This is a genomic window from Cupriavidus taiwanensis LMG 19424 (assembly GCF_000069785.1).
Lineage (GTDB): Bacteria > Pseudomonadota > Gammaproteobacteria > Burkholderiales > Burkholderiaceae > Cupriavidus > Cupriavidus taiwanensis.
The window spans coordinates 402,909-446,893 of sequence record NC_010529.1 but is presented as its reverse complement, the minus strand read 5'-3'; the positions used below and the strand labels follow the sequence as shown (position 1 = coordinate 446,893).

The window sequence follows — 43,985 nt, the reverse complement described above, 5'->3', positions numbered from 1 at the left end:
GCGCGCGTCTGGCGATGGAACAGACATGCCGGAGCCACTTGCTCGACAGCGCCGGCAGCGCGAGCCTGATGACCGAACCGCTGCGCCAGACCCTGGGCGAACACGCCGCCGGCAACCATCGCCTCTTGATGAACCTAGCCAGCGAACTGTTGGCCCCCGCCGCGCAATGCGAACTGTCGCAGATCGACGAGAAGCTCTACCTCAAACCTATACCGCATACCAGAGCCGCCGCGGCAATCGCTGAGAATCCGATGACAGACCTGACCTTTCTTCCCCGGCTCGGACCAATGCTGCCCAAGCTAACCGACGCAGACGCCGCAGCGGTCCGGGACTATTTCCATGAACTTGTGATGCTCGTCGAATCGCACTACCTCGTGCAGATCCGGCGTCATGCCCAATCGCAACTGCAACTAGCCGAGCAAGCTCCGCCCCGAAAATCTCGGCGTGAGCAGCGGCGTTAGCAGGCCCATCAACAATCCACCCCATCGCGATCAACAGGCGTGATGGCCATCACCGCGAGCCGCCCCTGCGGCTCGCTCCGGCTCCATCATTTACCTTGACGGCTTCTCCGCCGCTCGCGCGATGGCGGTGAAGTTCGTATGTGCCAGAAGACTTGGATCTCGGCGCACGGTCATGCCACGGACATATATGGCGATGATCTTGTTATTTAACCCGGTGAAGCGCCGCTGGTGCTTGGGCATCAGGATCGGATCGAAGCAGCCGTCGCGGTCGCGCGGAATGTCGACCCGCAGCGGCCATCTTCGGTTAGCACGGTCTTGGCGCGCTTGCCATTGGGCTGCGCTGATTAGCCGACCGGCTGGCGCTGCGCGCCCGGCGGGTAGCTCAGGTGTTGACCCAGCTCGTAACCAGGGCGCGTTTGATCAGGGGCCTTCTTGAATGACATCGAGGCATCCTGAACGGCCTCCGCCATCATATGACCCTTCACGAGATGGACAAATCAGGTTCTCAGGGATATAGTCGGCAATTAAGGATGCTCTGCACAATTAGCCGGCGGATGTGCTTGCAATGAATCGTCGAGCCAGCGAGCATGTGGCGCATGAAACAAACTGACCTTGGACTGAACTTGTCGACCAAGCGCACCCGCAAGCGCGAATTCCTGGACGAGATGAACCGTGTGGTGCCATGGGCCGATCTGGTGATGCTGATCGCTCCGTACGCCCCGGAAGGCAAGCGCGGCCGTCCCCCGTTCGCGGTCGAGGCAATGCTGCGCATCCACTTCCTTCAGCAATGGTTCGGCCTGTCGGACCCGGCGATGGAAGAAGCGCTGCACGACGTGCCGCTGTATCGGGAGTTCGCCGGGCTGGACAACTGGACGGTGAGGCTGCCCGACGAGAGCACCATCCTGCGGTTCCGTCACCTGCTGGAGAAGCACAAGCTGGCCGCTCAGATCCTCGCGCTGGTCAACGACATCCTTCGCGACAAGGGATTGATGCTGCGCGCGGGCACGGTGGTGGACGCGACACTGATCAGCGCACCGAGTTCGACCAAGAATGGGTCGGGCGAACGCGACCCAGAGATGCACCAGAGCAAGAAAGGAAACCAGTGGTATTTCGGCATGAAAGCGCACATTGGCGTGGACGCCGAAAGCGGGCTGGTGCACACGGTGCGGGGCACGGCGGGCAAGGTCAACGACGTGGTTGAGGGCAACAGCCTGCTGCATGGAGAGGAAACCGACGCGTTCGGCGATGCGGGCTATCAGGGCGTGGAGAAGCGTCCGGACGCGCGGGCGGGCGTGAACTGGCACGTAGCGATGAAGCCAGGCAAACGTCGCGTCCTGGACCAAAGCAAACCACTTGGCGCGCTCGTCGATCAGGTCGAGCGAATCAAGGCGGGCATCCGGGCCAAGGTCGAGCATCCGTTCCGGGTCATCAAGCGGCAGTTCGGCTACACCAAGGTCCGCTATCGAGGGCTGAGGAAGAACACCGCGCAACTCATGACCTTGTTCGCACTGTCCAACTTGTGGATGGCGCGCGGCAAACTGCTGGCTGCCGGGGCATGAGCGCGTTTCTGGCTCACGCCGATGCCTCGCGCGCAGCCCGCGAATGCTGCTTCGCGCGTGCGAGATAGCTTCGCTCCGAGCTGATAGGTTGGCGTCGTGGCGCATTCAGCTTCCTGTTAAACGGCCAAGCACACTCGATTCGCGTTTGTGCAGAGTATCCCTAACGCTGTATGCCAGCGATGGTCGCGTTGAGATCGACAATAACGCCGCGGAGCGGGCGTTGCGGGCTGTTGCTCTCGGTCGAAAGAACTACTTGCACTTCGGCTCCGACAGTGGCGGCGAACGCGGCGCCGCTATCTATTCGCTGGTGGCCTCAGCCAAGCTGAACGGTCTCGACCCCGAGGCCTACCTGAGCCACGTTATTGCGCGCATCGCCGACCACCCCGTCAATCGCGTCGCAGAGCAGATCCGCTCAACCGCCACCTAAAGGTAACCCTCTCGTCAAGAACGCTGACCGTCGGACGGTTACGACCGGACCTTGACTTCTCTTGTTTCATGCAGGCAGCGGCTGGCCGGCGATTAAAAGCATCGAATGGAGTGTGCTTCGCAGCGATAGCCCATGCCTCGAGCTAGCTTGTTGGTCAAGGCGCAAGCCACCACGCTCTAGTGTCTACGCGCCGACCGCGCACATTGTAAGAGCAGCCGTCGGGTGTTCTTTTCTCTTCGCTTGCTGATCCCCAGCGGATTGGCTCTCCCGCCTGCACGTACTGACGTGGCACAACGCCAATCGATGCCGCAAAATCTCGGCTGTTGCGGTACTGCTTTCCGTCACCCGCTCCTGCTGATAGCACGCTCGCAGTAATGAACCCCAATGCCAGGATCCTCATTAGACGCTGCCCAAAATCGTCGGCGGCAAGCTAACGTACGAGTTTTTTGTCGATCTCCGCAATCTGTGCATCGATATACTTGTAGTGGGTGTGGAGGCGCTCGAGGCTCTCTACTAGCGTAAGCGTGGCCCCAGCACCGTCTGTTCATGAAGAGCCATAGGCGGCAATCTGGTTCCCACCAGAATTTGGTGGGAACCAGAAGAAATGGAAATCAAGGCGCGGGGTCGCCGGCGAGGCTCCAAGAACTACTCGAAGGAATTCCGCACGCAGGTCGTGGCGGAAACGCTGGACCCGGCAAGCTCACTGGCAGAAGTTGCGCGCTCGCATGGCCTGAACGCGAATCTCGTGTCGAAGTGGCGGCGGGATTATGAGCGAGCTGCGACGTCAGCATCCGAGCCTTCGGAATTATTCCTGCCCGTTCAGATAGCATCGCCGCCGAGGCCGGAGCCGATTGGATCGACCGGGCTCGTCATCGAATGTCGTGGCATGCGTGTGAGTTTCGAAGGCAAGCCCGAGCCTGATGTCCTGCAGCTCGTGCTGGCGAGCTTGCTGGGAGTGGGTTCGTGATGCCGGGCCTTCCCGCTGGAACGCGGGTGTGGCTGGCTGCTGGTGTGACCGATATGCGCTCTGGCTTCAACAGCCTGGCCGCGAAGGTGCAGACCGTGCTAGAGCGGGACCCGTTCAGCGGCCACGTGTTTGTGTTCCGTGGCCGACGAGGCGATCTGGTCAAGGTGCTTTGGTGGAGCGGTGATGGCATGTGTCTGCTGATGAAACGGCTTGAACGCGGCCGCTTCGTCTGGCCTCGTGCGGATGGAGGTGTCGTCAGCCTGAGCCAGGCGCAGCTCTCAATGCTGCTGGAAGGCATCGACTGGCGACAGCCGGTGCGCACGGCGGAGCCGATCTCGGCGTTGTAAACCTGAGTGCCGGCGCGTAGACTGCTGGCATGACGACGGCGAACGCGTACCCGGACGACATCGAAGCGCTCAAAGCCCTCTTGCTGGAGCGCGATGCCCGCATCGGGCATCTGCAAGACGTGGTCGAATCGCAGAAGGCAGCGACGGCAACGGACAAGGCGGAGATCGAGCATCTCAAGTTGCTGATTGCAAAGCTGCGCCGCATGCAGTTCGGCCGTCGCTCGGAGAAGCTGGACCGCCAGATCGAACAGCTCGAACTTCGCCTAGAAGAACTCGAGGCCGACGAAGGTGCCGCACCCATCGAGATCCACAGGACGCCGCGTACGGCACCGGAACAGGTACAACGTAAGCCGTTGCCAGAACACCTGCCGCGCGAGTTCCAGACTCATTGGCCCGAATCACGTGATACCTGCACGGCATGCGGTGCGCCGATGAAGCAGCTTGGCGAGGATGTCTCCGAACAGCTCGAATATGTGCCAGCGAGCTTCCGGGTCATCCGGCATGTGCGACCCAAGCTGGCGTGTTCATGCTGCGATCACATCGCCCAGGCTGCTGCGCCGAGCCGCCCCATCGAGCGAGGCATGGCTGGCCCGGGACTGCTGGCCCACGTGCTGGTCGCGAAGTTCGCGGATCACCTGCCGCTCTACCGACAGTCGGTGATCTATGCGCGTGAAGGCGTCGAGCTGGATCGCTCGTTGCTGGCGAAGTGGGTTGGTCACAGTGCGGCGCTGCTGCAACCACTCGTCGACACACTGCGTCGACACGTCATGGCGGCGACGAAGCTCCATGCCGACGATACGCCAGTGCCGGTGCTCGCGCCAGGCAATGGCAAGACTAAAACTGGACGCTTGTGGGTGTATGTGCGTGACGACCGGACGTCGGGCGATGCTACTCCGCCGGCCGTCTGGTTTGCCTATACGCCGGACCGCAAGGGCATCCACCCGCAGCAGCATCTTGAATCGTTCAACGGGACGTTGCAGGCCGATGCCTACGGCGGCTACCAGGCGATCTACGAAACGGGACGGGTTGCCGAAGCAGCGTGCTGGGCCCATGCCCGGCGGCAGTTCTACGAATTGTATGCAGCTCGCCCCAATTCCTTGAATACCGAGGCCCTGGAACGCATCGGCGCGCTCTACAAGATCGAAGAGCAGATCCGGGGCAAACCACCCGATGTGCGCCAGGCGTATCGACAGGCGCAAGCGCGTCCACTACTCGATCAACTCCACGCGTGGCTGAGAGCCACGTTGGAGACGCTCTCGCGCAAATCTGACACGAGTCGAGCGATCCTGTACGCACTGAACCGGTGGGAGGCGCTCACGCGCTATTGCGACGACGGACGACTGGAGATCGACAACCTGCCGGTCGAACGTGCGCTGCGCGGGGTGGCCATCGGAAGACGTAATTACCTGTTCGCGGGTGCTGACTCAGGTGGGGAACGCGCCGCTGCAATTTACAGCCTGATCGGCACGGCAAAACTCAACGGCGTCGATCCCGAGGCTTACCTACGCTTCGTGCTCGCACGCATCGCGGATCACCCGATCAACCGCGTCGACGAACTCATGCCGTGGGTCGTCACTGAGCAACTGGTTACGCCAGCGTAACTGCTGCGGCCGTCAAGACGGTACTGGCTACTCGCTTACCTACTAGCTGCGGCGGAAGCAAATGTTCTGCAATGACGGCTGGCAGGCGCTTCATCACGGTGCCGCCCAGCGGCAGGCTTATGTCGAACTCTATAAGAAATGCACGTTCTAGTAGTGCCCAGCCTGTCGCGAATAATCGAATCCCTAACACGGTGCAATGCCAATAGAACTTGTTGCGACTCCGTTCGCTGTGTGACAAACCGCATAGAGGGTTGTGACGCCTCCTCGCAGATCGCCTCGGGGCATCGTTTATCTGCGATTCACATGTGTTGCTCCTACCAGCCAGCCTAGCGTCTGAGCCACATCGCTGCTCGGAGCCTCTACGCAACACCTCGCGATATTGCCCACTGTCGGACTACATTGTCAGAGCACCTTCGCACGCCGCCGTTGCCAGCAACACGCGCGCTCCCAGCCTACCGCCGGTCGCACGGCGGGTCCGCTACCGTGGAATCAAGACTCGTGGTTGGACAATGATGAAACGAATGCATTGCGCCCGATATACCGAGCCTCATGCTTCGCAAGCGCACCCAACCAGCTATTGTAAGTGGGGACTGTGTCCGGCTTTTCAGGGGGTCGCTCCATTCGTGGAGCCGCCTCAAGCATTCCCTTATTGACTGCAGGGCCAACGCCGGCCGCAGTCCCACAGCCAGAGGCTGGCACTGGCCGTCACCGATACGGCATACACGCTGACACTCCCGACGTGCCAACGTTTAGCGAAGCTGGACAGAAGGACTACGCTATAACCAAACTGATTTCCCTGGGCTGAGCCGAAGGGATCCTCGCCAAAGCTGATCGAAAGCTTCAGGCCGACCTGCAGAAGCGTGTGCAGAGCGCGGATTGGACGTAGCGAATCGGGGAAGCTTCCAATGCAGCTGGGGTCGCCTCCCGAACGGCGCGTACATAGCTTCAATGAGTTCTCTCAGAAGTTTGTTTTGACAGATTGCCTCCCCCAACTCCAATCGTGCCGCTGCTTATGGGCAATTGCCAATCACATAGTATCCGGCGGCTGTCTCAGCCAGAGTGTTGATATAGAAAAGATTATTTAATCCCATGCTTTGGTTCGAGCCATTCGCGTAAGCCCCCCCCCCGACATCGTGTGCCCGACCGGCTTGCACGTGCGCATAGTTTGTGCCGGTGGTCGCCGTACAAGAAAAACTCGTCTTTGTTGTTGCCGAGATAGCAGCAGATTGCTGGCTTTCCCCTGCTGTGCCGTCGATCGCCGTCACAGTGTAGCTGTACGTAGTACCCGCTATCAAGTCCAAATCGGTGTAGCTCGTCGACGTGCTCGAGCCCACCTTCGTGCCATTGCGGTAAAGGTTGTAGCTGTTGGCGTTTGTTACGGCATTCCACGACAGCGATATTGTGTTGAGGGTCGTCCCGGCGACCGCCAGCCCAGTCGGCGACGAACCCGCCTGTCCAGACCCGCTTCCAGCACGCAAATTGTTCTTAACCCAGAAGTCCATCACGAAGTCAGGGTAGTTGATATGCGTGGCATCGACATAGTTGGTGTTGTTGCCGCCAGTTCCAGCGGGCCATGCGTGTGCCATGCCCGCGACCGATATTTCGTGGGTGCGCACTTTGCCATTGCTATCGATATAAGGGGTGTTTGTGCCGCCCCCTGCTATCGATACCTTAGATCCCTGGGTGAAGCTGCCGCCGTAGAGCTGGCGGAAGGCCGAGGCTGCTATCGGGCCATATGCCGGCGCCACCGTGTAGTCCGAGGTTCCCCATACGGCGCCGGCAATCTGGCTGGTGAACTTACCCACGTTGGATCCGGCCCATTGCTTACATTTATTGCCTGCCGTCGTCGCGGTATAGCCACTAGGTACGAAGCCGATCTGGGCCGTCGTGGTTCCCGGCGTCGGACCGGCATTGATGCCAACGCCGGCAAAAATGTCCGGGGCGATGCAGCCCAGGACCATGCTCATGCCGCCTCCAGAGGATAGGCCCGCCACGTATACCTGATTGGGATCGATCGCATACTGGGCATTGGCAACAAAGCGGTTGACTAGATCCAGCAGTACGCCCACGTGTCCAGCGGTTCGGCTTGGCGACGCATTCGCATAGTCCCAGCAATGCTTGAAGTACACGTTGCCGCTTGCGTTAGGCGCAAGAATGACAGCACCGTATTGATCGCCAATCGATTTCCAGTTGAACCCGGTCCCACTGGCATTATTGATCACGTCGCCGGAGGCAGTCTGCAAGCATCCGTGTAGCACTAGAACTAGAGCTCGCTTGCCATTGGGCGTGGAAGGCTGGCTCGCCGGCCAATAGAAATAGCCGGTCAGGTTTCCACCATTGACGGCATCCGATGCCCACGTCTGCTCGCTACTCCACGCTCCGGGACCCGCCGTCGCTGCATGCAGCGAAAACGCTCCCAGCATCGTCGCAAGAGTGACTAACCCGGTCGCGAAGTATCGCCAACGCTTTCTCAGCATAGTGTCTCCCTTTTTTGATTTCTTCGAGTCACAGCAATGCCCTGACCCAAGGGGTCTGCAACAAGCCGGTTCGCACTTTAAGGACAACTGCTTAATTTATGACAGGCTTTCGCTCCGCCTTTAACATGATACATGATTCATGTTTCATACTAGGAAGGGCATCGAGGCAAAGTCAACCACTCGTTTACACTTAGTTCAATGGTTCGCAGCCCCGACAGACCATGGACACCAGCGCGTGAATCGCACCCACCATTGAATCAGACGATATCCATGGCGGAGTAAGCAGGCTAGGGGCATCCCCTTATACGGAAGTAGGACCGTCTCCGCGGCGAGGCTTGGAGCTTGAAGTCCCGGGAATTTCGAGGTAAGGGGGTTGTTAACTTCGCCAGACTCGCGTTTACTCTCGGATTTTCGCGCAGCAATGAGCAACGAGTCGGGGGCATGGGTGGACGAGGAATTCGAGAGTCTGGATCTTGGTGATCCGGGGCGGGATCGGCGCGCCAAGGAGCTGCTCAAGCGGTTTGCGGCTCTGCCGACGGCGAGCATCCCCGGCGCATGCGATGACTGGTCGCAAACCATCGCGGCATATCGGTTTCTCGGCAATGAGCAGATCGATTGGCGGGACGTAATGCAGCCGCATTGGGAGCGCACTGCAGCGAGGGCCGCGCAGTTTCCGGTGGTGCTGTGCATCGCTGATACAACCGAATTGAACTTTAATGGCCAGGAGATCGACGGGCTGGGTCCGTTGACCTATGAAGCCCAGCGGGGCATGTTTTTGCATCCGACCTACGCGGTGACGCCTGACCGCGAGCCGCTGGGGGTGATCGATGCCTGGATGTGGGCTCGGGAGCCCAAGGACGCCGATGGCAACCGGGGCGGGATCAAGGAAAGCGTACGCTGGATTGAAGGATATGAACGGGTTGCGGAGCAAGCCGCGCTATTGCCGCAGACACGGCTGGTGTATGTGACAGACCGCGAGGGTGATATTGCCGAGTTGATGGCGCGCGCCCAGGAACTTGGCCAACCGGCCGACTGGTTGATCCGCAGCCAACACAACCGCAACCTGGCCGAGGGCGGCAAGTTGTGGGATAGCGTCGACGCCAGCCCGGTACTCGGGGAAATCACCTTTATCTTGCCAGGGCGAGCAGGCCAGAAGGCGCGCGAGGTCAAACAGGAACTACGCGCCCAGCGTATGAAGCTGCCGGGTCTGGTCGGAGCGGAGTTCACCTGTGTGGCGGCAAGGGAGATCGAAGCGCCCGCAGGCGTCAAGCCAGTGGTTTGGCGATTGGTGACGAACCGAGAAGCGCAGGACGCTGATGCGGTCAACGAACTTGTTGAATGGTATCGGGCAAGGTGGGAGATCGAGATGTTCTTCCATGTCCTGAAGACCGGCTGCAAGGTCGAGGCGCTACAGCTATCGCACATGGATCGTGTGGAGCGGGCCTTGGCGTTGTATATGGTGGTGGCATGGCGCATTGCCCGCCTGATGCGGTTGGGCAGAACCTGTCCGGATCTGGATGCGTCGCTGTTCTTCGATGCCGACGAGATTCGGGGGGCATACGTGCTCTCCAAGAAAGCTCGCCCGAAGACACCGGTCACACTCAATCAGATGATTCGGTTGGTTGCTTCCCTGGGCGGGTTCCTTGGGCGGAAGAACGATGGCGAGCCCGGCGCCAAGACGATCTGGATCGGCATGCAGCGAACCATGGACGCCGCGCTCACTATTCAAACACTGAGGGAAGAGTCATGACTTCCGTATAAGGAAATGCGTCAAAGGATCCATTTTCGTATGCGAAGATAAACTTTGGGGGAGACTTCCGGAAGTGAAAAGCATCTAGCAGGCTGCTGAAGTACTCATCGCGCTAGCGATGAGTACTTCAGCAGCCTGCTTGGGCGGCGACAATCATTTTGTCCGGCGTAGCGACAAACATCTTGGCCGGTGGCGGGAACTCGGAGGCGGCGTAGCCGCCGGAGAGTTTCCGCCACCGGCGGCGCCGAGTTGGCCGGGTTCTACGATGGCTGATCGCATCAATAAGCGGTCAGTCCATGTCTGGAACCCGTATTACCGACCAACAGGTTAGCCTCTACATGTCCAAACGCAAACAGCATACCCAGGAGATTGCCGCTGCCAAGGCCGGCATCAGTGTGCGCAGTGCCCGGCGTATCGAACGTGATAGCCAACTGCCTTCGCAGAAGCCCCGCCGTTACTGGCGCTCGCGGCCCGATCCATTCGTCGAGGTCTGGGACACCGAGGTCGTGCCGATGCTTGCTAGCGAGCCGCGCCTGCAAGCCATCACCATTCTGCGCAAGCTCCAGGACGACCATCCCGACCAATACCCTGACAGCATGCGCCGCACGCTCGAACGGCGCATCAGCAAGTGGCGGGCTGTGTCTGGACCGGCCAAAGAAGTCTTCTTCCCACAGGAACACGCGCCGGGGATCCGGGCACTGTCGGACTTCACCGATATGCAGGCGCTGGGCATCACCATCTCCGGCGTTCCATTCCCTCACCGCCTGTATCACTTCGTGTTCGCGTTCTCGCGCTGGGAGTACGCCCAAGTGGTTGAAGGCGGAGAGAGCTTCGAGGCGCTGTCCTCGGGCTTGCAGAACGCGCTCTGGCAGGCCGGCGGCTGCCCGCGAGAACATCGCACCGACAGCCTCTCGGCGGCGTTCAAGAACCTGAAGGAGCAGGAGGACTTCACAACGCGCTACGAAGCCCTGCTGGACCACTATGGGATGACCGGCACCCGTAACAACCGCGGCCTGGGCCACGAGAACGGCAGTGTGGAATCATCCCACCGCTATCTGAAGGAGGCTGTCGACCAGGCACTGATGCTGCGCGGCCACCGGGACTTCGAGGATCGAGCCGCCTATGAGGCGCTCCTGCGCGAGGTCGTGATGCGTCGTAACCGGCGTCATGCAGCGGCGTTCCGTCTCGAGCGCGAGCAGTTGACGGACCTGCCTCCCCGGCGCACGACGGACTTTGCCGAAGAGGAAGCGCGTGTCACCCGTTGCAGCACATTCACCGTGCGCGGCATCCTCTACAGCGCGCCGTCCCGCCTGATTGGTCACCGTCTGAAGGTGCGTGTGTACGGCGACCGACTGGACTGCTACCTGTCCGGAGCCATGGTGTTCAGCACTCCTCGGGGCTCCCACGCCGCGCACAGCACCCGCCGCGCTATCGACTATCGGCACTTCATTGAGGGGCTCAAACGTAAGCCGCAGGCCTTCAAGGGCCTGGCGTTCCGGGACGATCTGTTCCCTCGGGAGGCCTATCGGCGAACCTGGGAGCAGCTTGATGCCCGGCTGTCGCAACGCGACGCGTGCAAGACGATGGTTGGCCTGCTTGAGCTGGCGGCCATGGACGGTATCGAAGCCGTGCTGGCCGTGCGCCTGGAAGCCATGTTGGGCGATGGTGATCTGCCGGATCTGGAAGCGCTGCGCGAGGAGTTCTCGCCGCGGCAAGCCGATCACCCCGTCATCCATGTCCAGATGCCGGCGACCAGTTGCTACGACGCCCTGCTGGGCCAGGGGGTCGCAGCATGAACGCGCCGCTCCCAATTGATGCCGCCCGCCTGACGTTGATGCTCAACGAACTGCGCCTGCCCACCATTGGCCGGCTCTGGCCAGAGTTCGCACAGCGCGCCGACAAGGAAAGCTGGCAGGCAACCCGGCTGCTTGGCGCCTTGCTCGAACACGAACTGGCCGAACGGGCCAAGCGGCGTATCGAACGACACCGAACCGAATCCCGCCTGGATCCAACCAAGACGCTGGCTGCCTTCGACTTCAGTGCTGTGCCCATGGTCTCCAAGGCGCACGTGATGGCACTGGCGAGCGGTGATTCCTGGCTGGAGAAAGGTGCCAATGTGTTGATCTTCGGCCCGCCGGGCGGTGGGAAGAGCCACCTCGGATCGGCCATCGGGCATGCCCTGATCGACGCTGGGTACAGGGTACTGTTCACGCGTACCAGCGAGATCGTCCAGAAGCTGCAGGCAGCCAGGCAGAGCCTGCAGTTACCTGCAGCCCTGGCCAAGCTCGACCGCTTTGACCTGATCATCCTGGACGACCTGTCGTACGCCCGCAAGGACCAGGCCGAAACCAGTGTCCTATTCGAACTGATCGCCGAGCGCTATGAGCGGCGCAGTCTGCTGATCACGGCCAACCAGCCGTTCTCAGGCTGGGACAACGTGTTCCCTGACCCCGGCATGACCATCGCCGCGATTGACCGACTCGTCCACCATTCGACGATCTTTGAAATGAACGTCGAAAGCTACCGTCGGCGCACCGCAAGCGACAAGCAGTCTGCTCGCCGACGACAATCATCCAGCGACAACGACAATCACCGCGACATCGATAACGGAGCGACAACCATGACCTAACACTCACCGACAATCATCCCGGCCAACCGGCCAAAATGATTGTCGCTGGACCGGCCGTCCTGCTTGACGCTATCTAGCCTGCTAGTGGTTTTACGAAATGCCCTCTTTCTAGCGTTAGCTTCACCGGGCATTTGAGCGCCCGTGCGTGTCGTCACTCCTGCGGAATTAGAAAACGTTCAGGCCGTTTGCCCAACCATGCCGGTGCTCGACCTCTGCCGGACCAAGTCTTCGCGGTCTTGGGGTCCATATACTTGGGTGGCAGCGGCGCCTTTTCGCGCTGCGCTGAAGCAGCACCGACTGGCCGTCCCCTACGACGCCGCGGCGCAACATCTTCGGGCAACAGGTCGTATTGCGCCATCAAATCACGAATTTGTTCGATGACGCTGGCAACCTCGCTCGCCCGTGCCTCTTCAAGCTGAGCCTCGATCGCTTGCTTTTGCGCTATCAGTTCTTTATATGTTGCCATTTGAGCCCCCGCTTATTGCTGACATTTGACTTATACGCACTTTAAAGTCAGTCCGCAAGGTCTTTTTGTTCCTTACCCTACAAAATGTCGCAAAGCGCTCAAACTCGGGGCTGCGGCCGTGCCGTTGGCACTTGAACCGTATGGGCATTTCCTTATACGGAAGTCATGACTCTTCCCTCAGTGTTTGAATAGTGAGCGCGGCGTCCATGGTTCGCTGCATGCCGATCCAGATCGTCTTGGCGCCGGGCTCGCCATCGTTCTTCCGCCCAAGGAACCCGCCCAGGGAAGCAACCAACCGAATCATCTGATTGAGTGTGACCGGTGTCTTCGGGCGAGCTTTCTTGGAGAGCACGTATGCCCCCCGAATCTCGTCGGCATCGAAGAACAGCGACGCATCCAGATCCGGACAGGTTCTGCCCAACCGCATCAGGCGGGCAATGCGCCATGCCACCACCATATACAACGCCAAGGCCCGCTCCACACGATCCATGTGCGATAGCTGTAGCGCCTCGACCTTGCAGCCGGTCTTCAGGACATGGAAGAACATCTCGATCTCCCACCTTGCCCGATACCATTCAACAAGTTCGTTGACCGCATCAGCGTCCTGCGCTTCTCGGTTCGTCACCAATCGCCAAACCACTGGCTTGACGCCTGCGGGCGCTTCGATCTCCCTTGCCGCCACACAGGTGAACTCCGCTCCGACCAGACCCGGCAGCTTCATACGCTGGGCGCGTAGTTCCTGTTTGACCTCGCGCGCCTTCTGGCCTGCTCGCCCTGGCAAGATAAAGGTGATTTCCCCGAGTACCGGGCTGGCGTCGACGCTATCCCACAACTTGCCGCCCTCGGCCAGGTTGCGGTTGTGTTGGCTGCGGATCAACCAGTCGGCCGGTTGGCCAAGTTCCTGGGCGCGCGCCATCAACTCGGCAATATCACCCTCGCGGTCTGTCACATACACCAGCCGTGTCTGCGGCAATAGCGCGGCTTGCTCCGCAACCCGTTCATATCCTTCAATCCAGCGTACGCTTTCCTTGATCCCGCCCCGGTTGCCATCGGCGTCCTTGGGCTCCCGAGCCCACATCCAGGCATCGATCACCCCCAGCGGCTCGCGGTCAGGCGTCACCGCGTAGGTCGGATGCAAAAACATGCCCCGCTGGGCTTCATAGGTCAACGGACCCAGCCCGTCGATCTCCTGGCCATTAAAGTTCAATTCGGTTGTATCAGCGATGCACAGCACCACCGGAAACTGCGCGGCCCTCGCTGCAGTGCGCTCCCAATGCGGCTGCATTACGTCCCGCCAATCGATCTGCTCATTGCCGAGAAACCGATATGCCGCGATGGTTTGCGACCAGTCATCGCATGCGCCGGGGATGCTCGCCGTCGGCAGAGCCGCAAACCGCTTGAGCAGCTCCTTGGCGCGCCGATCCCGCCCCGGATCACCAAGATCCAGACTCTCGAATTCCTCGTCCACCCATGCCCCCGACTCGTTGCTCATTGCTGCGCGAAAATCCGAGAGTAAACGCGAGTCTGGCGAAGTTAACAACCCCCTTACCTCGAAATTCCCGGGACTTCAAGCTCCAAGCCTCGCCGCGGAGACGGTCCTACTTCCGTATAAGGGGATGCCGTATGGGTGCGATGGAGACTCTCATCCTTCTCGGAGTCAACGGTACTCCTTCCGCGCGCATGTGCTTACCTGATCCGCTGAAATGGGCTCCCGCGTTAGCCAATCAAAAGGGACGGAGCCCGGCTCCACAAGCAACTATTGCGCACCTAAAGCGATTCCATCTCGCACCGACCGAGTAGGAGAATCAGATTGAGCGGAGAAGCGCCGGTCTGCGTTCGATCCGAGTATTCTCATCATTGTCGGATATGGGTGAACAGCGCTTCCAGCAATGTAAATACAAATTCGCTGGATCCAGTCTCCTTGCTTCTTTTCGTAGCCAATGCTCGGCAGTATCGGTTCACTCTCATTTCCGAGCATCCGCGCCGCTCGGACTGCGGATTTCGGTGAAGGTGATCAGCGGTTTCGGCGAACGTGATCAGGGAAGGAAGGTGGTACTGCGCGGTCAGGAGATTGTAGCGTAGGTGATCACGATACCCGTTTCTTGGCGTCGGTTGCCGTGCGCTTGCGCATGGATTCGCCTTTGAGCGCCACTTTGTGCGCCTGGTGGACCAGCCGGTCCAGGATGGCGTCAGCCAGCGTCGGATCATTCAACCACTGGTGCCAATGCTCGATCGGGAGCTGGCTTGTCACGATGGTCGAGCGGGTACCGACGCGGTCGTCCAGAACTTCCAGCAGATCGCCGCGAGCGCTTTCAGAAGGCTCCTGTAGGCCCCAGTCGTCCAGCACCAGAACATCGATGCGTGCGAGTTGCGCCAGGCGGCGCGTAAAGCTCCCGTCGCCGTGGGCGATCTGCAGTTCCTCGAACAGTCGAGGCACCCGCAGATAGAGAGCAGAGAATCCCTGTCGACAGGCCTGCTCGGCTACACCAAGGTCCGCTATCGAGGGCTGAGGAAGAACACCGCGCAACCCATAACCTTGTTCGCGCTGTCAAACCTGTGGATGGCGCACGGCAAACTGCTGGCTGCTTGGGCATGAGCGCGTTTCTGACTCACGCCGATGCCTCGCGCACAGCCCGCGAATGCTGCTGCGCGCGTGCCAGAAACCTTCGCTCCGGGCTGATAGGTTGGCGTCGTGGCGCATTCAGCTTCCTGTTAAACGGCCAAGCACCCTCGATTCGCGTTTGTGCACTTAGCGACAGAGGTGCATAAAAATCCACCTTGGGAAAATTGGACGAACGGAAACTAAAGTCGTGAGCAGGCGCTCAGGCCGGCACACACTCAGTGAACGTTGCGTCCGAAATTCTGCAGTTCGAGGTCGGTCAAGGAGACCGCGGTGCCATCATTGGGCGCATTGGCGAACTTCAGGGTCAGCTTGCTGAGTTGAGTGATATCGAACGTGCTTTTTGATGCGGGATCAGGCCCGAATGCGTCGAGTGGGATTGCCACCATGTTCAGCAACTCGGGCATTGAGCTTTGGGGGGGAATCGACAGTCCCATGCTGCTGTCCAGCGCGTCGGAGAAGTCACTGACCAGTATCGCCGGTGAGTCGCGCCCCTTGCTATCGGTGAGTGTGACACTCACCTGCTGCGCCGCGAGCATTCCCTCAACGGAGGGCTGGGGTCGGACCATTGCGATGCGGAAGCTTAATGTGTCAAACCCAACCGTCGACAGGGCGTTTGCCGTTACCGGCTGGCCGCTTGGCCCGTACGCGGGTTCCTTAAGCGTAACCGGCAGCGTCATGTTTGGTCCGGTCAGTGTGAACTGAACCTGATTGGCGATCGACAGCAACCCGCCTACGTAGGTACTAAGCGGGCCTTCAGGACCTGTCCTGAAGAATATCCCCGTCGGCGAGGGCTGTGTACAGGTCGGTATGGCTCCATCCCCCAGGGTGAGATCCGTCGCGCAAGTGTATACGTTACCTCGAAAGGCGGATGCGTCGATCAGGTCCAGCGGACCGCCCGTCTGCAAGGTCGAGATTGTGCTGTCGTAGGGCTGGTTCAGGCCATATTCGTCGAATGGAGCAATCATTTTATGTCCGTTGACTCCATTGATCTGAATCGTCAGCACCACCCGGTTATCACAAGGTGCCTGACTCCCCGGACAGGCCGCCGCTGGCAGTCTGGCTGTGCCATTCCAGTAGGGAGCAAACACCGCTTCTCCCCCAACGAAATTGCGCATGAAACTGTTGATCACGAATAGCCCGATGGATTGCTGATCGGCTGTAGCCAGTCTGGTCGCGTGCGTGGCGTCTGCATAGCAGTAATCTCCCTGTAATCCGCTGTAATCGTCCTTTGTCCATTGGCTATTGAAGTAATTGTGATTAGCCCCGCGTACCACAATCTGGAACCGCGGAGCCGAGTCGGCAGGATCCCTGCTGAAGCGGTTGTTGTCGAGCACGTGTGTTCCGGACAAATTGTTCACGTCTCCATCACATGTTCCCACCATCGCGGCAAAGGGCACGCTGGCGATCTTCCGGTAGGACTGGCTGTCTGTTGGCGCAAGTGAGAGCGCGGCCTTGAAAACATATTTCGGTGGAGTGTTCGACCAGTCGCCCGCTTCAGGAGAAAGCATGACGTTATTCATGTCGAGGAATGTTGACAGATCCTGATCAGATAGACCGTTCACGCTTAGCTCGGCTATCAGGGTGTTGAGCGTCGTGAGGAACGCCGCCTTTGTGCCGGTGGTCACGGCTGCGCCGGGCGCAGCAAACCAGGTATTACCTGCCCAATTGTCTTTTTCATTTTGCAGTTCGGCGGTGGCCGAGCGTAGCTGTTGCAGACTGACACCAATGCGCCGATCATTAAGCTGGATGGCGTCGTTGATACCCTGGCCACCTCGGGAGTGCCCCATGATGCCAATCCGGCTAAAATCAATCTTGCCAATCAACTGCTTCGGGATCTGTATACCGGTCGTGGTTTGACCCCCATCACTCAATTTCTTGAGACGGTCGAGTGTTGCAAGGACCAGTTGGCCTCGCGACTGCGATGAATAATCGCCCGCTCCCCCGTGAATACACCCAATCGCCGTCGATGGGCAAAACGCATTAATGTCGTTCGCATCTATTGACAGCGTGACATAACCATGCACAACAAGGTCATTTGCCAGATAGTCGTACCCTTCGAAGCTGGGCTCAGACCGATTATGCATGCCATGGAGGAATATGACCACGGGATAGGAGGTCGGCGCGGTACCGGACGGGTTCACTGGTGCACCCGGATAGCGAATCCAGCCATGAATACGAGTGAGAAAAACAGCCGGTGAAACGTCAGCGGTACTCACGACGACGGAGCCGAGGTCATATTCCCCGCCTTCGGGTGAGTAGGTCGGACCGACAAACTGCTCAGCGGGCATCTGCTCTATAAACCGGACAGTTGGTACGAGCACTGCTGGCGTCAGCACCGCCTTTCCTGGTGGCCTCCCTCCTGTCCCCGGTTGTGCGGCCGGTGGGGTAGCCGGTGGGGTAGCCGGTGGAATGGGAGTAATAGCTCCTCCTACGGTTCCGGATACGGTTGGGGCAGTGCCTGTTTCATGATTTGTGCCGGAAGCGCCCCCTCCACAGCCGCCGAGACCGGCTAGCAGACTAAAAGCGATCATCCAGTGATGTAGTCGTGCAATCATTTATTTTTCCCTCGCCGCACAAGGCATTGCGGCAGAAGCGGAGGTGCCCGCAGTTATGGTTACTCGTCGCGACATTCGCTGTATGTTTCCGGACAACACCGCCTAGGCGTTGGCGGATGCTTCACGCTCGCAAGGGAGCAGGTACATCGCAGGATCGACTATGTGCAACGTCCGTGCCATGGAATGTAAGCGACCGAGAAACGGCGTCCTAGTTTTATAGGGTGAGTCTTGGCAGGCTTGCGTCCGCAAACACTTTGCGAACGCAAACCATGAACACTGACGATATTGATGTTGACTGCTTTCCACTGCGAGTAGTGCGTGTCCGGCGCAATGGCAAACGCGATTACGAGCCGGTGGCCAAACGGCGTTTGATTGAGCTGTGTCTTCGGCCTGGCGCATCGGTGGCAGGCATGGCGCTCAAGGCTCAAGTCAATGCCAATCAACTGCGCAAATGGATTCGGCTGCATCGGGAATCGAAGGCAGTGGAACGCGGTTCGCTGGCGGCGTTCGTGCCGGTTGTTCAGGGAATCCGATCCCCTGAAGTCGAAGCTGTGGTCACTGCGCCGAGTCGCACGACGGCCGTGGCAGTTGAACCGCAACCTCAGCCGTCGCGATCAGTCGCGCTGCTGAGTGCGAAGTTGCCAAACGGCGTGGCGATTGAGCTCGCATGCGGTGGGCGTGACGGTGAACTCGTAAAGGCGATGATCGAAGCGTTGGGGGCGAGCTGATGTTCCGCTTCGACGAAGGGCTGAAGGTCTACCTGCACCGGGAAGCCGTGGATTTCCGCAAGAGTATCAATGGTCTGTCGGCGCTGGTCGAGCAGTCGCTGGGGCTCGATTCGTTCGCACAAGCGGTCTACGTGTTTCGCAATCGGCGAGCCGATCGGATCAAGCTGCTTGGCTGGGGCCGGAACGGATATTGGCTTTTTTTGAAACGACTTGAGGCAGACCGTTTTGCCTGGCCGCGTGGGGCGGCAGTGGCGACTCTCTCGGGGGCCTGTCAGTTTTTTTGTGTGCAGGGCAGGTAAAGGCTCACCGTCGATGGAACGGTGAGCCAGCAATATCTTAACGATAAGGGTGGGTGAAGCGTTCCTCGTAGAGGATCGCAAACTGGTTCATGGCAGCCTTCCAGTCATGGGTTGAACTGCCCCACTTCACCGTGATGTTTCGCAGCGCCAGCCACAGCAGCTTGGTCGCCGCCTCGTCGCTGGGGAAGTGACCGCGCGTCTTGATGATCTTGCGCAGCTGCGCGTTGATGCTCTCGATCGCGTTGGTAACCGGCATGATAGGAACCGGTGCCCTTCCTCTCCTCACCGTGTAACTTGGTGTATGGTTCGACCATCCGGGACAGGGGCACCGGGGAGCACTTCGGGTGGGCAGGCCGTTCATATACGTTGAGCTGCGAGCTCGTGTTAGTAGTTGGCCGCCCCTGCGACCCGCCCGGTTGCGCTGCGAGCGCGAATCCGTAGTTGTCGTGCTGTCCCACCGGCTCCCATTTGCGATGTTTCCCATGGGAGACGCCAATGCGAGTGATAGGACTGGATGTATCGCGATCGGTGGCCGAGATCGCCTATTTGGAGAATGGCCGGCTACGCGCCGGCGGGCGCGTCGGACTGCGACGCGACGAGCTGGAACACTTTGCTGCCAAGCTAAAGCCCGACGACCACGTGGTACTCGAGGCGACCGGCAACACGATCGCCATCGCGAACGTGCTGACAGGTCATGTCGGCAAAGTGATTGTCGCCAACCCGTTGCAAGTCCGCCTGATCGCAGAAGCGCGCGTCAAGACGGATAAGATCGATGCCGCGATCCTTGCGCAACTCTATGCGAGTGGCTTCCTGCCCGAGGTGTGGATTCCAGACGAGGCCACGCAAGCGATGCGACGGCAGGTGTCGCGCCGCGCCCAGATCGTGCGGCAGCGGACGCGGCTCAAGAATGAGATTCACGCTGTCCTTGCCGCACATCTCATCGCACGGTGTCCTGCGACAGACCTGTTTGGCAAGAAAGGGCGGGCCTGGCTGAGCCTTCAGCCGCTACCCATGGACGAGCGCATCGGGATTGACCAGCGGTTGCATGAGCTCGACAGGCTGGCAGAGAATCTGCAGCAGGTTGAGCGCGTCCTGGCCCAATCCGCTATTCAGGACGACAGGCTGCGCAAGCTGCTGACCATCACCGGCATCAACACCACCGTTGCGATCGGGTTGATCTCGGCCATTGGCGATATCGCTCGCTTTCGTTCGCCGCAGAAACTGGTCAGCTACTTTGGCCTCAATCCTTCGGTCTACCAATCCGGCTTGCAGCCAGCAAAGCACGGACACATCAGCAAGCGCGGACGTTCCTATGCGCGTGCCATGCTGGTCGACGCTGCCTGGGCCGCAGCCCAAACGGCCGGCCCCGTCCGAGCCTTCTTCCTTCGTATCCGGGATCGTCGCGGTCAGCAGATCGCGGCTGTTGCCACGGCACGCAAGGTGGCGATCATCGTGTGGCACGTCCTCACGCGTAACGAAGCCTTCGCCTGGGATCGCCCGGCGCTGACTGCGCGCAAGACCCGTGAGCTGGAACTGCAGGCAGGCATGCCTGCGCGTCGCGGTAGCCGCAAGGGGTCTGCCGCCGCCTACAATCTGAAGTCCGTCCGGGATCTGGAGCGTGCGGCAGGCGAACAAGCTGAGCACGCTTACCAACGGCTGTTCTCGCGCTGGAAGCAAGCGCGACCGCAGGCAAGTGCGGTACGCGCTCCGTGGCCACCAATACGGACGCCATAAACGAGCGAAAGCACACCACGCGCTTGTCAACTTCATCCGTCGTGTAAATGATCTTGCGGATCGCCGGCGGGAACGTAAAGAACGGGATCACCTGATCCCAGGCGCGACGCCAGGATGCGCCGATCGGTGCATACCGCCGACCCCATTCCCCGTTCTCGAAGGCCGCCAACTCGGCCAGCGCGGCCTCGACGGTGGGGGCCGTGTACACGGGCTTGAGCGCCGCCGCCACGGCGCGGCGCTCCTTCCAGTTGGCGTACTCCAGGCTGTTGCGGATCAGATGCACGATGCAGGTCTGCAGGGTGGTGTTCGGGAACACCGCGGCCAGGGCCTGTTCCATGCCCTTAAGGCCATCGGTCACCGCGATCAGGATGTCTTGGGTACCCCGGGTCTTCAGGTCGTTGAACACCTTCATCCAGAACTTGGCGCCTTCGGTAGTCTCGATCCACAGGCCCAGGATGTCGCGCGTGCCGTCGGGCAGCACGCCCAAGGCCAGGTAGACGGCCTTGTTGCGCACCACGCCGTCCTCGCGCATCTTGACCCGCAGCGCGTCGAAGAACACCACCGGGTACATCACCTCCAGCGGACGGGCCTGCCAGGCGGTCACCTCGTCCATGACCGCATCGGTCACCGAACTGATGAACTCGGGCGAGACCTCGGTGCTGTACTGTTCGGCCAGAAACGCCTGGATCTCGCGCAAGGTCATGCCGCGCGCATACATGGCGATGATCTTGTCGTCGAACCCGGTGAAGCGCCGCTCGTGCTTGGGAATCAGGATCGGATCAAAGCTGCCGTCGCGATCGCGAGGGATGTCTAACCGCAGCGGCCCGTCGTCGGTCAGAACCGTCTTGGCGCTCTTGCCATTGCGCTGGTTGGCCGTGCCGGCCGGGCGCTCGGCGCCAGCCGGGTAGCCCAGATGATGGCCGAGCTCGGCCCCCAGGGCGCGCTCGATCAGGGCCTTCTTGAACGCCATCGAGGCGTCCTGCACCGCCTCGGCGGTCATCGGGCCTTTTACGAAATGAGCGATCAGGTCCTCGGGAATGCTCGGCAGCTCACGGTCGGCGGCCTGGCTGGTCTTGGTTTTGCGTGGCATACATGCTCCTTGGCGACATGTTATGCCCTAAACACAAAATTTCTGACAGGTCCTCTCTCGGTCGAGCAACTTCACTGGCTGCTGGACGGCATTGACATCAGTGCCATCCAGCGGCATCCACCGCGACATTACCAACGGGCCGTGTGAACGCTGCATGACAGCGACGGTCAAATCCGTCATGTCGTCAACGCCTGTCACGATTACCGCTGCGGAACTCCAGCTCTTGCGCAATGCCGCCAAGGAGCGCGATGCGCTCAAAGGCGAGTTGCGCGTGGTGACGGTCGAGCGTGACCTGCTGCTCGAGAGGCTTAACAGGCCGCTGAAATACCTCCAGCGGACGTCAGCGCGACGACTGGCTGAAGCGTTGCTTTGAGGATCCCATCCAATCCCACATTCATGCGCGGCGCAGATACCTTCACGGAAAGCTTGTTCACTATGCGGAGGCTGGAGGATTTCGTGCCGCAGTCCCATCCGCTGCGCTCGATCCGGACTATGGCCAACCAGGCGCTGGTGAAGATGGACCGGCTGTTCGCGCAGATGTACGAGGCCGATATCAAGGGTGGCCGCCCCAGTATCGCGCCGGAGAAGTTGCTGCGGGCCATGCTGCTGCAGGTGCTCTACAGCATTCGCTCTGAGCGCCAGCTCATGGAGCAGACGCAATACAACCTGCTGTTTCGCTGGTTCATCGGGCTGTCGATGGACGACTCAGTTTGGGTGCCCACGGTCTTCACCAAGAACCGCGAGCGACTGATCAAGCATGATGCGGTGATCCAGTTTTTCAACGAGGTGCTGGCCATCGCGCAGAAGAAGAACTGGCTGTCGGGTGAGCACTTCAGCGTGGACGGCACGCTGATACAGGCGTGGGCAGGCCACAAGAGCTTCGTGCGCAAGGATGGCGACGACCAAGACGATGACGCCGGCGGCAACTTCAAAGGTCGCAAGCGCAGCAACGAGACACACGAATCCAAGACCGATCCCGATGCCAAGCTCTACCGCAAGGGCAAGACATCCAGTGAGCTGCGCTACATGGGTCATACCCTGAGCGACAACCGCCATGGCCTGGTGGTTAGCGCCATGGTGACCAAGGCGGACGGACACGCCGAGCGGGAGGCCGCAAAGGTCATGCTTAACGATGCCAGGCAGGTGATTGAAGACCTGAATGTGGAAGTCACCGTGGGCGCGGACAAGGGCTATGACGCGCACGAGTTCATTGAGGCCTGCCTGGAAATGAAGGTGACGCCCCACGTGGCGCAGAACACATCGGGTCGTCGCTCGGCCGTTCCTGATGCCATTGCTTCCAGCGCCGGTTATGCCGTCTCGCAACAAAAGCGCAAGCTGATCGAACAGGGCTTCGGGTGGGTCAAGACCGTGGGGCGCATGCGTCAGGTGATGGTGCGCGGTCTGAAGAAAGTCGATCAGATGTTTGTGCTGAGCATGGCCGCCTACCACATCGTGCGCATGCGCTCGCTGGGACAAATCCGTCCGCAGTTGCAGTAATCCCGCTCTGACTCCGGCAGTTCGTGGCGCATTGGCACGCGGGGAAGCGCCGGGTCCAACGGCTTGCGGCCGCGCTTCTTGCGCTTGTGACCGGCCACCTCAATCTCTGGCGTACCTTCTTCTTCCTGTGCCGGAAGTGTCGCCGCCGTTGGCGCCAGCGTCTCGGCTTCATTGAGGAACAGGTCCTTCTGCTGCGATCCCCGAACCTCGCTCGTGGCGCCGAACAGCTTGCGCTGGAAGGCCTTGAGCCTCTCGAGCAGCAGGTCACGCTCGACCGTCACCACGCGCAGTTTGCCTTTGAGCGCATCGCGCTCCTTGGCGGCATTGCGCAAGAGCTGGAGTTCCGCGGCGGTAATCGTGACAGGCGTTGACGACATGGCGGATTTGACCGTCGATGTCATGCAGCGTTCACACGGCCCGTTGGTAATGTCGCGGCGGGTGCCGCTGGACGGCACTGATGTCGATGCCGTCCAGCAGCCAGTGAAGTTGCTCGACCGAGAGCGTCGCCACTGCCGCCCCACGCGGCCAAGCAAAACGGTCTGCCTCAAGTCGTTTCAAAAAGAGCCAATATCCGTTCCGGTCCCAGCCAAGCAGCTTGATCCTATCGGCTCGTCGATTGCGAAACACGTAGACCGCTTGTGCGAACGGATCGAGCCCCAGCGACTGCTCGACCAGCGCCGACAGACCATTGATACTCTTGCGGAAATCCACAGCTTCCCGGTGCAGGTAGACCTTCAGCCCTTCGTCGAAGCGGAACATCAGCTCGCCCCCAACGCTTCGATCATCGCCTTTACGAGTTCACCGTCACGCTCACCGCATGCGAGCTCAATCGCTACGCCGTTTGGCAACTTCGCACTCAGCAGCGCGACTGATCGCGACGGCTGAGGTTGCGGTTCAACTGCCACGGCCGTCGTGCGACGCGGCGCAGTGACCACAGCTTCGACTTCAGGGGATCGGATTCCCTGAACAACCGGCACGAACGCCGCCAGCGAACCGTGTTCCACTGCCCTCGATTCCCGATGCAGCCGAATCCATTTGCGCAGTTGATTGGCATTGACTTGAGCCTTGAGCGCCATGCCTGCCACCGATGCGCCAGGCCGAAGACACAGCTCAATCAAACGCCGCTTGGCCACCGGCTCGTAATCGCGTTTCCCATTGCGCCGGACACGCACTACTCGCAGTGGAAAGCAGTCAACATCAATATCGTCAGTGATCATGGTTTGCGTCCGCAAAGTGTTTGCGGACGCAAGCCTGCCAAGACTCACCCTACAAAACTAGGACGCCGTTTCTCGGTCGCTTACCATTACGCCGCCTTTGATGACCGCAACCTGAAGAAGATCGGCCATTGCAGCCATTCGAACTGGCCGAGCCGACTGGCCGGGAAGGGTTACGAAAAGACGATCGAAGGTGGGCCGATAATCCTTGTCGCGCAGCATCTTTCCTCCGCCAACCGTTTGAGTACTTTTGCCACACCCGGGCTCAGCTTTTCGGTCATCGATCGGGTCACCCGTCAGCATGGCAGACCGCTGTATTAAATGTCCGTACCGATGAGCAACTGATTCAAGCAATAGATGATGTGTTCTCTTCGTACGGCACCCTATTGCCATCCGACGAGGTGTTCGTCCAACCGATGGCCAAAGATATCGCGGTAAGTGGCGTTGTCATGACATGCGACCCTGAATCAGGCCTTCCATACGGCAGAGGATCGCGCGATGCCTGGACACTGGGAAGGCGATCTGCTGTCGGCAGCGCCAACAGCCAGATTGCAACACTCGTCGAACGCCAGACAAAGTTCGTGATGCTCGTGAAGATTGCCAGCAAGGACTCTGAGGCTGTAGTCAACGCCCTGATCAAGCACGCTGGCAAACTACAGCAGGAATTGTTACAAAATCGCTGACGTGGGATCGCGGCACAGAGATGGCTGGCCACAAGAGCTTCACTGTCGCGACCGATATCAGGGTCTATTTCTGCGAACCTCAAAATCCCTGGCAGCGCGGCACGAACGAAAACACCAACGAGCTCTTGAGACAGTACCTTCCGAAAGGAACCGATCTCTCGATCTATTCGCAAGCCAAGCTCAATGCCATTGCCAGGCGGCTCCACGAACGCCCGCGCAAGGCACTAAACTTCGATACACCGGCTGAACGATTCCATCAAGCTGTTGCGCTGACCGGCCAATTGCTCGAGTATGACGGCGAGATGCCGAATCGGGACTGACTGATCAGACAACGGTGCATTGCCAAAATCGCGCCGCCACTTTCTGAATCTGCCAAAGCCGGAGGTAGAATCATCACTGCCCCCATCTGGGCGCTGGCTAATCACAAACCTTGTCGGCTCGCTCTACGAGTTTGCCCTCCTATATAGCTTACTGTGCGACTTCATAGCCCTGACATGAGCAGATGAGTCGGTGACCTGTCATCAAAGATTTCGATGCACTGCGGCTTAGAAACAAAAAGCGCGCCGGCACCGAGGTGCCCAAATATGCAATCGTGACGTCGGAAATTCGACAAAGCCAACGAATTATGTGGGCATTCTTTCAGCACATAGCATCGCTCGAATGACTGTGCCGATTCTTGCCGCAGATGTGAGAATAAGGGACCTGTGGCCGCAGACTCCGTAGTCTCAGCCGCACTATTTCCGTTCCCTTCATTCTCAATCCTATCTGCGCCTAGATCGGCACCTGCTTCGCTGAGCCGTCTGTGGGCGAGTCAAATCGACGCTGAACCGTCACTATCTTCAGCGGCCCCCCTTGTTTTGGGTCCGCCTACGAGCGTCTCTCGGAACGCTGCGCTATTTGGCATAAGGTTTGCGTGAGCGGACTGGGGCAAAGCAGATGAGGTACGCCGATCCTTTCATTGCAGGGTTGGTGGTCACGGTTTTAGCCGAGGATTATCCACCTCAATCCCTGCTTTATTAGTCACTAGACATTGTCCAAGCCGCTATATAGAAAATGAGGTATGCAAATATGTGTGCACATGATAAAAATGCCAATGATACTGACAAATTTATCGACTCAATGGCGGAAACCATGAAGGCGTTTTCGCAGATATTTGCAACTTTCTGCCAGCCGATTTTGCCGGGCTGGTTCGCAACCAATAGCACTACCAACAATTCAATCACCATCAACAAGGAGAATAGCTCGGATCCGGATATGGAGCGTGAAATCACGCGTGATCACAGCTATGGAAGCCAAATAGGCAGAGTAATTGATGCCGTCGCCGTTCTCGTCGAGCAACAGCCAAAGGACGTAAAGGAGTCCCCGAAATTACAAGGCTTAATGGACCTCAAGAATAGCATTAATAAAATCAAAGGTAGGACTTTGCGCGCAAGGCTAAGCAAATCTGGAGTGAGCCCTGACACTTATGCGAATTTAATAGATAAGATTTACAGTTCGAAGTCATGATGGGATTGGCGCCCGCGCCGCCTCAATTGCGTCGGAGAAAATCGCAGTTCAGGCGCGATTACCGCCCAGTATGCAAATTGTCACCCCGTACCCCGGCGTAACGGGCACCAACGCACATTGCAGGTGCTTGCCTGTTGACACATATCGACTCCTAGTGCTGCTGCCGGCCCGCTACTGCAGCTGCTCCGGGGTCGACCCAAGCCGACGTCGAAGCGCGCGGTCTTCCTGCTATGATCGGGCTTCGTCATTGCCAGCCAGTTCAAACGCTCCCTGAACAGGGACATATTGCCCCGGTGTGACTTGATGTGGTTGACCACAGTCGACTTTTGCGACACGCGCTGCTATAGCCGCACCCTGCTGCGGGTGGCGCGCGTCTGTCTGTTGCCGACGCTTTCCCAGGTGAAGCGCACAGAGACCGTCCGTGTTGCTCGCGAGCGCGCCGAACCTGGGATGAGTGGAGTCGGGCGAAGCTTGCCAGCGCAGCAATGCGCCAGCCCCGAGCACCGAGCATACCGGGCCCAACCACACAGATCGCGGCAGATTAGGCAGCAAACGCCATCTCATCGTAGACCGGCAAGGCGTTCCTCGGGCACTGACTGTCATCGGTTTCAATCGGCACGACTCGGTTGTCCTCGAAGACTTGGTCGATGCAATACCCGCAGTGCCTGGTTTGTCTGTCCAGCGGCCGTCGTGCGCCTTTATAGCTTCGAGAACGTGAAGCTACAGATTGGTTGGATATCGCCGTTCCTGGCGAAGAGTCGAAGAGCTATGAAAGATATCGCGCTTGGTGGGCCGGGTGGGATTCGAACCCACGGTGGGATATCCCCGGCGGATTATGAGTCCGCTGCCTGCAACCAACACAGCGTCCGGCCCTGTAGCGACGCGCGAGATTCTACCCTGAAGTTCCCAGAATTTGCCACCATCGCATCTCGCGACGGGTTGATTTAGCCGGCACTGAATTGGTGCTGGATCTGTTGAATCGGGAAGTCGTGGGCTGGTCCATCAAGGCGCGCATGACGGCGGACCTTGTGGCGGATGTGTTGGCGTGGTTCCGCCGCAGGCCCGGCATGGGGAAATTGTTGGGACGCGCCGACGAAGAGCTCTTCAACAGTTTGGAGAACGAACGAACTCCTTCCACGCGGTACCGGACGCAACGTGAGGCCGCTGCGGACCTGTTCGAATACATCGAAGTGTTCTATAACCGCAGTGGTCGTCATTCGTCCCTCACCTTCGTAATCGCCGACTCAGTTCCTGCAGGACTGGCTCACTGTTCAGCAGGCGACAGATTGGGCTGCATAACCCCGGACCTATGGAAGCCGAAAATAGGAAACCTCAATTATTGGCAATGTCTAAATATTGACAAGGAATTATATGTTATTTCATATGGCATTCAAGCGAGCGACTCTGGTGCTGGGCTCGGCGGCCTTCCTGTTTAATTTATCCGGATCGTGCGCAACGGAATTTGATTTTAGTCGGCCGAAAGGGTTCGGCGCAGCAACGATCGGCGGGATGGGCGGGGAAGTCGTGAATATCACAGATCCAATTGATGGCCGGGAGCAACTGAAGAATGCCCTGTGTAATTCATTTAATGCGGAAGGAGTATGCTCTGATGCAACTCCACGCATCATAAGAATCGCAACAACGATTGACTACACAGGGACAGAAAAAACCTCCTCGGAGCGTGGCTGTTATCCCGGCAAAATAAAAGGTGAATGTCCGACGCCGTACGAGCCGGAAGCATTGATCCTTGTCGATGCGAACGATAGGCATTGCAGTGGAAAAGAAGTCACAGGGATTACTTACGATGCGGCCGGGAAAAATCCGCTATCGGTCGGTTCAAATAAGACCTTAATTGGCGCCAGCTCGTCCGCAGCGCTAAAGGGAAAGGGACTGCGTCTGGTGAACTCCCGCAACGTCGAAATAAGAAATCTTACGATAAGTGACATTAATAACGGCATCGTTTTTGGTGGCGACGCAATATCGCTGGAAGGGGTGGACCGAGTTTGGATAGATCATAATACCTTCCACAATATTGGCCGACAAATGATTGTCGATCACTTCAGGCCTGCAATCAACGTCACTATTTCGTGGAATAATTTCGACGGCACAAGCGCTTACTCACCTGAGTGCAACGGGAAACATTATTGGAATATCTTGCTAACTGCAAAAAAGCAAAATATTACTTTATCCAATAATTGGATTCATGATTTTTCCGGGCGAGCACCGAAAGTTTCTGGCAGCGATGCCATTGTGCATGTGGTTAATAACTATTTCCAGAATGGTTCTTGGCATGCGATCGACTCGAGTGAAAAAGCACATCTTTTTGTCGAGGCGAACTACTTTGATAATGTGATCTTTCCAATTTTGCCTGACGATGGCTATATCTTTGGAGCGCTCGGTAGTCTCGGCGCTGTAGCCCAGCGGGAGTGCAAAGAAAAAGCCGGTCGCCCTTGCCTCGGCAATGTCGCTATCCCTGAACCCTCGAACAACGATTTTACGCAATACTCTGCCGTAATGGAAGCATTTGAAGCGCTGAGAAAAAATATAATTCACTCATCAAAGTCCAAGGCCTCGTCCTGCATGATAACGCCTTATGAGGCAAGCAAAGTGCCCGCTATAGTCAAGGCATATGCCGGCACAGGGCATCTCTGATACATGAAGGGGCGCGTCATGGATGTGCTGTACCGTACTCATTTTCTATTGCAGCAGCGGTCTTCACATACCCTCATGAGCGAGCTTCATAACGATTTGAATACAGTTCATTTTACGTCCGGAGGTACGCCCTCTACAATCCCGACTTCCTGGAGGCGGCTGATGATTTTTCATTCAAATGACTTACAACTCCGGGTTCCACCAACATTGGTGCGAAGCTCGCTCGAAGAATTGCTGAGGCGTTATTTGCAAGGTAGTGATGGTACTTCTTCGAAGTCATCGACTCCAGGCTGCGTCAGGTTTTTGCAAGCCACAAGACGCCTCATTCTAGTCACCTGTCATGTATCAGATGCTGAAGCATGCTAAGGCAAATCAAAAACGTGCGGCGTTCCTTGTTTCAGTTTCAGTCTCTTGGGCCATGTAACGCATGGGTTTTAATATTTCGTTTTCATGCTTTACGCAATTGGCTGGAAACTAAAGAGTCCGCGGTAGTGCTGCCTGATGAGTTAATGGAACGGTGAGCTAGCTAATGTCAGCGTGTTCACCAAGACATGCCTGCCTCGTATGATACCTAGGGACGTTTTTAAATTAGAGGAGATATTTTGTGACCAGTTTGAAGTCCAACCCTTCTGAAGGAGGAAACGAGGCCTTGAGCGAGCCAGAGCGGCGGCGGCGGCGGTCCGTGCATGAAAAGCTTGCTATTGTGCAGGAAACCCTGGAACCAGGTGTAACCGTCTTAGAGGTGGCCAGGCGCCATGAAGTCAATCCCAATCAAGTGTCCGCATGGCGGAAGCAGTACCAAGATGGTACTCTGGCCCCTCACAATATCGGCGAGGCTTTGGTTCCCGCATCTCAATTAGCCGCCGCGATGAACGAGATTCGAGAGTTGCAAAGGCTCTTGGGAAAAAAGACACAGGAAGCAGAGATATTGAAGGAAGCGACTGAGTACACTCCGTCTTCAAGTAGTGATTGCGCACTTCACCATTCCGCCTTGGGGCGACTGTGATGAATAGCGTCTGCATATTCGCCATGAAAGCTGAATAGCCTTACGCCGAGCCATTGGGTGGCTCAGCAAATTTCTTAACCGAATGTCCAGCCCTGCACGAGTCGTTGTATGGTGGCGAACATTTTCTTTGACATAGTTCATGGGGCTGGGCTGCTTTCAAATCACGTATCCCCTATCAGGCTGCTGAAGTACTCATCGCGCTAGCGATGAGTTTTTCCCCGCAAGGCGGGGAGCGCTGTTTTTCACAATCCGGAAGCCGGACGTCACTGCCTCGGCTTTTTCCGCGTTTTGGCGCCCATTCCGGCCTCATTAGCGCGATTACTGCAACTGCGGACGGATTTGTCCCAGCGAGCGCATGCGCACGAGGTGGTAGGCGGCCATGCTCAGCACAAACATCTGATCGACTTTCTTCAGACCGCGCACCATCACCTGACGCATGCGCCCCACGGTCTTGACCCACCCGAAGCCCTGTTCGATCAGCTTGCGCTTTTGTTGCGAGACGGCATAACCGGCGCTGGAAGCAATGGCATCAGCAACGGCCGAGCGACGACCCGATGTGTTCTGCGCCACGTGGGGCGTCACCTTCATTTCCAGGCAGGCCTCAATGAACTCGTGCGCGTCATAGCCCTTGTCCGCGCCCACGGTGACTTCCACATTCAGGTCTTCAATCACCTGCCTGGCATCGTTAAGCATGACCTTTGCGGCCTCCCGCTCGGCGTGTCCGTCCGCCTTGGTCACCATGGCGCTAACCACCAGGCCATGGCGGTTGTCGCTCAGGGTATGACCCATGTAGCGCAGCTCACTGGATGTCTTGCCCTTGCGGTAGAGCTTGGCATCGGGATCGGTCTTGACGCACGGCAGGTAGCTCTTCGGCATAAAGGCGCCAGCAGCTTACCCCGGATCTCCGCTTCGATGGCATAGAGCTCGCCGATCCGGCGTAACGCCTCCGTTGTGGTCGGCGTTGCCTTGCGGACATGCAGATCGTGCACCTTACGGCGCGCGTGAGCCATACAAGCTGCTTCGCGCACACTGCCATCGGTAAAAACAGCGTTGAAGCCCGCATACGCGTCTGCCTGCAGGATGCCGCGGAAGCCGGCCAGATGCGCTTGGGGATGTTGGCCCTGGTGGTTTGGTGTGTAGGCGAACCAGACCGCAGGCGCAGCATCCGAACCCGATGCGCGATCGTCTCGCACGTAAGCCCATAGCCTTCCGGTCTTGGTCTGCCCCTTACCTGGCGCAAGTACCGGCAGCGGCGTGTCGTCCGCGTGCACCTTGCCGGGCATCATCACGTATCGGTGCAAAGCCTCGACGAGGGGGCGTACCAGCGCACCGCAAGCGCCGACCCCGCGCGCCATGGTCGTGCGGTCCAGCTCCACGCCCTGGCGAGCATAGATAGCGGCTTGGCGGTACAGCGGTTGGGCGGCGACAATCATTTTGTCCGGCGTAGCGACAAACATCTTGGCCGGTGGCGGGAACTCGGAGGCGGCGTAGCCGCCGGAGAGTTTCCGCCACCGGCGGCGCCGAGTTGGCCGGGTTCTACGATGGCTGATCGCATCAATAAGCGGTCAGTCCATGTCTGGAACCCGTATTACCGACCAACAGGTTAGCCTCTACATGTCCAAACGCAAACAGCATACCCAGGAGATTGCCGCTGCCAAGGCCGGCATCAGTGTGCGCAGTGCCCGGCGTATCGAACGTGATAGCCAACTGCCTTCGCAGAAGCCCCGCCGTTACTGGCGCTCGCGGCCCGATCCATTCGTCGAGGTCTGGGACACCGAGGTCGTGCCGATGCTTGCTAGCGAGCCGCGCCTGCAAGCCATCACCATTCTGCGCAAGCTCCAGGACGACCATCCCGACCAATACCCTGACAGCATGCGCCGCACGCTCGAACGGCGCATCAGCAAGTGGCGGGCTGTGTCTGGACCGGCCAAAGAAGTCTTCTTCCCACAGGAACACGCGCCGGGGATCCGGGCACTGTCGGACTTCACCGATATGCAGGCGCTGGGCATCACCATCTCCGGCGTTCCATTCCCTCACCGCCTGTATCACTTCGTGTTCGCGTTCTCGCGCTGGGAGTACGCCCAAGTGGTTGAAGGCGGAGAGAGCTTCGAGGCGCTGTCCTCGGGCTTGCAGAACGCGCTCTGGCAGGCCGGCGGCTGCCCGCGAGAACATCGCACCGACAGCCTCTCGGCGGCGTTCAAGAACCTGAAGGAGCAGGAGGACTTCACAACGCGCTACGAAGCCCTGCTGGACCACTATGGGATGACCGGCACCCGTAACAACCGCGGCCTGGGCCACGAGAACGGCAGTGTGGAATCATCCCACCGCTATCTGAAGGAGGCTGTCGACCAGGCACTGATGCTGCGCGGCCACCGGGACTTCGAGGATCGAGCCGCCTATGAGGCGCTCCTGCGCGAGGTCGTGATGCGTCGTAACCGGCGTCATGCAGCGGCGTTCCGTCTCGAGCGCGAGCAGTTGACGGACCTGCCTCCCCGGCGCACGACGGACTTTGCCGAAGAGGAAGCGCGTGTCACCCGTTGCAGCACATTCACCGTGCGCGGCATCCTCTACAGCGCGCCGTCCCGCCTGATTGGTCACCGTCTGAAGGTGCGTGTGTACGGCGACCGACTGGACTGCTACCTGTCCGGAGCCATGGTGTTCAGCACTCCTCGGGGCTCCCACGCCGCGCACAGCACCCGCCGCGCTATCGACTATCGGCACTTCATTGAGGGGCTCAAACGTAAGCCGCAGGCCTTCAAGGGCCTGGCGTTCCGGGACGATCTGTTCCCTCGGGAGGCCTATCGGCGAACCTGGGAGCAGCTTGATGCCCGGCTGTCGCAACGCGACGCGTGCAAGACGATGGTTGGCCTGCTTGAGCTGGCGGCCATGGACGGTATCGAAGCCGTGCTGGCCGTGCGCCTGGAAGCCATGTTGGGCGATGGTGATCTGCCGGATCTGGAAGCGCTGCGCGAGGAGTTCTCGCCGCGGCAAGCCGATCACCCCGTCATCCATGTCCAGATGCCGGCGACCAGTTGCTACGACGCCCTGCTGGGCCAGGGGGTCGCAGCATGAACGCGCCGCTCCCAATTGATGCCGCCCGCCTGACGTTGATGCTCAACGAACTGCGCCTGCCCACCATTGGCCGGCTCTGGCCAGAGTTCGCACAGCGCGCCGACAAGGAAAGCTGGCAGGCAACCCGGCTGCTTGGCGCCTTGCTCGAACACGAACTGGCCGAACGGGCCAAGCGGCGTATCGAACGACACCGAACCGAATCCCGCCTGGATCCAACCAAGACGCTGGCTGCCTTCGACTTCAGTGCTGTGCCCATGGTCTCCAAGGCGCACGTGATGGCACTGGCGAGCGGTGATTCCTGGCTGGAGAAAGGTGCCAATGTGTTGATCTTCGGCCCGCCGGGCGGTGGGAAGAGCCACCTCGGATCGGCCATCGGGCATGCCCTGATCGACGCTGGGTACAGGGTACTGTTCACGCGTACCAGCGAGATCGTCCAGAAGCTGCAGGCAGCCAGGCAGAGCCTGCAGTTACCTGCAGCCCTGGCCAAGCTCGACCGCTTTGACCTGATCATCCTGGACGACCTGTCGTACGCCCGCAAGGACCAGGCCGAAACCAGTGTCCTATTCGAACTGATCGCCGAGCGCTATGAGCGGCGCAGTCTGCTGATCACGGCCAACCAGCCGTTCTCAGGCTGGGACAACGTGTTCCCTGACCCCGGCATGACCATCGCCGCGATTGACCGACTCGTCCACCATTCGACGATCTTTGAAATGAACGTCGAAAGCTACCGTCGGCGCACCGCAAGCGACAAGCAGTCTGCTCGCCGACGACAATCATCCAGCGACAACGACAATCACCGCGACATCGATAACGGAGCGACAACCATGACCTAACACTCACCGACAATCATCCCGGCCAACCGGCCAAAATGATTGTCGCTGGACCGGCCGTCCTGCTTGACGCTATCTAAGCGGTTGATGATCAGCGTATTTGGCAACCAGTATGTGAGCGTGCAGTCCCGCCGTGGCAATGCCGCGCTCATCGGCCGGCTTGGCGCCGCAGCCTGGACGATGCAATCACAACAGGCGCAGGCCTTCTTGCGCCGCACCTGCCGAATCACCCTGAATGAATTGCTGATGATATCGAGTTGCTCCGAGATGTCCTCGCCCAGCGGCTTGAGCTTACCGCCGCACTCTGGACAGGCTTCGGTCTCGGGCTCGAGAATGCGCTCCTCCCGCTCCAGGTGCTCCGGCAACGGCTTGCGTACCGCTTTCTTCCGGACAGAAGGGGTTGCCTGCGGATCGACTTCGGTTTCAGCCGCACCTTCCTCGGCCAGCAGATCTTCCAGTCGGGTCTCAAGCTGTTCAATCTGTCGATCCAGCTTCTCGGACTTCTGGCCAAACTGCATCCGCCTCAGCTTTGAGATCTGCAGATTTAGCTGCTCGATCTCCATGGAGCGGACCGCCAAGGCCCGTTCCATGAGTACGATCGATTCCCGCTGTGCCAACACCAAGGCCTTCAGGGCCTCAATGTCGTCGGGGAGATCGCTGGGGTCGATTGGCATGCGCGGCAGTTTACGCACATGCCGCAAGGTTTACAACACCGACTGTGGCGGCCAGGTGCGCTCGGGCTGCTTCCAGTTAATCCCCTCCAGCAGCATCGACAACTGCGCTTGCGTCAGGTGGATCTTGCCGCTGTCGGCCTTCGGCCAGACGAAACGTCCACGCTCCAGGCGCTTCGAGAGCAAGCAAAGTCCATCGCCCGTTGACCACAACACCTTGATGACGTTGCCGCGCCTGCCGCGGAAGACGAAGACATGGCCGGAGAATGGGCTCTCTTGCAGAGTCGCCTCCACCTTCGCGGCGAGCCCGTTGAATCCACAGCGCATGTCGGTCACGCCTGCAGCGATCCAGATGCGTGTTCCCGCCGGCAACCCGATCATGGCGTCAAACGGTCCAGTACCGTACGCAACGTGCTCGCGTCGACTGCCCCTTCGATGCGAATCACCGCTCGGCCCAGGCGGATCTCGATGGCGCCGTGCGGCGGCGTCGGCTCGCAAACCGCAGCGCCCGGACTCATTGGCATCGGACCGGGTGGCGAGCTTGGGCGTTCAACCGTCACCGGCAACAACACCGCAGCTTCCTGGCACTGCTCCGTTCGATAGCGTCGGCGCCAAGTGAACAGCATGTTCGCGTTGATGCCATGCTCGCGCGCCAATTTCGATACCGAGACACCCGGCTCACACGCAGCGGCTGCCAATCGCCGCTTGAATTCCTCGTTGTAGTTCGGCCGGCCTTTGCGACCGCCGGCAACTGGTACTTCCTGTAACTGTGACAAAGTAGTTCCCATCACTATTTGGTGGGAACTACTTTGGCGCCACTCTACTGAACGGTACAGACGGTGCTTGCGACTCGCTTACTCATAAGCTGAGTGGTCTCGCAATTTACCGAGGAAAGACTTGCGCATGGAGAACCGCGGATCAACTCAGACCATCGGGCATTAGCACCAGAAATGCAAACGGCCCGCATAATTGCGGGCCGCTTTGTCAAGACATGATGCAAAGTTACATCACTCTGGATCGGCAGATGGTTGAGTTGCACCGCTCTTTTCTTCTGCAGCGCGCCGCTTCGCCTCTGCCGCAGCGCGAGCCGCTGGGCCATCCTCTCGAAAATTCAGCGATGGCAATCGTAGCTCACCGTACCAACACCGACTTGTAACGGTTGCGATTTGCTCTCTGATCGCACCATAGAGCAAAGACGCACCATTCACAACAGCGATTTCGAGACGTTCCGCCGCGTCAGGGAACCCATTTGGTATCGAAAAATATCCCACACATTCGACATCAATCTTGTAAGGAACTTCTTTCTCCGGGCCGTCACTGACTTGAATCCCTAACGCAACCATATAGTCGCGGACCTCCCCGCCTTCTAGCTTATCAGCTTCGGCATGGGTAAGGGAACAATGAATATTTGCTCCCCAGGTATCAATTGGCGCGGGGTTCTCTACTGGATCCAGCGTCTCAGGCTCATTTCTGGGATAGACGCTCACGTGCAAGAATCTAAGCGAATTGAGCTTTAATGGACTCGGTCTCATACCTTAGGCTGCTTCTAACTTATAGCTCTGCATGCTCTTCAGTGCCGCAGGCAAGTTCGAAGCTGGAGCGTCATAATCGAGCGACATTTCGTAGGCTGCATTCTTGCGCTGAACAAAGCGGGCCATACTATGCACTGTCCCGCCTGTCTGCACATCAACTGCAAGTTCATCCTCTTCGCTGCTCTCGGATACAAAGACCTTCGAGTAACAGGAAATGGGAGAATCTAACAGCGTATGTTTGAGGACCGCGTGAACCACACATCGTGCGTCCTTTAACACTCCATCCGCTTCCAGGATGGTAGAGATTCGGGACACTTCCTTGGAACAGATCGCCGTCGCAACCTCTTCCTCACCTGCCGCATGAGCAAGCCATGCCAATGCAGTCGGGACCTGTGCAGCTACGCGGATGAGTTTGTCCATTGATGCGGATTGGGTCACATCATCCGCTTCGTACTTCGAAAAGGCGACCGGCCCACCACCGAATATTTTTACTGCCTGTACCTTCTTCAGGCCTGCGCCGACACGGATGGCATGAACCTCTTGCCCGGTCAGAAGACACTCTAGCTTTTTACGAAGCTCCACTACCGCGCGCTTGTTCTGACGCATGTCAGACGCTGACGCGTAGTCACTGCCACACTCCTCACAGTGCGACATGACAAATGGCACAGAGAACGTTGCGCCCTTGTGCTCGATCTCATTTTGTCCATACACGGACGCGACATGGCCTTCCCCGCACACATCGCAGAGAACATGCGTAGTCATTTGGATCTCCCGTTACTGATGCATTGATACGAGTAGGATCAGCTTGCCAGTACGATTGATGGCTAGCTTGACGTAGTACTCCTGAGTGATGTCTTTGTAGGCGTACTCATTCCATTCCTGGCGAATCAGTACATAGACATCACATGCCGCCCAAGGGCCGCCCGGCTGCTTCTCGCACCATTCAGAGCCCTTGAAAGTGCCCGACCGAACAGCGTCCTTCACCAGAGTGGCTAGCTCTCTTGCGTCCAGCTCATACTTCTGGACGTCCCTAGCGCACTTTTCGGTGAATGGAATGACTGGCGCATAGTTCTCGCCATCCGCCCCAACCTCGAGCAGCGCGATGAGTGCCGCAGGATCGTAAAGAGGCCCATCTGCCTTCCCCTGAATTTTACGACTGCCTCCACCTACATCTGAGGGACTCGCTCCGGCGTATTGGCTTACGTTCTTTCGATTATTTACCACCGTGGTAAGTTCCGCAAGAGATTTCTAGCCATCCATGGCTACTGTTCGTTGGGTTAGTCACAGAAAAAGCGCCGCATAAGCCACTAATACTACGCTTTTGGCCGATTGAGCGCCGATGTTACCAAAGCCTCTCCCCAGAGTCGTTACCCCGCAAGTGCGGCACGGCAGCTGCAACGAGAGCGCGCCGAGCGTTGTAAATCGGAAACACTTTGAAGAAGCCGCAGAGTCTCCTAGGAATGCTCTGCACAAACGGGAATCGAGTGTGCTTGGCCGTTTAACAGGAAGCTGAATGCGCCACGACTCCAACCTATCAGCCCGGAGCGAAGGTTTCTGGCACGCGCGCAGCAGCATTCGCGGGCTGTGCGCGAGGCATCGGCGTGAGTCAGAAACGCGCTCATGCCCAAGCAGCCAGCAGTTTGCCGTGCGCCATCCACAGGTTTGACAGCACGAACAAGGTTATGGGTTGCGCGGTGTTCTTCCTCAGCCCTCGATAGCGGACCTTGGTGTAGCCGAACTGCCGCTTGGTGACCCGGAACGGATGCTCGACCTTTGCCCGGATGCCCGCCTTGATTCGCTCGACCTGATCGACGAGCGCGCCAAGCGGTTTGCTTTGGTCCAGAACGCGACGTTTGCCTGGCTTCTTCGCCACGTGCCAGTTCACGCCTGCTCGCGCGTCCGGACGCTTCTCCACGCCCTGATAGCCCGCATCGCCAAACGCGTCAGTTTCCTCGCCATGCAGCAGACTGTTGGCCTCAACCACGTCGTTGACGTTGCCCGCCGTGCCCCGCACCGTGTGCGCCAGCCCGCTTTCGGCGTCCACGCCAATGTGCCCTTCCATGCTGAAATACCACTGGTTTCCTTTCTTGCTCTGGTGCATCTCCGGGTCGCGTTCGCCCGACACCGACGCATTCTTGGTCGAGCCCGGTGCGCTGATCAGTGTCGCGTCTACCACCGTGCCCGCGCGCAGCATCAATCCCTTGTCGCGAAGGATGTCGTTGACCAGCGCAAGAATCTGAGCGGGTGCTTCTCTCGCAGATGACGGAACCCCAGGATGGTGCTCTCATCGGGGCAGCCTCACCGTCCAGTTATCCAACCCGGCGAACTCCCGATACAGCGGAACGTCGTGCAGCGCTTCTTCCATCGCCGGGTCCGACAGGCCGAACCATTGCTGAAGGAAGTGGATGCGCAGCATCGCCTCGACCGCGAACGGGGGACGGCCGCGCTTGCCTTCTCGGGCGTACGGAGCGATCAGCATCACCAGATCAGCCCACGGCACCACCCGGTTCATCTCGTCCAGGAATTCGCGCTTGCGGTTGCGCTTGGTCGACAAGTTCAGCAAGGTCAGTTTGTTTCATGCGCCACATGCTCGCTGGCTCGACGATTCATTGCAAGCACATCCGCTGGCTAATTGTGCAGAGAATCCCTAGGGATACTCTGCACAAACGCGAATCGAGTGTGCTTGGCCGTTTAACAGGAAGCTGAATGCGCCACGACGCCAACCTATCAGCTCGGAGCGAAGCTATCTCGCACGCGCGAAGCAGCATTCGCGGGCTGCGCGCGAGGCATCGGCGTGAGCCAGAAACGCGCTCATGCCCCGGCAGCCAGCAGTTTGCCGCGCGCCATCCACAAGTTGGACAGTGCGAACAAGGTCATGAGTTGCGCGGTGTTCTTCCTCAGCCCTCGATAGCGGACCTTGGTGTAGCCGAACTGCCGCTTGATGACCCGGAACGGATGCTCGACCTTGGCCCGGATGCCCGCCTTGATTCGCTCGACCTGATCGACGAGCGCGCCAAGTGGTTTGCTTTGGTCCAGGACGCGACGTTTGCCTGGCTTCATCGCTACGTGCCAGTTCACGCCCGCCCGCGCGTCCGGACGCTTCTCCACGCCCTGATAGCCCGCATCGCCGAACGCGTCGGTTTCCTCTCCATGCAGCAGGCTGTTGCCCTCAACCACGTCGTTGACCTTGCCCGCCGTGCCCCGCACCGTGTGCACCAGCCCGCTTTCGGCGTCCACGCCAATGTGCGCTTTCATGCCGAAATACCACTGGTTTCCTTTCTTGCTCTGGTGCATCTCTGGGTCGCGTTCGCCCGACCCATTCTTGGTCGAACTCGGTGCGCTGATCAGTGTCGCGTCCACCACCGTGCCCGCGCGCAGCATCAATCCCTTGTCGCGAAGGATGTCGTTGACCAGCGCGAGGATCTGAGCGGCCAGCTTGTGCTTCTCCAGCAGGTGACGGAACCGCAGGATGGTGCTCTCGTCGGGCAGCCTCACCGTCCAGTTGTCCAGCCCGGCGAACTCCCGATACAGCGGCACGTCGTGCAGCGCTTCTTCCATCGCCGGGTCCGACAGGCCGAACCATTGCTGAAGGAAGTGGATGCGCAGCATTGCCTCGACCGCGAACGGGGGACGGCCGCGCTTGCCTTCCGGGGCGTACGGAGCGATCAGCATCACCAGATCGGCCCATGGCACCACACGGTTCATCTCGTCCAGGAATTCGCGCTTGCGGGTGCGCTTGGTCGACAAGTTCAGTCCAAGGTCAGTTTGTTTCATGCGCCACATGCTCGCTGGCTCGACGATTCATTGCAAGCACATCCGCCGGCTAATTGTGCAGAGCATCCCTAGCGATGAGTTTTTCCCCGCAAGGCTGGGAGCGCTGTTTTTCACAATCCGGAAGCCGGACGTCACTGCCTCGGCTTTTTCCGCGTTTTGGCGCCCATTCCGGCCTCATTAGCGCGATTACTGCAACTGCGGACGGATTTGTCCCAGCGAGCGCATGCGCACGAGGTGGTAGGCGGCCATGCTCAGCACAAACATCTGATCGACTTTCTTCAGACCGCGCACCATCACCTGACGCATGCGCCCCACGGTCTTGACCCACCCGAAGCCCTGTTCGATCAGCTTGCGCTTTTGTTGCGAGACGGCATAACCGGCGCTGGAAGCAATGGCATCAGCAACGGCCGAGCGACGACCCGATGTGTTCTGCGCCACGTGGGGCGTCACCTTCATTTCCAGGCAGGCCTCAATGAACTCGTGCGCGTCATAGCCCTTGTCCGCGCCCACGGTGACTTCCACATTCAGGTCTTCAATCACCTGCCTGGCATCGTTAAGCATGACCTTTGCGGCCTCCCGCTCGGCGTGTCCGTCCGCCTTGGTCACCATGGCGCTAACCACCAGGCCATGGCGGTTGTCGCTCAGGGTATGACCCATGTAGCGCAGCTCACTGGATGTCTTGCCCTTGCGGTAGAGCTTGGCATCGGGATCGGTCTTGGATTCGTGTGTCTCGTTGCTGCGCTTGCGACCTTTGAAGTTGCCGCCGGCGTCATCGTCTTGGTCGTCGCCATCCTTGCGCACGAAGCTCTTGTGGCCTGCCCACGCCTGTATCAGCGTGCCGTCCACGCTGAAGTGCTCACCCGACAGCCAGTTCTTCTTCTGCGCGATGGCCAGCACCTCGTTGAAAAACTGGATCACCGCATCATGCTTGATCAGTCGCTCGCGGTTCTTGGTGAAGACCGTGGGCACCCAAACTGAGTCGTCCATCGACAGCCCGATGAACCAGCGAAACAGCAGGCTGTATTGCGTCTGCTCCATGAGCTGGCGCTCAGAGCGAATGCTGTAGAGCACCTGCAGCAGCATGGCCCGCAGCAACTTCTCCGGCGCGATACTGGGGCGGCCACCCTTGATATCGGCCTCGTACATCTGCGCGAACAGCCGGTCCATCTTCACCAGCGCCTGGTTGGCCATAGTCCGGATCGAGCGCAGCGGATGGGACTGCGGCACGAAATCCTCCAGCCTCCGCATAGTGAACAAGCTTTCCGTGAAGGTATCTGCGCCGCGCATGAATGTGGGATTGGATGGGATCCTCAAAGCAACGCTTCAGCCAATCGTCGCGCTGACGTCCGCTGGAGGTATTTCAGCGGCCTGTTAGTTCCCAAGCTAAACGCTCCATGCCGGCCTGGAACCGTGTCCGGTCGGAGATATCCTCAACTACCCGTTCTCGCACACTGAGGCCGAAAATTCGAGGTCTTGCATTTCGGCTTTGAGTTTTAAAGATATCGAACTTCAACGCGCTGAATCAATGCAAGCAATGCGATCGCGAGAACGATCCTGTCGCACATGGTCCCGACCAAGGCGTTCTTCTTCGCGGTCAATCTGTCAGGTGGCGTAACGGTATTCAAGGCCGGCATCGGCGTGTGCGGCCTGGGCGGGCTCGTCTCCAAACTTGAACGCCCATGCGCTCGACCAACACCGATGGCTAGTACGATGTGGCGCTGGCGGCCTTCAGCGACATCTGGATCCGGTCCAGCCAATCTACATTGGGTCTGTCGATACTGTCAGGATCGCCGCCACCTTTTCGACAATCCTCATCGAACAGCGGCCCTGCGTCATAACCCGTTTGCCGTTATGGCGGGATTTTCTGAGATTCCGGCGTAGACCAGAACTGCGGAGGTGTGAGAGTCATTTGGGATTCGAATGAGTCCCATCCAAACAATCGATTGCCAAACTTCGAGAAATGTCGACCTATCCGTGATAGATTCCAACGGTGGCAGATCTCTGTGTGAATACGCCATGGAATGTAACGTCAAGATTGCTTGGTTTTTGTGCGCGCGATCCGAGCGAAAATGGCTTGAGCGACATATCGCGTTTCCATTGGCCTAAAATCTCCACCAGAAAGCATACAGCCTCGTTGACGGAGTAGACAATTGCACCTTTTTGATGTAAATCAGATGGCCGGGTTTTTCGTAAACTCGTTCAAGTTCGTAGCGATATTCGCTACCGTCTGTGTCGCGCTCGAGCTGATGTTTCCGGCTTATCGATACAGTTTTGCGTCATATGTTCGCGGAGTACGAAATTGGATCATTCGCCTTGGGTTCGCTGCAGTTGTCTGGCACGTCTACGCTGTGGCTCTTGAATGGTTAGGGGTCAAGCCGCTCCTGACGGTGAATTTCGGGACGTTGTTTCACTCTGACAACGCAATTATTAGCGCGGGCTTCGGCGTTCTTTCAGGCGTTCTAGTCGCAATTGCCGCTGATTTCTTCCGCTACTGGATGCACCGTGCACAGCATGCTATTCCATTCCTGTGGCGCATGCACGCCACCCATCATTCTATCCGCGAACTGACGGCTTGGAATTGTGCTCATCACTTATCTGAGCCGCTTATTTATGCTTTTTTCGTCGCAATGCCGCTCGCTCTGATCCGCTTCGAATCTGGCGTCGTGCCAACTGTTGCCCTGACGCTGATTGCCTTTCAGGTCCACTTGTCTCACTCGAGCACGCGAATTCATCTTGGGCTGCTACGATACATCGTCGGGGATGGCAAGTTCCATCGTATTCACCATTCAATAGAAGCGCGTCACAGGGGCCGAAACTTCGGGACATTTACGACGCTCTGGGACACGATTTTCCGTACGGCGTACTGGCCGACAAAGGACGAGTGGCCGGAAGTTGGCCTCGCAAGCCAGTCTGAACCGATCACGGTGCGCGATTACCTTATGTTTCCTTTTGACCAAAGCCGCTGGCGCAAAGCGACGGTCGGAAGTGGCGTACGGAATTAAGGTTATCGATTAAGTGCGGTGCACACCTCATGACGGCTTGTCGCACTTGTGTTGCTGCCAATTGAATCGCGGAGTTGCCGGTCACGCGGTGGCTGGGCCGCTCAAATGCGACCGAGCTTGGTATTGATGTGCAGCAGGTCACCCGGAGCGGCCTGTTCAAAGCGCATGACGGGCTCGCGTGGCTGAAGACCCGCGAGCCTGGACAGGCTAGCGCGCGCGAGCACCGGCTACAGTGGGTTCGGAAACACCAACATTGCGGGCGATTTGCCGCTGGAGCATACGCCGTTGGCTCAACTCCACGATCAACAGGGCCTTGGACGGGTCCTCCACGGCGAGCGGCCCGGCCGGGACGAAGCGTCGGCACGCTACCGGCCAGACAACGGCCCAGCCACTTGAGCCGTCGGTGCTGTAACGCAATGGCTAAGCGGTTGCTTCGGGACACTCAGACCATGTTCGGTGATGTCTTGGATCTCGGGTCGGCGGGCGAAGGTTGGCATTCTTATGGGTTTTCATCCGGCTGAGCTCTTGGAAGTCTGGGTGTTTGGCGACTTCCGGTTTTCCAGACTCAGTTCAGATGAGCCACGATACAACGCATTACAGCTTCACATCCAGTGCGGGGTGAGCTTCAACACCGAGTGGGTGCGGAACTGGTGTGACTGGTTTGGCGCGCAGTTTCCCCGTCGGGCGAACGCCGGACGCGTCGCACCGGGCTCCGCTTGGCACCTCGATGAACGTATGTCAGGGAGGAACTCAGATCCGCTCTTCCCGCAGAACTCGGCCCTGGTGAAAGGCTTCAGAAGAATTCTGCACCGACACGGTCGCAAGCTACAACT

The 43,985-nt window shown here is 58.8% G+C and carries 31 protein-coding genes, 1 tRNA gene and 18 pseudogenes; 24 read left to right on the top strand and 26 right to left on the bottom strand.

The annotated features are described in order from the left end of the window. Window positions 1-461 (top strand): hypothetical protein (locus tag RALTA_RS30720; protein ID WP_193352082.1); only part of this gene is annotated, 461 nt, incomplete at its 5' end. Window positions 462-578: 117 nt separating this feature from the next. Here the strand turns inward: RALTA_RS30720 and RALTA_RS30550 are convergent. Then, window positions 579-1,004: pseudogene (locus RALTA_RS30550) on the bottom strand (transposase); the annotation flags it as partial. 53 nt (window positions 1,005-1,057) lie between these two features. On the opposite strand from RALTA_RS30550, the gene RALTA_RS28335 reads away from it, so the two are divergent. Next, window positions 1,058-2,020, top strand: a complete 963-nt coding sequence (locus RALTA_RS28335; RefSeq protein WP_012354594.1) for an IS5 family transposase — start codon at window positions 1,058-1,060, stop codon at window positions 2,018-2,020. 157 nt (window positions 2,021-2,177) lie between these two features. Then, window positions 2,178-2,447 (top strand): annotated as a pseudogene (locus RALTA_RS29950) (IS66 family transposase); the annotation flags it as partial. Window positions 2,448-2,544: 97 nt separating this feature from the next. Here the strand turns inward: RALTA_RS29950 and RALTA_RS30910 are convergent. Further along, window positions 2,545-2,964: pseudogene (locus RALTA_RS30910) on the bottom strand (transposase); the annotation flags it as partial. A gap of 87 nt (window positions 2,965-3,051) precedes the next feature. Between RALTA_RS30910 and tnpA (RALTA_RS29940) the strand changes: the two are divergent. The 3 genes from tnpA (RALTA_RS29940) to tnpC are packed head-to-tail and all read left to right on the top strand — an operon-like array spanning window position 3,052 to window position 5,362. Continuing rightward, entirely contained in the window at window positions 3,052-3,414 is a 363-nt protein-coding gene (tnpA, locus tag RALTA_RS29940; RefSeq protein WP_012354501.1) for an IS66-like element accessory protein TnpA, read from the top strand. Next, window positions 3,414-3,761: an IS66 family insertion sequence element accessory protein TnpB gene (gene tnpB / locus RALTA_RS28330; protein ID WP_012354502.1), complete on the top strand. Its 348-nt coding sequence runs from the start codon at window positions 3,414-3,416 to the stop codon at window positions 3,759-3,761. The genes tnpA (RALTA_RS29940) and tnpB (RALTA_RS28330) overlap by 1 nt, the downstream gene beginning before the upstream one ends. A 29-nt stretch (window positions 3,762-3,790) precedes the next feature. Next, entirely contained in the window at window positions 3,791-5,362 is a 1,572-nt protein-coding gene (gene tnpC / locus RALTA_RS28325) for an IS66 family transposase (protein ID WP_012354710.1), read from the top strand. Between the two features lie 40 nt (window positions 5,363-5,402). Here tnpC and RALTA_RS29935 read toward each other — a convergent pair. Together RALTA_RS29935 and RALTA_RS29925 are read right to left on the bottom strand one after the other, a co-directional pair. Continuing rightward, window positions 5,403-5,640, bottom strand: a pseudogene (locus RALTA_RS29935) (IS110 family transposase); the annotation flags it as partial. Window positions 5,641-6,372: 732 nt separating this feature from the next. After that, window positions 6,373-7,785 carry an extracellular catalytic domain type 1 short-chain-length polyhydroxyalkanoate depolymerase gene (locus RALTA_RS29925; protein ID WP_306414580.1) on the bottom strand — a complete coding sequence of 471 codons (1,413 nt, stop codon included), beginning with the start codon at window positions 7,783-7,785 and terminating at the stop codon, window positions 6,373-6,375. A gap of 475 nt (window positions 7,786-8,260) precedes the next feature. Here RALTA_RS29925 and RALTA_RS28320 point away from each other — a divergent pair, with 475 nt between their 5' ends. The 3 genes from RALTA_RS28320 to istB (RALTA_RS28310) all read left to right on the top strand — a co-directional run bounded on the left by RALTA_RS28320 (window position 8,261) and on the right by istB (RALTA_RS28310) (window position 12,218). Next, complete coding sequence (locus RALTA_RS28320; RefSeq protein ID WP_012354713.1) at window positions 8,261-9,589, top strand: IS4 family transposase; 1,329 nt, start codon at window positions 8,261-8,263, stop codon at window positions 9,587-9,589. A 296-nt stretch (window positions 9,590-9,885) separates the two neighbouring features. Continuing rightward, window positions 9,886-11,385 (top strand): IS21 family transposase, encoded by a 1,500-nt coding sequence (istA, locus tag RALTA_RS28315; RefSeq protein ID WP_012354405.1) that lies wholly within the window; start codon window positions 9,886-9,888, stop codon window positions 11,383-11,385. Further along, a complete protein-coding gene (gene istB / locus RALTA_RS28310) occupies window positions 11,382-12,218 on the top strand; it encodes an IS21-like element helper ATPase IstB (protein ID WP_012354406.1) in 837 nt (278 codons plus the stop codon). The genes istA (RALTA_RS28315) and istB (RALTA_RS28310) overlap by 4 nt, the downstream gene beginning before the upstream one ends. A gap of 151 nt (window positions 12,219-12,369) precedes the next feature. Here istB (RALTA_RS28310) and RALTA_RS29915 read toward each other — a convergent pair whose 3' ends face one another. The 3 genes and pseudogenes from RALTA_RS29915 to RALTA_RS28300 all read right to left on the bottom strand — a co-directional run. Then, complete coding sequence (locus RALTA_RS29915) at window positions 12,370-12,684, bottom strand: H-NS histone family protein (protein WP_012354764.1); 315 nt, start codon at window positions 12,682-12,684, stop codon at window positions 12,370-12,372. 163 nt (window positions 12,685-12,847) lie between these two features. After that, a complete protein-coding gene (locus RALTA_RS28305) occupies window positions 12,848-14,176 on the bottom strand; it encodes an IS4 family transposase (RefSeq protein WP_012354713.1) in 1,329 nt (442 codons plus the stop codon). A gap of 594 nt (window positions 14,177-14,770) precedes the next feature. Next, window positions 14,771-15,166, bottom strand: a pseudogene (locus RALTA_RS28300) (ATP-binding protein); the annotation flags it as partial. Here RALTA_RS28300 and RALTA_RS30545 point away from each other — a divergent pair. After that, window positions 15,164-15,280 (top strand): annotated as a pseudogene (locus tag RALTA_RS30545) (IS5/IS1182 family transposase); the annotation flags it as partial. The pseudogenes RALTA_RS28300 and RALTA_RS30545 sit on opposite strands and share 3 nt — an antisense overlap. A gap of 242 nt (window positions 15,281-15,522) precedes the next feature. Here the strand turns inward: RALTA_RS30545 and RALTA_RS28295 are convergent. Beyond that, complete coding sequence (locus RALTA_RS28295; RefSeq protein ID WP_145987300.1) at window positions 15,523-17,643, bottom strand: alpha/beta hydrolase; 2,121 nt, start codon at window positions 17,641-17,643, stop codon at window positions 15,523-15,525. Between the two features lie 488 nt (window positions 17,644-18,131). Here RALTA_RS28295 and tnpA (RALTA_RS29905) point away from each other — a divergent pair, with 488 nt between their 5' ends. Continuing rightward, entirely contained in the window at window positions 18,132-18,590 is a 459-nt protein-coding gene (gene tnpA / locus RALTA_RS29905; RefSeq protein ID WP_081479555.1) for an IS66-like element accessory protein TnpA, read from the top strand. Next, window positions 18,590-18,889, top strand: a complete 300-nt coding sequence (gene tnpB, locus RALTA_RS28290) for an IS66 family insertion sequence element accessory protein TnpB (protein WP_050976572.1) — start codon at window positions 18,590-18,592, stop codon at window positions 18,887-18,889. The genes tnpA (RALTA_RS29905) and tnpB (RALTA_RS28290) overlap by 1 nt, the downstream gene beginning before the upstream one ends. Before the next feature lie 37 nt (window positions 18,890-18,926). On the opposite strand, the pseudogene RALTA_RS28285 reads toward tnpB (RALTA_RS28290), so the two are convergent. Further along, window positions 18,927-19,148 (bottom strand): annotated as a pseudogene (locus RALTA_RS28285) (transposase); the annotation flags it as partial. Window positions 19,149-19,384: 236 nt separating this feature from the next. Here RALTA_RS28285 and RALTA_RS29900 point away from each other — a divergent pair. Beyond that, window positions 19,385-20,623: an IS110 family RNA-guided transposase gene (locus RALTA_RS29900; RefSeq protein WP_012354672.1), complete on the top strand. Its 1,239-nt coding sequence runs from the start codon at window positions 19,385-19,387 to the stop codon at window positions 20,621-20,623. A 25-nt stretch (window positions 20,624-20,648) separates the two neighbouring features. Here RALTA_RS29900 and RALTA_RS28275 read toward each other — a convergent pair. Beyond that, window positions 20,649-21,713, bottom strand: a pseudogene (locus RALTA_RS28275) (IS256 family transposase); the annotation flags it as partial. Between the two features lie 154 nt (window positions 21,714-21,867). On the opposite strand from RALTA_RS28275, the gene RALTA_RS28270 reads away from it, so the two are divergent. Then, a complete protein-coding gene (locus tag RALTA_RS28270) occupies window positions 21,868-22,086 on the top strand; it encodes a hypothetical protein (RefSeq protein WP_041232868.1) in 219 nt (72 codons plus the stop codon). Window positions 22,087-22,109: 23 nt separating this feature from the next. After that, window positions 22,110-23,210, top strand: a complete 1,101-nt coding sequence (locus RALTA_RS28265; RefSeq protein ID WP_012354760.1) for an IS5 family transposase — start codon at window positions 22,110-22,112, stop codon at window positions 23,208-23,210. On the opposite strand, the pseudogene RALTA_RS28260 reads toward RALTA_RS28265, so the two are convergent. The 4 genes and pseudogenes from RALTA_RS28260 to RALTA_RS30540 form a co-directional block, all read right to left on the bottom strand. Next, window positions 23,183-23,587 (bottom strand): annotated as a pseudogene (locus RALTA_RS28260) (transposase domain-containing protein); the annotation flags it as partial. The gene RALTA_RS28265 and the pseudogene RALTA_RS28260 overlap by 28 nt on opposite strands. Before the next feature lie 31 nt (window positions 23,588-23,618). Continuing rightward, window positions 23,619-23,969 carry an IS66 family insertion sequence element accessory protein TnpB gene (gene tnpB / locus RALTA_RS28255; RefSeq protein WP_012354445.1) on the bottom strand — a complete coding sequence of 117 codons (351 nt, stop codon included), beginning with the start codon at window positions 23,967-23,969 and terminating at the stop codon, window positions 23,619-23,621. Continuing rightward, complete coding sequence (tnpA, locus tag RALTA_RS29895; RefSeq protein WP_081479541.1) at window positions 23,969-24,427, bottom strand: IS66-like element accessory protein TnpA; 459 nt, start codon at window positions 24,425-24,427, stop codon at window positions 23,969-23,971. Before tnpA (RALTA_RS29895) ends, tnpB (RALTA_RS28255) begins: the two co-directional genes overlap by 1 nt. Window positions 24,428-24,484: 57 nt before the next feature. Then, window positions 24,485-24,646, bottom strand: coding sequence for a hypothetical protein (locus RALTA_RS30540; RefSeq protein WP_157877314.1), 162 nt, complete (start codon window positions 24,644-24,646; stop codon window positions 24,485-24,487). Window positions 24,647-24,907: 261 nt separating this feature from the next. Between RALTA_RS30540 and RALTA_RS29890 the strand changes: the two are divergent. The 3 genes and pseudogenes from RALTA_RS29890 to RALTA_RS30905 all read left to right on the top strand — a co-directional run. Continuing rightward, window positions 24,908-25,427 (top strand): annotated as a pseudogene (locus tag RALTA_RS29890) (IS30 family transposase); the annotation flags it as partial. A 748-nt stretch (window positions 25,428-26,175) separates the two neighbouring features. Continuing rightward, a complete protein-coding gene (locus tag RALTA_RS29885; protein ID WP_012354759.1) occupies window positions 26,176-26,613 on the top strand; it encodes a hypothetical protein in 438 nt (145 codons plus the stop codon). Between the two features lie 452 nt (window positions 26,614-27,065). Continuing rightward, a pseudogene (locus tag RALTA_RS30905) lies at window positions 27,066-27,307 on the top strand (IS5/IS1182 family transposase); the annotation flags it as partial. A 91-nt stretch (window positions 27,308-27,398) separates the two neighbouring features. Here RALTA_RS30905 and RALTA_RS28245 read toward each other — a convergent pair. Continuing rightward, window positions 27,399-27,486 (bottom strand) — tRNA-Ile (locus tag RALTA_RS28245). A gap of 86 nt (window positions 27,487-27,572) precedes the next feature. On the opposite strand from RALTA_RS28245, the pseudogene RALTA_RS29875 reads away from it, so the two are divergent. From RALTA_RS29875 to RALTA_RS28940, 3 genes and pseudogenes are all read left to right on the top strand, one after another. Next, window positions 27,573-27,912, top strand: a pseudogene (locus RALTA_RS29875) (IS3 family transposase); the annotation flags it as partial. An 84-nt stretch (window positions 27,913-27,996) separates the two neighbouring features. After that, window positions 27,997-29,265, top strand: a complete 1,269-nt coding sequence (locus tag RALTA_RS29870) for a pectate lyase family protein (protein WP_157625309.1) — start codon at window positions 27,997-27,999, stop codon at window positions 29,263-29,265. Between the two features lie 604 nt (window positions 29,266-29,869). Further along, window positions 29,870-30,265: pseudogene (locus tag RALTA_RS28940) on the top strand (transposase); the annotation flags it as partial. A 324-nt stretch (window positions 30,266-30,589) separates the two neighbouring features. Here RALTA_RS28940 and RALTA_RS28240 read toward each other — a convergent pair. After that, window positions 30,590-31,120, bottom strand: a pseudogene (locus RALTA_RS28240) (transposase); the annotation flags it as partial. Window positions 31,121-31,164: 44 nt separating this feature from the next. Next, a pseudogene (locus tag RALTA_RS29865) lies at window positions 31,165-31,686 on the bottom strand (IS66 family transposase); the annotation flags it as partial. 157 nt (window positions 31,687-31,843) lie between these two features. Between RALTA_RS29865 and istA (RALTA_RS28235) the strand changes: the two are divergent. Together istA (RALTA_RS28235) and istB (RALTA_RS28230) are read left to right on the top strand one after the other, a co-directional pair. Next, on the top strand, window positions 31,844-33,343 hold the full coding sequence (istA, locus tag RALTA_RS28235) for an IS21 family transposase (RefSeq protein WP_012354405.1): 1,500 nt from the start codon (window positions 31,844-31,846) through the stop codon (window positions 33,341-33,343). Further along, on the top strand, window positions 33,340-34,176 hold the full coding sequence (gene istB / locus RALTA_RS28230; protein ID WP_012354406.1) for an IS21-like element helper ATPase IstB: 837 nt from the start codon (window positions 33,340-33,342) through the stop codon (window positions 34,174-34,176). Before istA (RALTA_RS28235) ends, istB (RALTA_RS28230) begins: the two co-directional genes overlap by 4 nt. Before the next feature lie 75 nt (window positions 34,177-34,251). Here the strand turns inward: istB (RALTA_RS28230) and RALTA_RS28225 are convergent. From RALTA_RS28225 to RALTA_RS28195, 8 genes and pseudogenes are all read right to left on the bottom strand, one after another. Continuing rightward, window positions 34,252-34,847: pseudogene (locus RALTA_RS28225) on the bottom strand (IS66 family transposase); the annotation flags it as partial. 30 nt (window positions 34,848-34,877) lie between these two features. After that, window positions 34,878-35,225, bottom strand: a complete 348-nt coding sequence (tnpB, locus tag RALTA_RS28220) for an IS66 family insertion sequence element accessory protein TnpB (protein WP_012354753.1) — start codon at window positions 35,223-35,225, stop codon at window positions 34,878-34,880. After that, a complete protein-coding gene (tnpA, locus tag RALTA_RS29855) occupies window positions 35,222-35,632 on the bottom strand; it encodes an IS66-like element accessory protein TnpA (RefSeq protein WP_081479552.1) in 411 nt (136 codons plus the stop codon). The genes tnpB (RALTA_RS28220) and tnpA (RALTA_RS29855) overlap by 4 nt, the downstream gene beginning before the upstream one ends. A 219-nt stretch (window positions 35,633-35,851) precedes the next feature. After that, entirely contained in the window at window positions 35,852-36,331 is a 480-nt protein-coding gene (locus RALTA_RS29850) for a protein-export chaperone SecB (protein ID WP_157625308.1), read from the bottom strand. A gap of 48 nt (window positions 36,332-36,379) precedes the next feature. Next, window positions 36,380-37,138 carry a type II toxin-antitoxin system MqsA family antitoxin gene (locus RALTA_RS28215; protein ID WP_012354751.1) on the bottom strand — a complete coding sequence of 253 codons (759 nt, stop codon included), beginning with the start codon at window positions 37,136-37,138 and terminating at the stop codon, window positions 36,380-36,382. 856 nt (window positions 37,139-37,994) lie between these two features. Continuing rightward, a pseudogene (locus RALTA_RS28205) lies at window positions 37,995-38,955 on the bottom strand (IS5 family transposase). 232 nt (window positions 38,956-39,187) lie between these two features. Next, a complete protein-coding gene (locus tag RALTA_RS28200) occupies window positions 39,188-40,150 on the bottom strand; it encodes an IS5 family transposase (protein ID WP_012354594.1) in 963 nt (320 codons plus the stop codon). A gap of 186 nt (window positions 40,151-40,336) precedes the next feature. Then, window positions 40,337-41,437 (bottom strand): IS5 family transposase, encoded by a 1,101-nt coding sequence (locus tag RALTA_RS28195; protein WP_012354747.1) that lies wholly within the window; start codon window positions 41,435-41,437, stop codon window positions 40,337-40,339. Between the two features lie 887 nt (window positions 41,438-42,324). On the opposite strand from RALTA_RS28195, the gene RALTA_RS28190 reads away from it, so the two are divergent. Further along, window positions 42,325-43,152 (top strand): sterol desaturase family protein, encoded by an 828-nt coding sequence (locus RALTA_RS28190; RefSeq protein ID WP_012354745.1) that lies wholly within the window; start codon window positions 42,325-42,327, stop codon window positions 43,150-43,152. Window positions 43,153-43,225: 73 nt separating this feature from the next. Here the strand turns inward: RALTA_RS28190 and RALTA_RS29840 are convergent. Beyond that, a pseudogene (locus RALTA_RS29840) lies at window positions 43,226-43,649 on the bottom strand (IS481 family transposase); the annotation flags it as partial. Window positions 43,650-43,985: the final 336 nt, after the last annotated feature.

Bases quoted from the DNA above. Each gene is read 5' to 3' on its own strand.
- RALTA_RS28335 (WP_012354594.1), top strand. From the start codon at position 1,058: ATGAAACAAACTGACCTTGGACTGAACTTGTCGACCAAGCGCACCCGC.
- tnpA (WP_012354501.1), top strand. From the start codon at position 3,052: ATGGAAATCAAGGCGCGGGGTCGCCGGCGAGGCTCCAAGAACTACTCG.
- tnpB (WP_012354502.1), top strand. From the start codon at position 3,414: ATGCCGGGCCTTCCCGCTGGAACGCGGGTGTGGCTGGCTGCTGGTGTG.
- tnpC (WP_012354710.1), top strand. From the start codon at position 3,791: ATGACGACGGCGAACGCGTACCCGGACGACATCGAAGCGCTCAAAGCC.
- RALTA_RS29925 (WP_306414580.1), bottom strand. From the start codon at position 7,785: ATGCTGGGAGCGTTTTCGCTGCATGCAGCGACGGCGGGTCCCGGAGCG.
- RALTA_RS28320 (WP_012354713.1), top strand. From the start codon at position 8,261: ATGAGCAACGAGTCGGGGGCATGGGTGGACGAGGAATTCGAGAGTCTG.
- istA (WP_012354405.1), top strand. From the start codon at position 9,886: ATGTCTGGAACCCGTATTACCGACCAACAGGTTAGCCTCTACATGTCC.
- istB (WP_012354406.1), top strand. From the start codon at position 11,382: ATGAACGCGCCGCTCCCAATTGATGCCGCCCGCCTGACGTTGATGCTC.
- RALTA_RS29915 (WP_012354764.1), bottom strand. From the start codon at position 12,684: ATGGCAACATATAAAGAACTGATAGCGCAAAAGCAAGCGATCGAGGCT.
- RALTA_RS28305 (WP_012354713.1), bottom strand. From the start codon at position 14,176: ATGAGCAACGAGTCGGGGGCATGGGTGGACGAGGAATTCGAGAGTCTG.
- tnpA (WP_081479555.1), top strand. From the start codon at position 18,132: ATGAACACTGACGATATTGATGTTGACTGCTTTCCACTGCGAGTAGTG.
- tnpB (WP_050976572.1), top strand. From the start codon at position 18,590: ATGTTCCGCTTCGACGAAGGGCTGAAGGTCTACCTGCACCGGGAAGCC.
- RALTA_RS29900 (WP_012354672.1), top strand. From the start codon at position 19,385: ATGCGAGTGATAGGACTGGATGTATCGCGATCGGTGGCCGAGATCGCC.
- RALTA_RS28270 (WP_041232868.1), top strand. From the start codon at position 21,868: ATGACAGCGACGGTCAAATCCGTCATGTCGTCAACGCCTGTCACGATT.
- RALTA_RS28265 (WP_012354760.1), top strand. From the start codon at position 22,110: ATGCGCGGCGCAGATACCTTCACGGAAAGCTTGTTCACTATGCGGAGG.
- tnpB (WP_012354445.1), bottom strand. From the start codon at position 23,969: ATGTTCCGCTTCGACGAAGGGCTGAAGGTCTACCTGCACCGGGAAGCT.
- tnpA (WP_081479541.1), bottom strand. From the start codon at position 24,427: ATGATCACTGACGATATTGATGTTGACTGCTTTCCACTGCGAGTAGTG.
- RALTA_RS30540 (WP_157877314.1), bottom strand. From the start codon at position 24,646: ATGCTGCGCGACAAGGATTATCGGCCCACCTTCGATCGTCTTTTCGTA.
- RALTA_RS29885 (WP_012354759.1), top strand. From the start codon at position 26,176: ATGTGTGCACATGATAAAAATGCCAATGATACTGACAAATTTATCGAC.
- RALTA_RS29870 (WP_157625309.1), top strand. From the start codon at position 27,997: ATGGCATTCAAGCGAGCGACTCTGGTGCTGGGCTCGGCGGCCTTCCTG.
- istA (WP_012354405.1), top strand. From the start codon at position 31,844: ATGTCTGGAACCCGTATTACCGACCAACAGGTTAGCCTCTACATGTCC.
- istB (WP_012354406.1), top strand. From the start codon at position 33,340: ATGAACGCGCCGCTCCCAATTGATGCCGCCCGCCTGACGTTGATGCTC.
- tnpB (WP_012354753.1), bottom strand. From the start codon at position 35,225: ATGATCGGGTTGCCGGCGGGAACACGCATCTGGATCGCTGCAGGCGTG.
- tnpA (WP_081479552.1), bottom strand. From the start codon at position 35,632: ATGGGAACTACTTTGTCACAGTTACAGGAAGTACCAGTTGCCGGCGGT.
- RALTA_RS28215 (WP_012354751.1), bottom strand. From the start codon at position 37,138: ATGACTACGCATGTTCTCTGCGATGTGTGCGGGGAAGGCCATGTCGCG.
- RALTA_RS28200 (WP_012354594.1), bottom strand. From the start codon at position 40,150: ATGAAACAAACTGACCTTGGACTGAACTTGTCGACCAAGCGCACCCGC.
- RALTA_RS28195 (WP_012354747.1), bottom strand. From the start codon at position 41,437: ATGCGCGGCGCAGATACCTTCACGGAAAGCTTGTTCACTATGCGGAGG.
- RALTA_RS28190 (WP_012354745.1), top strand. From the start codon at position 42,325: ATGGCCGGGTTTTTCGTAAACTCGTTCAAGTTCGTAGCGATATTCGCT.